General features: G+C 72.4%; 47 protein-coding genes, 1 tRNA gene, 1 other RNA gene and 2 riboswitches (1 of these 51 only partly in view). Of the genes, 27 read left to right on the plus strand and 22 right to left on the minus strand.

Translation table 11 applies throughout. From position 1 onward, the window contains the following. Positions 1-777: transglycosylase domain-containing protein (locus tag E2C06_RS21410; protein ID WP_193560487.1), on the minus strand; the 777-nt coding region annotated here is incomplete at its 3' end. Positions 778-789: 12 nt separating this feature from the next. Then, complete coding sequence (locus E2C06_RS21415) at positions 790-5,931, minus strand: alpha-2-macroglobulin (protein WP_133290654.1); 5,142 nt, start codon at positions 5,929-5,931, stop codon at positions 790-792. 331 nt (positions 5,932-6,262) lie between these two features. Here E2C06_RS21415 and E2C06_RS21420 point away from each other — a divergent pair, with 331 nt between their 5' ends. From E2C06_RS21420 to E2C06_RS21430, 3 genes are read left to right on the plus strand one after another with little or no spacing between them, the layout of a single operon-like run. Continuing rightward, positions 6,263-7,354, plus strand: coding sequence for an efflux RND transporter periplasmic adaptor subunit (locus tag E2C06_RS21420; RefSeq protein ID WP_133290655.1), 1,092 nt, complete (start codon positions 6,263-6,265; stop codon positions 7,352-7,354). 19 nt (positions 7,355-7,373) lie between these two features. Continuing rightward, positions 7,374-10,460: an efflux RND transporter permease subunit gene (locus tag E2C06_RS21425; RefSeq protein WP_133290656.1), complete on the plus strand. Its 3,087-nt coding sequence runs from the start codon at positions 7,374-7,376 to the stop codon at positions 10,458-10,460. After that, complete coding sequence (locus E2C06_RS21430; RefSeq protein ID WP_133290657.1) at positions 10,457-10,789, plus strand: DHCW motif cupin fold protein; 333 nt, start codon at positions 10,457-10,459, stop codon at positions 10,787-10,789. Before E2C06_RS21425 ends, E2C06_RS21430 begins: the two co-directional genes overlap by 4 nt. A 144-nt stretch (positions 10,790-10,933) precedes the next feature. On the opposite strand, the gene E2C06_RS21435 is transcribed toward E2C06_RS21430, so the two are convergent. The 3 genes from E2C06_RS21435 to E2C06_RS21445 form a co-directional block, all read right to left on the minus strand. Next, the gene (locus E2C06_RS21435) at positions 10,934-12,388 is read right to left on the minus strand and encodes an MDR family MFS transporter (protein ID WP_133290658.1); all 1,455 of its coding nucleotides are present in this window, start codon (positions 12,386-12,388) and stop codon (positions 10,934-10,936) included. Between the two features lie 64 nt (positions 12,389-12,452). After that, positions 12,453-13,460: an NADPH:quinone oxidoreductase family protein gene (locus tag E2C06_RS21440; protein ID WP_133290659.1), complete on the minus strand. Its 1,008-nt coding sequence runs from the start codon at positions 13,458-13,460 to the stop codon at positions 12,453-12,455. Beyond that, positions 13,460-14,425 (minus strand): Bug family tripartite tricarboxylate transporter substrate binding protein, encoded by a 966-nt coding sequence (locus E2C06_RS21445; RefSeq protein WP_165982544.1) that lies wholly within the window; start codon positions 14,423-14,425, stop codon positions 13,460-13,462. Before E2C06_RS21445 ends, E2C06_RS21440 begins: the two co-directional genes overlap by 1 nt. 69 nt (positions 14,426-14,494) lie before the next feature. Here E2C06_RS21445 and E2C06_RS21450 point away from each other — a divergent pair, with 69 nt between their 5' ends. From E2C06_RS21450 to E2C06_RS21460, 3 genes are all read left to right on the plus strand, one after another. Further along, positions 14,495-15,625 (plus strand): CaiB/BaiF CoA transferase family protein, encoded by a 1,131-nt coding sequence (locus E2C06_RS21450; RefSeq protein ID WP_133290661.1) that lies wholly within the window; start codon positions 14,495-14,497, stop codon positions 15,623-15,625. A gap of 31 nt (positions 15,626-15,656) precedes the next feature. After that, on the plus strand, positions 15,657-16,922 hold the full coding sequence (locus tag E2C06_RS21455) for a hydantoinase/carbamoylase family amidase (RefSeq protein ID WP_165982545.1): 1,266 nt from the start codon (positions 15,657-15,659) through the stop codon (positions 16,920-16,922). Between the two features lie 161 nt (positions 16,923-17,083). Beyond that, the gene (locus E2C06_RS21460; RefSeq protein ID WP_133290663.1) at positions 17,084-18,436 is read left to right on the plus strand and encodes a tetratricopeptide repeat protein; all 1,353 of its coding nucleotides are present in this window, start codon (positions 17,084-17,086) and stop codon (positions 18,434-18,436) included. A 134-nt stretch (positions 18,437-18,570) separates the two neighbouring features. Here the strand turns inward: E2C06_RS21460 and E2C06_RS21465 are convergent, their stop codons facing one another. After that, on the minus strand, positions 18,571-21,630 hold the full coding sequence (locus E2C06_RS21465) for an efflux RND transporter permease subunit (RefSeq protein ID WP_133290664.1): 3,060 nt from the start codon (positions 21,628-21,630) through the stop codon (positions 18,571-18,573). Positions 21,631-21,636: 6 nt separating this feature from the next. Continuing rightward, positions 21,637-22,884 carry an efflux RND transporter periplasmic adaptor subunit gene (locus E2C06_RS21470; protein WP_133290665.1) on the minus strand — a complete coding sequence of 416 codons (1,248 nt, stop codon included), beginning with the start codon at positions 22,882-22,884 and terminating at the stop codon, positions 21,637-21,639. An 81-nt stretch (positions 22,885-22,965) separates the two neighbouring features. Here E2C06_RS21470 and ssrA point away from each other — a divergent pair. From ssrA to E2C06_RS21530, 12 genes are all read left to right on the plus strand, one after another. Further along, positions 22,966-23,288: a transfer-messenger RNA gene (gene ssrA, locus E2C06_RS21475) on the plus strand. 84 nt (positions 23,289-23,372) lie between these two features. Beyond that, on the plus strand, positions 23,373-23,858 hold the full coding sequence (locus E2C06_RS21480; RefSeq protein WP_370451468.1) for an SspB family protein: 486 nt from the start codon (positions 23,373-23,375) through the stop codon (positions 23,856-23,858). A 347-nt stretch (positions 23,859-24,205) separates the two neighbouring features. Further along, the gene (locus E2C06_RS21485; protein WP_133290697.1) at positions 24,206-25,807 is read left to right on the plus strand and encodes a fumarate hydratase; all 1,602 of its coding nucleotides are present in this window, start codon (positions 24,206-24,208) and stop codon (positions 25,805-25,807) included. A 5-nt stretch (positions 25,808-25,812) separates the two neighbouring features. After that, entirely contained in the window at positions 25,813-26,202 is a 390-nt protein-coding gene (locus E2C06_RS21490; protein ID WP_133290667.1) for a RidA family protein, read from the plus strand. 2 nt (positions 26,203-26,204) lie between these two features. Beyond that, complete coding sequence (locus E2C06_RS21495; RefSeq protein ID WP_133290668.1) at positions 26,205-26,603, plus strand: VOC family protein; 399 nt, start codon at positions 26,205-26,207, stop codon at positions 26,601-26,603. 76 nt (positions 26,604-26,679) lie between these two features. Next, a complete protein-coding gene (locus E2C06_RS21500; protein ID WP_133290669.1) occupies positions 26,680-28,125 on the plus strand; it encodes a class II fumarate hydratase in 1,446 nt (481 codons plus the stop codon). A 1-nt stretch (position 28,126) separates the two neighbouring features. After that, positions 28,127-28,354, plus strand: coding sequence for a ribbon-helix-helix domain-containing protein (locus E2C06_RS21505; RefSeq protein ID WP_133290670.1), 228 nt, complete (start codon positions 28,127-28,129; stop codon positions 28,352-28,354). 158 nt (positions 28,355-28,512) lie between these two features. After that, the gene (gene rutA, locus E2C06_RS21510) at positions 28,513-29,589 is read left to right on the plus strand and encodes a pyrimidine utilization protein A (RefSeq protein ID WP_133290671.1); all 1,077 of its coding nucleotides are present in this window, start codon (positions 28,513-28,515) and stop codon (positions 29,587-29,589) included. Positions 29,590-29,604: 15 nt separating this feature from the next. Further along, complete coding sequence (locus E2C06_RS21515; protein WP_133290672.1) at positions 29,605-30,279, plus strand: isochorismatase family protein; 675 nt, start codon at positions 29,605-29,607, stop codon at positions 30,277-30,279. 325 nt (positions 30,280-30,604) lie between these two features. Then, positions 30,605-32,404 carry an FAD-dependent oxidoreductase gene (locus E2C06_RS21520; RefSeq protein ID WP_133290673.1) on the plus strand — a complete coding sequence of 600 codons (1,800 nt, stop codon included), beginning with the start codon at positions 30,605-30,607 and terminating at the stop codon, positions 32,402-32,404. Further along, the gene (locus tag E2C06_RS21525; protein ID WP_133290674.1) at positions 32,389-34,233 is read left to right on the plus strand and encodes a 2-oxoacid:acceptor oxidoreductase subunit alpha; all 1,845 of its coding nucleotides are present in this window, start codon (positions 32,389-32,391) and stop codon (positions 34,231-34,233) included. Before E2C06_RS21520 ends, E2C06_RS21525 begins: the two co-directional genes overlap by 16 nt. Beyond that, a complete protein-coding gene (locus tag E2C06_RS21530; RefSeq protein ID WP_133290675.1) occupies positions 34,230-35,285 on the plus strand; it encodes a 2-oxoacid:ferredoxin oxidoreductase subunit beta in 1,056 nt (351 codons plus the stop codon). Before E2C06_RS21525 ends, E2C06_RS21530 begins: the two co-directional genes overlap by 4 nt. A gap of 127 nt (positions 35,286-35,412) precedes the next feature. Here the strand turns inward: E2C06_RS21530 and E2C06_RS21535 are convergent, their stop codons facing one another. The 6 genes from E2C06_RS21535 to E2C06_RS21560 form a co-directional block, all read right to left on the minus strand. Beyond that, a complete protein-coding gene (locus E2C06_RS21535) occupies positions 35,413-36,567 on the minus strand; it encodes a hypothetical protein (RefSeq protein WP_133290676.1) in 1,155 nt (384 codons plus the stop codon). A 93-nt stretch (positions 36,568-36,660) separates the two neighbouring features. After that, positions 36,661-36,864, minus strand: coding sequence for a hypothetical protein (locus tag E2C06_RS21540; protein ID WP_133290677.1), 204 nt, complete (start codon positions 36,862-36,864; stop codon positions 36,661-36,663). A gap of 5 nt (positions 36,865-36,869) precedes the next feature. Next, positions 36,870-37,694 carry a sterol desaturase family protein gene (locus tag E2C06_RS21545; protein ID WP_133290678.1) on the minus strand — a complete coding sequence of 275 codons (825 nt, stop codon included), beginning with the start codon at positions 37,692-37,694 and terminating at the stop codon, positions 36,870-36,872. A 165-nt stretch (positions 37,695-37,859) separates the two neighbouring features. Further along, a complete protein-coding gene (locus E2C06_RS21550; protein ID WP_133290679.1) occupies positions 37,860-38,546 on the minus strand; it encodes a GntR family transcriptional regulator in 687 nt (228 codons plus the stop codon). 204 nt (positions 38,547-38,750) lie between these two features. Continuing rightward, positions 38,751-39,044 (minus strand): DUF6166 domain-containing protein, encoded by a 294-nt coding sequence (locus tag E2C06_RS21555; RefSeq protein WP_133290680.1) that lies wholly within the window; start codon positions 39,042-39,044, stop codon positions 38,751-38,753. Between the two features lie 73 nt (positions 39,045-39,117). Beyond that, complete coding sequence (locus E2C06_RS21560) at positions 39,118-41,280, minus strand: acetate--CoA ligase family protein (RefSeq protein WP_133290681.1); 2,163 nt, start codon at positions 41,278-41,280, stop codon at positions 39,118-39,120. A 186-nt stretch (positions 41,281-41,466) separates the two neighbouring features. On the opposite strand from E2C06_RS21560, the gene E2C06_RS39570 reads away from it, so the two are divergent. The 3 genes from E2C06_RS39570 to E2C06_RS21570 all read left to right on the plus strand — a co-directional run bounded on the left by E2C06_RS39570 (position 41,467) and on the right by E2C06_RS21570 (position 44,451). After that, on the plus strand, positions 41,467-42,030 hold the full coding sequence (locus tag E2C06_RS39570) for a hypothetical protein (protein WP_241671397.1): 564 nt from the start codon (positions 41,467-41,469) through the stop codon (positions 42,028-42,030). Further along, a complete protein-coding gene (locus tag E2C06_RS21565; protein ID WP_241671402.1) occupies positions 42,030-42,725 on the plus strand; it encodes an alpha/beta fold hydrolase in 696 nt (231 codons plus the stop codon). Before E2C06_RS39570 ends, E2C06_RS21565 begins: the two co-directional genes overlap by 1 nt. 82 nt (positions 42,726-42,807) lie before the next feature. Next, positions 42,808-44,451 (plus strand): flavin-containing monooxygenase, encoded by a 1,644-nt coding sequence (locus E2C06_RS21570; protein ID WP_133290683.1) that lies wholly within the window; start codon positions 42,808-42,810, stop codon positions 44,449-44,451. A 4-nt stretch (positions 44,452-44,455) separates the two neighbouring features. Here E2C06_RS21570 and E2C06_RS21575 read toward each other — a convergent pair whose 3' ends face one another. The 5 genes from E2C06_RS21575 to E2C06_RS21595 form a co-directional block, all read right to left on the minus strand. Then, positions 44,456-45,052 carry an NUDIX hydrolase gene (locus E2C06_RS21575; protein WP_133290684.1) on the minus strand — a complete coding sequence of 199 codons (597 nt, stop codon included), beginning with the start codon at positions 45,050-45,052 and terminating at the stop codon, positions 44,456-44,458. Continuing rightward, positions 45,049-47,943, minus strand: coding sequence for an aminomethyl-transferring glycine dehydrogenase (gene gcvP / locus E2C06_RS21580; protein WP_133290685.1), 2,895 nt, complete (start codon positions 47,941-47,943; stop codon positions 45,049-45,051). Before gcvP ends, E2C06_RS21575 begins: the two co-directional genes overlap by 4 nt. Continuing rightward, the gene (gene gcvH / locus E2C06_RS21585; protein ID WP_133290686.1) at positions 47,940-48,317 is read right to left on the minus strand and encodes a glycine cleavage system protein GcvH; all 378 of its coding nucleotides are present in this window, start codon (positions 48,315-48,317) and stop codon (positions 47,940-47,942) included. Before gcvH ends, gcvP begins: the two co-directional genes overlap by 4 nt. Before the next feature lie 17 nt (positions 48,318-48,334). Further along, a complete protein-coding gene (gene gcvT / locus E2C06_RS21590) occupies positions 48,335-49,441 on the minus strand; it encodes a glycine cleavage system aminomethyltransferase GcvT (RefSeq protein ID WP_133290687.1) in 1,107 nt (368 codons plus the stop codon). 49 nt (positions 49,442-49,490) lie between these two features. Next, positions 49,491-49,582: riboswitch (glycine riboswitch) on the minus strand. A gap of 3 nt (positions 49,583-49,585) precedes the next feature. Continuing rightward, positions 49,586-49,688, minus strand: a riboswitch (glycine riboswitch). A gap of 78 nt (positions 49,689-49,766) precedes the next feature. Beyond that, the gene (locus E2C06_RS21595) at positions 49,767-50,222 is read right to left on the minus strand and encodes a hypothetical protein (protein WP_133290688.1); all 456 of its coding nucleotides are present in this window, start codon (positions 50,220-50,222) and stop codon (positions 49,767-49,769) included. A gap of 192 nt (positions 50,223-50,414) precedes the next feature. On the opposite strand from E2C06_RS21595, the gene ispH reads away from it, so the two are divergent. From ispH to rnhA, 3 genes are all read left to right on the plus strand, one after another. After that, entirely contained in the window at positions 50,415-51,389 is a 975-nt protein-coding gene (gene ispH / locus E2C06_RS21600; protein ID WP_133290689.1) for a 4-hydroxy-3-methylbut-2-enyl diphosphate reductase, read from the plus strand. A gap of 170 nt (positions 51,390-51,559) precedes the next feature. Beyond that, the gene (locus tag E2C06_RS21605) at positions 51,560-52,540 is read left to right on the plus strand and encodes a homoserine kinase (protein ID WP_133290690.1); all 981 of its coding nucleotides are present in this window, start codon (positions 51,560-51,562) and stop codon (positions 52,538-52,540) included. Then, a complete protein-coding gene (gene rnhA / locus E2C06_RS21610) occupies positions 52,530-52,979 on the plus strand; it encodes a ribonuclease HI (protein WP_133290691.1) in 450 nt (149 codons plus the stop codon). The genes E2C06_RS21605 and rnhA overlap by 11 nt, the downstream gene beginning before the upstream one ends. 224 nt (positions 52,980-53,203) lie before the next feature. Here the strand turns inward: rnhA and E2C06_RS21615 are convergent, their stop codons facing one another. Continuing rightward, on the minus strand, positions 53,204-53,809 hold the full coding sequence (locus tag E2C06_RS21615; protein WP_165982547.1) for a PIN domain-containing protein: 606 nt from the start codon (positions 53,807-53,809) through the stop codon (positions 53,204-53,206). Then, a complete protein-coding gene (locus tag E2C06_RS21620) occupies positions 53,799-54,014 on the minus strand; it encodes a helix-turn-helix domain-containing protein (protein WP_133290693.1) in 216 nt (71 codons plus the stop codon). The genes E2C06_RS21615 and E2C06_RS21620 overlap by 11 nt, the downstream gene beginning before the upstream one ends. Positions 54,015-54,116: 102 nt before the next feature. Here E2C06_RS21620 and E2C06_RS21625 point away from each other — a divergent pair, with 102 nt between their 5' ends. Next, positions 54,117-54,299, plus strand: a complete 183-nt coding sequence (locus tag E2C06_RS21625; RefSeq protein WP_133290694.1) for a hypothetical protein — start codon at positions 54,117-54,119, stop codon at positions 54,297-54,299. 23 nt (positions 54,300-54,322) lie between these two features. Here the strand turns inward: E2C06_RS21625 and E2C06_RS21630 are convergent. Together E2C06_RS21630 and E2C06_RS21635 are read right to left on the minus strand one after the other, a co-directional pair. After that, positions 54,323-54,397, minus strand: a tRNA-Thr gene (locus tag E2C06_RS21630). Positions 54,398-54,633: 236 nt separating this feature from the next. Further along, positions 54,634-55,065 (minus strand): PaaI family thioesterase, encoded by a 432-nt coding sequence (locus E2C06_RS21635; protein ID WP_133290695.1) that lies wholly within the window; start codon positions 55,063-55,065, stop codon positions 54,634-54,636. Between the two features lie 236 nt (positions 55,066-55,301). Between E2C06_RS21635 and E2C06_RS21640 the strand changes: the two genes are divergently transcribed. Together E2C06_RS21640 and E2C06_RS21645 are read left to right on the plus strand one after the other, a co-directional pair. Next, positions 55,302-56,621, plus strand: coding sequence for a glycosyltransferase family 4 protein (locus E2C06_RS21640; RefSeq protein WP_241671399.1), 1,320 nt, complete (start codon positions 55,302-55,304; stop codon positions 56,619-56,621). Next, positions 56,618-57,474 carry part of the coding region annotated (locus E2C06_RS21645) for a beta-ketoacyl [acyl carrier protein] synthase domain-containing protein (RefSeq protein WP_133290696.1) on the plus strand (this coding region is incomplete at its 3' end). The annotated region continues 568 nt past the right edge of the window, so 857 of the 1,425 annotated nt are shown. The genes E2C06_RS21640 and E2C06_RS21645, both read left to right, overlap by 4 nt.

Genomic DNA, 57,474 nt, shown 5'->3' on the forward strand with positions numbered 1-57,474 from the left:
CAGCAGGGCATCGCGCGCGGCGCGGGCGGCCTCGGGGTGGCGGTCGGGCCGCATCGCCTCCGGCCGGCGCGGGATGGCGACCAGCAGCGCCGCCTCCGCCGGGTCGAGCCGCGCCGCCGGCCGGCCGAACCAGGCGAGCGACCCGGCGCGGATGCCCTCGAGGTTGCCGCCCATCGGCGCCAGGGTGAGCCAGATGCCGAGGATCTCGTCCTTCGAGAACCGCGCCTCGAGCTGCAAGGCGCGCAGCACCTCGGCCGCCTTGCTCCGCAGGGTCCGCGGCCGCGGCTCCAGCAGCCGGGCCGCCTGCATGGTCAGGGTGGAGCCGCCGGAGACCACCCGCCCGGCCCGGGCCCATTGCAGCGCGGCGCGGAACAGCGCGAGGGGATCGACGCCGGGATGCCGCCGGAAGCGGCGGTCCTCGGCGGCGACCAGCATGGCGAGGAGGTGGGGCGGGACATCCGCGGCCGTGGTCGCCAGCCGCCAGGTGCCGCCCGGGGCGGGCAGGACCGAGAGGGTGCGGCCCTCGCGGTCCAGGATCTCGGTGCCCGCCGCCCGCAGCCGGGAAAGGTCGGGCGGGCACAGCCGGTCGAGGGCGAGGAGGCCGAGGGCGGCGGCGACCGCCGCCGCCCCGGCCAGCAGGGGAGGCCATGCGCGGGCGCGAAGGCCCGCCGGCGACGCCCCCCGCCGGGACCCCGCCGGCAGGGCGCCGCCGCGCGGCGGCCGGAGCGGAAGCCGATCCCGCCAGCGGCGGCCTGCCCCGGGGAGGGTGGGCGGCATCCGCTGCCTCCCTCAGTCCACCGGCAGCACGGCGACGCGGCCGCCGTTCTGCCGGGCGAAGATCGCCGGCCGGTACATGTCCTCGGCCTGAGCCCCCGGCAGCTCGAACCGCCCCGCGGTCACCGCGCGCAGCCGCACCGCCAGGCGGAAGTCGGGCGCCTCCGGCGTCAGTTCGAGCGCCGCGGCGAAGCGGTCGTCGAGCGCCGGCGTCGCCAGGGTCTCGCTCAGCGTGCCGAGCCAGGGCATCCCCGCGACCTCCCCCGCCGCCAGCCGGCCGACGATCTCCCAGCCCGCCGGCAGCCCCTGCTGGACGATCGCGCGCTGCGCCTGGCCGCCCTCGGCCCGGCCTTCCAGCAGCAGCACGAAGACCTGGTTCTGCCGCAGCGCGTCGAGGTTCAGCGGCTGTCCCGCGAGGTCGAGGAACTTGCGGCCGATGCGCATCCCCGCCCGTCCCGCCGGGGCCGGCTGGGCCGGGATGCCGGTGACCGAGACGCTGGCCCAGAGCGGCGCCTCGCCGAGGTTGCGCGCGGTGCCCGCGGCGGCGAGCGCGACGGCAAGCTGCGGCGCCGGCGGCTCGGCCCGGCCGTTCACCGCGACCCGCACCGGCCGGCCGTCGCGCCCCAGCGCCGCGGCGGCGGCAACCGCCCAGGCCTGTTCCTGGGTATTGGCCTGCGCCGGCGCCAGCTCCGGCCCCGGCAGCCGGCCCATGGCCTCGGGCAGGCGGTCGGCCAGCACGCCGCTCTCCTTCAGCAGCGCCGCGACGGCCAGCGCATCCCGCGCCGCGCTGCCGTAGTCATAGAGCCAGGCCTGCCGCGCCGGGGCGGCGAGCGCGGCGGCGAAGGCCTGCTCCGCGCGCGGCCGGTCGCCGGCCCGGGCGAAGGCGGCGCCGAGCTGCGCCTTGGCCAGCGGGGTCGGCAGCTCCTCGAGCTGTTCCAGCAGCCGCCGCGCCGCACCCAGCCGCGGCTTGCCCGCCAGCGACAGCACCTGCAGCCGGTAGGCCTGGGCGGCGAATTCCTCCGGGCTGTCGGGGGAAACGTCCTCGGCCTGCTCGGCGATCGCCTGCAGCGCCTGGTCCAGCGCCGCGTCGGGAATGGCGGCGCCGGCGGCGCGGGCGCGCAGCAGGGCCTCCGCGGCATAGGCGCCGGTCCACCATTCCGGCTCGCCCTGCGCCGACCAGAGGCCGAATGTCCCGTCGAAGCGCTGCTTGCCGAGCACCGCCTCCGCGGCGCGCTGCAGCCGTGCCGCGCGCGCCTCCGCCGCCTCGCCGAAGCCGGGCATCAGGGCGAAGGCGAGGAGCTGGGAGGCCGATTGCTCCAGGCAGCCATAGGGATAGCGCTCGAGCTGCCGCAGCATCCCCGCCGCGTCGTAGCGCACCGGCCCGCCGAAGCCGGCGGAGGCGAGCCAGCTGCCGGCCACCCAGCGCGCGGGATCGAGCGGCAGCGGCCGCTCCGCCCCGGGCGGGATCTCCTGCGCCGCGACCTCGGTGGTCACGGGGCGGGAGGAGCGGACGGCGATCCGCGCTTCCCGCATTGCGCTGAACCCGTCCGGCCCGCTGACCGTGAGGCGCAGCACCCCCTCCCCCGCCCCGGTGGCGCGGAGCGCGCTGGCCGGCAGCACGCGGGCTCCGGGCGCGAGCATGGCCGACAGCCGCGCCGGGCCGGCCAGCGCGATGGCGCCCTCGGCCGAGAGCGTGGCACCGACCTCGCCCGCCGGCAGGTCGAGGTTGTGCAGCAGCACCGGCAGCCGCGCCTCGTCGCCCGGGGCGAGGAAGCGGGGCAGCAACGCCTCCGCCACCACCGGGTCGCGCACCGTCAGCGGCTTCGCCGCGGCGCCGATCCGCTCGCCGGCCCAGGCGACGGCCATCAGCCGGAGCTCCCCGGCGAAGTCGGGCAGGTCGAGCGCGACCGTCGCGGTGCCGTCCGGGGCGACCGCGACGGGGCCGGAGAAGAGCGCCACGGTCCGCTGCGGGACGTCGATCGCCGCCATGGCGAATTCGTCGCCGCCCTGGCGCAGCACCGCGGCCTCGCCCTCCGGCGGCGGGATCAGCCGGCCGTAGTCGTCGCGGATATCGGTGCCGAGCCGGCGCTTGCCCATGAAATGCCCGACCGGATCGGGCGAGGCGAAGCGGGTCAGCCGCAGGATGCCCTCGTCCACCGCGGCGAGGGTGAGGGTCGCGCCGGAGGCGCCCCAGTCGATGCTCGCCCCCCCGGCGCCGGTCAGCCGGACCGGCACCTCCAGCCGGCGGGAGGGCCGGACCCGCTCCGGCGTGCCGATCGCCACCTCGATCCGGCGCGAGCCGGGATCCACCTGCAGCCAGGCGAGGCCGAGGGCACGGCCGGGATGGCCCTGCCTGGCCTCGCCCGGGCGGAAGGCGGTGACCGCGACATAGGCGCCGGGGCCCCAGGCGGGATCGACCGGGACCTCCACCTCGGTGCCGCCCTCGGCGACCTCGATCTCGCGGATCGAGACCAGCCGGTCCGTCAGCACCGCGAGGCTGGCCGGGCCGGAGAAGGGCGGGGCGATGCGCAGCCTCGCCACCGCGCCCGGCGCATAGGCGCGGCGGTCGGCGGCGAGGTCGACCTTGTCCGGCACCTCCGCCGTCTCGCCGCCCGCCCAGCCCGAGCGGAAGCGGATGGAAGTGATGGCGAGGCCGCCCGGCTCGGCCACCTCCAGCCGGTAGCGGCCGAAGGGCAGCGCGCGGGCGAAGCGCGCCGGGGCGGCGGCGGTCACGGCGAGGTCGGCGCTGTCCACCGCCTCGTCGCGCCAGACCGTCTCGTAGCGGGCCTGGCCGCCCTGGGTGACGATCCGCCAGTCCGGCCTTTCCCGCACCAGCCGGGCGCGCAGCCGTGCCGCCACCGGGTTGGCGTCGCCATCGAGGGCGATGACCTCGAAGCCGGCCTCCGCCCCGGCATCCACCGCGAGGTCGGCAAAGAGCGGCTTCACCCCGATCAGGCGATGCCCGGCGCGCACCGGCAGGGTCAGCGTGGTGCGGGAGGCCCGGCCGCCCGGCTCGTCGATGGCGATGGCGAGGTCCGCCGTCAGCGGCCGGGTGGTGTCGGGCGCCCGCGGCAGGGCGAGCGTCAGGCTGCCCTGCCCCCGGGCATCCAGCGGGTCGATCTCGAAGGGGATCAGGTCGGGGGCGAATTCCTCGTCCACCAGGCCGAAGACGAAGTCCCTGTGCCGGGCGAAGGGCGCGCGCTGGGCCTGCAGGCGCAACTCGGCGCTGCCGGTCAGCCCGGCACCGGGCGCGCCGTAGAGGAAGCGCGCCGCGATGGGCACCGCCAGCGGCTGGCCCGGCACCAGCGGCCCCAAGGGCGTGCCATTCGCCGGGCCGGCGGTGACCTCGAGCCGCTCGGGGACGAAGGCGTCGACCCGGAACTCGGCCCGGCCGATCGGCGGCGCGGCGGGGTCGGCCAGCACCTCCAGCGTCCAGACCCCGGCCGGGGCGCCGGCCGGCAGCGGGATGGGCCAGAGCAGCGCCGCACCCGGCGCCCGGGCCGGAAGGTTCTCCGCGAAGACGCTGCCGTTCGGCCGCTTCACCCTGAGCCGCGCCGGGATGTCGGCCGGCGCGCCGCCGCCGTCGCGCAGCAGCACCGCGGCCTGCACCGTCTCGCCGGGGCGGTAGATGCCGCGGTCGAGCCAGGCATAGGCATCGAGCGGCCCCGGATGCGGCGCCCCGGTCGCGCCGCGGTCGGAAAGGTCGAAGGCCGCGGCGTCGAGGTCGAGCGCGACCAGGTCGTCGCCGAGGGTCGCGTGCAGCGCCCGCGGCGCCATCGGCCCCTGGCCGCGCAGCAGCGGCGCGGCGAAGCGGACGGTGCCGTCGGCCCCGGTCGCCGCCTCGGCCAGGATGTCGTTGGACGTCGCAAGCAGCCGCACCTGCACCCCGGCCAGCGGCCGCCCGGCGCCGAGGCCCCTCGCCTGCACCGCCAGCCCCTGCGGCCCGCGCCAGACGGTCAGCCCGAGGTCGGTGACGATCACCGGCAGCGCCGCCGCCCCGGCCCTGGCACCGTCGGCCGGCCGGGCGATCAGGGCATAAAGGCCGGGGCCGGCGGTCCGCAGCGCCTCCGGCAGGGGCAGGGCGCTGCGCTGGACCCGGTTGGGCTGCAGCGCGGGGAGGTCGACCCTGCCCTCCCAGACCGTGCGGCCCCAGCTCTCCGGCAGGTCGTCCGCCGCCCAGCCGGAGATCGCCTCCCCCACCGTCCAGGTGTTGCGGCCGAAGGGCACCAGGTTGCGCTCGGTCACCCGCACCACCCGCAGCGACAGGGCGGAAAGGTTGACGCTGGCGAGGCCGACCTGCTGCGCCTGGCCGCGCGGCAGCAGGAAGCGGCTGGCGTCGAAGACGATCCGCGCGGCCCGGTCGGGCATGGCGATGCGCAGCACGGCGTCCTTGTTCAGCCGCAGCCCGTCCTCCCCCGGCAGGCCGGCGCGCAGCACGAGGCGGGTGGACTGGCCGTGCGGCAGGCCGGCGACGCAGATCTGCTCGCCTTCCCGCAGCACCGCGAGGCCGGGGATGGGCGGCTCGGCCCGGACCCAGTCCTGCGGCTGCCAGTCCGTGCGCTTCGCCGGCGGCACGGTGAAGCGGAGGCAGGCGCGGGCCGGCTCGGCCTCCGGCTCGGTGTTGATCCCGGCGACCAGCAGGCCGGCGGCGCGGCGGGCCTCGGCCAGCATCTGCCGGTAGCGCGGGTTGTCCGGCGCCCGCTGCAGCACGGCCTGCAGCGCCTGGAGCTGCTGCGCCGGGCGGTCGAGCCGCTGCAGGGCGTCCGCCATCACCAGCAGCCCGGCGATCTCGGGCGGGCCGGAGGGCACCGCCTGGAAGTTCACCCAGGCCGCCTGCAGGGCGCGGGCCGGGTCGGGCGGGGCTTTCTGCAGCAGCGCCCGGGCCAGCGCCAGCCAGTGCTCCGGCCGCGCCTCGCCGCCGCCGACCCGCTCTTCCCAGGCCTGGGCGGCGGCGGCCCAGTTCTGCTGCCGCTCGGCCTGCATGGCGCGGGCCTCGGCCGCGGCGCGCTGCTGCGGCGTGGCGCCGGCGGGGAAGCGGCGGCCGAGCTCGCGCTGGTAGCCCGCGGCGTCGCCGGCGAGGCCGGGCAAGTCGAATTCCTGGGCCCGCGCCGGCGATACGGCGAGGAGCAGGACCAGCAGGGTCAGCAGCAGGCGCATGGGGGGGGCGGCCTCGGGCGGGAATCAGGCGGGCAGGATGGCACAGGAACCGGGCGGAGGTGATGGCCGGACGGCGGGGGCGAGGTCCATTGCGAGCCTTGCAGCAACGCGACGACGGCGCAATTTGGCACAATCGTTGCTGAATTCTGGAAGCGTCACGCCCCGGCCCGCGCCGCCAATCGTTTGGCCGTGCGACCGACCGTGTGGGACGCTTCGGGTTCTTTCGTATAGGATCCGGGTGCCCGTCCCATGGCGCGGGCGGACCAGGGTCGGTCTTTTGGGAACGGAACGGATGATGCCAAGCCTGCCGCGACGGTTGCGGCGCAACCCCATGGCCGCCCTCCTGGCCGGCCTGCTGGCCATCCTGCCTGCCGTGGCGCTCGCGCAGGGCGGCGCCGTTCCCGTCACCACCGACCCGGTGCGGGTCGGCCCGGTGCCGATCGAGATCCTGGCCAACGGCATCGTCGCCTCGGAATCCGTCATCACCATCCGCGCCCGGGTGGACGGGCAGATCGAGCAGGTGCTGGTCGAGGAAGGCCAGCTGGTGAAGAAGGGCCAGCCGCTCTTCATCCAGGACAGCCGCCTCAACCGCGCCCTGCTGGCGCAGTTCGAGGCCAACCTGATCAAGGACCGGGCGCTCCTCACCCGCTATACCGCCGACCTGCTGCGCTACCAGCAGCTGGGCCGGGAGAGCGTGGCGTCGCAGCAGCGCTTCGAGCAGGCGCAGTCGGACGCCGCCTCCGCCGCCGCCCAGGTGAAGGCGGACGAGGCCCTGGTCGAGCAGGCCAAGGTCAATGTCGGCTTCTCCACCATCACCGCCGAGATCGACGGCCAGCTCGGCGCCATCCCGCTGCGCGCCGGCAACTTCGTCCGCCAGGCGGAGAACACCGCGATCACCACCCTGACCCAGCTCGACCCCATCCTGGTGCAATTCTCGGTGCCGGAGCGCTGGCTGAACGAGATCCGCGGCGCGGTGCGGCGGGGGGCGGCCAAGGTGCGGGTCCGGGCGGAGGGCGACGGCCGGGCGCCGGCCGAGGGCAAGCTGGTCTTCGTCGACAGCGCGGTCGACGTCGCCACCGGCACCATCGCCCTGAAGGCGCGGTTCGAGAATGCCGACCACCGGCTCTGGCCCGGCCAGTATGTCCAGGTGGTGCTGGTGCCGCGCGACGAGGAGAATGCCATCTCCGTCGCCGGCCCGGCGCTGCAGACCGGCCAGGACAGCCGCTTCGTCTTCGTGCTCGGCCCGGACGGCGCGGCGCACCGGCGCAACGTCCAGCTGGTCCGCATCACCGGCGACCGCGCCGTGGTGAAGGGCGAGCTGGCGGCCGGGGAGAAGGTGATCGTCGACGGCGCCCAGCGGGTCACCGAGGGCACCAAGGCGGTCGAGCGGGGCTCGACGCAGCAGCGCGTCTCGAGCAACTGAGCCGGCCAGGGGCAGCGCGATGAACATTTCCGAACTCTGCATCCGCCGCCCGGTCATGACCGGGTTGCTCTCGATCGCGGCGATCGTCGCCGGCCTGCTGGCCTACACGAAGCTGCCGGTCGCCGCCGTCCCGCGGGTCGACTTCCCCGTCATCACCATCTTCGCCAACTTCCCCGGCGCCAGCCCGGAGACCATGGCGACCAGCGTCGCCCTGCCGCTGGAGCGCGAGCTGTCGACCATCGCCGGCGTGGACACGATGTCCTCGATCAACGGCCAGGACACCTCGCAGATCACCGTCCAGTTCCAGCTCAACAAGAACATCGACGCCGCGGCGCAGGACGTGCAGGCCGCCCTGACCCGGGCGCAGCGCCGGCTGCCGGTCGACATGCTGGTGCCGCCCAGCTACCGCAAGGTGAACCCGGCCGATGCGCCGGTGGTGCTGCTGACCCTCTCGGGCGGCGACAAGCCGCTCTATTACCTGAACGACATCGTCAGCACGATCATCAGCCCGGCGCTGTCGCGCGTCATCGGCGTGGCGCAGGTGCAGACCTTCGGCGAGCAGCTCTACGCCGTGCGGGTCCGGCTCGACCCCGACCGGGTCGCCGCGATGGGCCTGGCCTTCGACACCACGCTGCAGGCGATCGCGCAGGCGAATTCCTCGACCCCGGTCGGGGTGCTGAACGGCCAGCGGCAGCAGCTGACGCTCCGCGCCAACGACCAGCCGCAGGACGCCGAGGCCTTCGGCAACCTGGTCGTCGCCGGCAAGCCGCAATCGCCGGTCCGGCTGAGCGAGGTCGCCAGCGTCGCCGACGGCGTCGCCAATACCCGCATCGCCGCCTGGCGGAACGAGGACCGCGCGCTGGTGCTGGCGGTGCTGCGCCAGCCCGACGCCAATACGGTCGAGGTGGTGGACGGCGTCCGGAACAGCCTCGAGGGGCTGCGCGCCGCGCTGCCGCCGGGCGCCAAGCTCGAGGTCTTCCTCGACCGGTCCAAGTCGATCCGCGCCGCGGTGCACGACGTGCAGGAGAGCCTGGCGATCGCCATCGGCCTGGTGGTGCTGGTCTGCTTCCTGTTCCTGCGGCGGATCAGCGCCACGCTGATCCCGACCATCGCCGTGCCGATCAGCCTCTGCGTCGCCTTCAGCCTGATGTACGCGCTGGGCTACGGCATCGACAACGTCACCCTGCTGGGCCTGACCATCGCGGTCGGCCTGGTGGTGGACGACGCCATCGTGGTGCTGGAAGCCATCGTCCGGCACATCGAGGAGGGCATGGCGCCGATCCCGGCGGCGATCCGCGGCGCCCGCGAGATCGGCTTCACCGTCCTCTCGATCACGCTCTCCCTGGTCGCGGTCTTCCTGCCGATCCTGCTGATGGGCGGGGTGGTCGGCCGGGTGTTCAACGCCTTCGCCGCGACCGTCACCCTCTCGGTCGTCGCCTCCTGCATCGTCTCCCTCACCCTGACGCCGCTGATGGCCTCCCGCCTGCCGGCGCATGCCAAGCCGTCCTGGCTGGAGCGGGTGCTGGAGCGGGGCTTTGTCGCGGTCGAGCGCGGCTATGCCTGGCTGCTCGACCTCGGGCTGAGGTTCCGCCTCGTCGTCTGGCTGCTCTTCTTCGCCTCGCTCGGCGCCGCCGGCTACATGGCGGTGATCATCCCGAAGGGCTTCTTCCCGGTCGAGGATACCGGGCTGCTGGTGATCAACACCGAAGGGCCGCGCGGCGCCTCCTTCGACGCCATGGCGCAGATGCAGGGCCGGCTCTCCGAGATCCTGCGGGAGAGCCCCTATGTCACCAACGTGGTGTCGAACATCGGCGCCGGCGGGCCCAGCATCTCGATCAACCAGGGCCGCGCCTTCGTCGAGCTGAAGGAGCGCAACGAGCGGCCGGCGATCCAGCAGGTCATCCAGAGCCTGCGCCGCGACGCCGGCCGCATCCCCGGCCTCAGGGTCTTCATCAACCCGATCCAGAACCTCAACTTCGGCAGCCGCATCACCCGGACGCTCTACCTCTACACGCTGCAGGGGCTGCGGCTGGACGAGTTGTACGAATGGGCGCAGCGGCTGGAGAAGAAGCTGCTCGAGCTGCCGCAATTGCAGGACGTCAACACCGACCTGCAGATCGATGCGCCGGTGGTGCAGGTCAACGTCGACCGCGACCGCGCGACGTCGCTCGGCGTCTCGGTCGACAATGTCCGGCAGGCGCTGTTCTCCGCCTTCGGCTCGCGGCAGATCTCGACCCTCTATGGCCAGGCGAACGCCTACCAGGTGATCCTCGAGGCCCTGCCGGAGGACCAGCGGGACGAGACCGGCCTCGCCAAGCTCTACCTGCGGTCGGTCACCGGCAAGCTGGTGCCGCTCTCGGCCGTGGCGCGGATCGAGCGGACCACCGGCCCGCTGAACGTCAGCCACCAGGGCCAGCTGCCGGCCGTGGTGATCGGCTTCAACACCCCGCCCGGCATCGCCCTCGGCGACGCGGTGACCGCGATCCGCGCGGTGGAGCGCGAGATGGGCCTGCCGCCGACCGTCGTCACCGGCTTCTCCGGCGCGGCGCAGGTCTTCCAGCAGGCGCTGGCCGGCCAGGGCGCGCTGGTGCTGGCCGCGGTGCTGATCGTCTATGTCGTGCTCGGCGTGCTCTACGAGAGCCTGATCCACCCGCTGACCATCCTGTCCGGCCTGCCGGCGGCGGCGCTCGGCGCCTTCGCCACGCTCTGGCTCTTCGGGCTGGACCTGTCGGTGATCGCGGTGATCGGCGTGCTGCTGCTGATCGGGCTGGTGAAGAAGAACGCCATCATGATCGTCGACGTCGCGCTGCAACGGCAGCGCGGCGGCGAGGCGCCCTTCACCGCCGTGCGCTCGGCCTGCCTGATCCGCTTCCGGCCGATCCTGATGACGACGCTGGCCGCCGGCGCCGGCGCGGTGCCGATCGCCGCCGGCTGGGGCGCGGCCGCCGAGTTGCGCCAGCCGCTCGGCCTCGCGGTCATCGGCGGGCTCATCGTCTCGCAGATGCTGACGCTGTTCGTCACGCCGGTGCTCTATCTCGGCTTCGAGGGCCTGGCGCGCCGCCTCACCCGGCAGCGCGCCCTGCCGCAGGCGGCGCCGGCAGAATGAGGATCCCCCCGCTTCCCTTCACCGTCACGGACTGGTCGGGCGTCCCGGCCACGCGGCACCCCGGCGAGACCGGGGAGGCGCTGTGGCGGACGCTCAACATCGGCGACCTGCGGGTGCGGATGGTCGAGTACACGCCGGGCTACCTCGCCGACCACTGGTGCGACCGCGGCCATGTGCTGCTGGTGCTGGAGGGCGAGCTGGAGACCGAGCTGCGCGACGGCCGCCGCTTCACCCTGACGCCGGGGGTCAGCTACCAGGTCTCGGATTTCGGCGACGCCGCGCATCGCTCCTCGACCCGCACGGGGGCGAAGCTCTTCATCGTGGACTGAGCAAGAAAAGGCCGGGGAGAAGGTATTCTCCCCGGACCCCTCATCTATTTCTGTGAGTCGGCGGCCGCCGCGTGGCGGCACCCGACCCACAAAAAGGAAGGGTGGGGTTTGGGGAGGGAATACTTTTCCCTCCCCAAGCTTCCCTCACTCCGCCGCCACCCGCTTCACCCCATGCCCGCTCACCGCCTCCCCCGCATCCGGCGCCAGCCGGGCGAAGAAGGGCGCCGATGCCGCGACCACCGCGGCCGCCACCAGGAAGGCCATGGCGAAGTCGGGCACGCCCGGGCTGTGCCGCCCGGCCAGCATCGCGCTCGTCTCCAGCGAGGTCGTCGCCAGCACCACGCCGAGCGCCGGGGCCAGCTGCTGCGCCGTGCCGGAGAAGCTGGTGGCGGCCGAAAGGCGCGCGGCCGGCACATCGGCGAAGGCCAGCGTGTTCAGCGCGGTGAATTGCAGGCTGCGGAACAGCCCGCCCAGCGCCAGCAGGGCAAAGATCAGCGGCAGCGGCCAGGCCGGGGTGAAGGCCGCCGGCAGCGCCACCCCCACCGCCGCGACCAGGGAGGCGCCGATCAGCGCCCGGCGGAAGCCGAAGCGCTTCAGCAGCGGCCGCGCCAGCGGCTTCATCGCCAGCGCGCCGAGCGCCGTGGCGAAGGAGACCAGCCCCGCCTCGGACGCGCTTTTCCCGAAGCCCACCTGCAGCAGCATCGGCACCAGGAAGGGCGAGGTGCCGGCGCCGACCCGGAACAGGGTGCCGGCCAGGGTCGATTGGCTGAAGGTGGGGATCTTGAGCAAGGACAGGTCCAGCGCCGGCCGCTTGACCCGCCGGCAATGCCGGATCGCCGCCCAGCCGAACATCACCCCGAGCACCAGCCCGACCTGCGGCATCCCCTGCGGCACCACGCCGCGGCCGATCGTCTCCAGCCCGAACATGAACAGCGCCAGCGCCGCGCCGATCAGGAACAGGCCGATCCGGTCCGGCGGGCCGGGGTTGCCGGGCGGGATGGCCGGGATCTTCCAGGCGACCAGGGCGAGGCCCAGCGCGCCGATCGGGACGTTGATGAGGAAGACCGATTGCCAGCCGAAGGCATCGGTCAGGAAGCCCCCCAGCGGCGGCCCGCTGATCGGGCCGATCATGGCCGGCATGGTCAGCCAGGCCATGGCGGAGAGCATCTCCTCCTTCCTGATCTGCCGCAGCAGCAGCAGCCGGGCGACCGGCACCATCATCGCCCCGCCGACGCCCTGCAGGACACGCGCGGCGATCAGTTCCGCCACCCCCGTCGCCCGGCCGCAGAGGATGGAGGCCAGGGTGAAGACCACGATCGCCGCCATGAAGACGCGCTTGGCGCCGAACCGGTCCGCCACCCAGCCGGAGACCGGGATGAAGACGGTCAGCGCCACGAGGTAGGAGGTGATGGCGGCGCCGAGCCGGGCGGGCTCCACCGCCAGGTCGCGCGCCATGGCCGGCAGCGCGGTGGCGACCGCTGAACTGTCGAGGTTCTGCATGAAGAGCGCGCTGGCGACGATGGCCGCGATCATGCGCGGGTCGGCTGTCCTGGCGGGCAGGGTCGGGGGCGCGGGTTCCGCCCCGCTGGTCTTGGTCATGCGACCAACCTAGTCCCGATGCCCCCGGGCGGGAACGGCCGAGGCCGTGATCCTGCCTTGCAAATCAGACAGGAGCGCCCGGCCGGATGACCACACGGCCGACGGCGTGGCGAGCCCGGACCTCGGCCATGGCCTCCCGGAAGTGATCGAGCGGGAAGCTGGCATGGACCTCCGGCCGCAGCTTGCCGGCCGCCCACCAATCGACCAGCTGCTGCCAGAGCGCGCGGGCGCGCGGGGCGTGGAGGTGCCGTTTGTCGCCCGGCGACCAGCCGACATAGGTGCCCCAGTTCAGCCCGGCGACCGCGATGTTCTTCAGCAGCAGCAGGTTGACGGGCAGGGTCGGGATGCCGCCCGCCGCGAAGCCGATCGTCACCATCATCCCGCCATCGCCGAGGCAGCGCAGGTTGTCGTCGAAGACCGGCCCGCCGAGCGTGTCGAGCACCGCCGAGACGCCGGCGCCGCCCGTCGCCTCCCGCACCGCCTCGCGGAAGGGCAGCGCGCTGTCGAGCACCAGGTCGGCGCCGCGGCTTTCCGGGACCTGCCGCTTGGCGGCGCCGCAGCGGGCGATGACCCGGGCGCCGAGCGCCTTGGCGATCTCGACGCCGGCCAGCCCGACCCCGGCCGCGGCGCCGTGCACCAGCACCCATTGGCCCGGCTCCATCCGCGCCCGCCACATCAGGGCGGAGCCGGCGGTCGGGTAGCTGATCGGCATGGCGACGGCGGCGTCGAGCGGCAGCCCTGGGGGGATCGGCACGACATGAATGGAATCGGCCACCGCCTCCTCCGCCAGCCCGCCCCAGTCGAGCACGGCAAACACGCGGGTGCCGGGCGGCAGCGGGTCCGCCACGTCCGGCGCGCTTTCCAGCACCGTCCCGGCGATCTCGGTCCCCGGCGTGAAGGGCAGCGGCGGCTTCCGCTGGTACTTGCCGGCGACGACCAGCTGCGTGGCGAAGCTGACGCCCGAGGCCTCGACCCGGATGCGCACCCCGCCCGGCCGCAGCGGCGGCGCCGGGACGTCCTTCACCTCCAGCGCGTCGAATTCGCGCCAGCTCTCGCAGAGAAGGGCGCGCATCAGTCGAGCGTCACGCGCGCGTCGCGCACGAGCCTTCCCCAGCGGTCGTATTCGCGGGCGCAGAACGTGGCGAATTCCTCCGGCGTGTCGGCGACCGGCTCGGCGCCGAGGGTGGCGAGCTTCTCCCGCACCTCCGGCACGGCGACGGCGGCGGCGACCGCCTGCTGCAGGCGGCCGACGATGGGGCCGGGCGCCTTCGACGGCGCCCAGATGGCATACCAGGTGGCGATGTCGAAGCCGGGCACCCCGGCCTCGGCCACCGTCGGCAAATCGGGATAGGCGGCGACGCGCTTCGCGGTGGTGACGGCCAGCGGCCGCAGCAGCCCAGACCGCACCGCGCCGGCGCTGGAGGGGATGCTGTCGAACATCAGCTGGATATTGCCGGATATCAGGTCCTGCACCGCCGGTCCGGCGCCGCGATAGGGCACGTGCACCATCTCGGTCCCCGTCATCAGCTTGAACATCTCCCCCGCGAGGTGCAAGGCCGAGGCATTGCCGGACGACGCATAGGACACGCGCCCGGGATTGGCCCGGAGATAGGCGACCAGCCCGGCGATGCTGCGGACGGGCAGGTTGGGGTTCACCACCGCGACCAGCGGCACCATGGCCATGTTGGTCACCGGGGTGAAGTCGGCCAGCGCGTCGAAGGGCATGGCCCGGTTCAGGTGCGGGATGATGACATGGATGGAGGCGTTCATCAGGAAGGCCTGCCCGTCCGGCGCGGCACGGGCGATGACCTCCGAGCCGATGACGCCGGAGGCGCCGGCGCGGTTCTCGATCACCATGGGCTGGCCGAGGTCCTGCGCCAGCCGCGCCGCGACCACCCGCCCCAGGATGTCGGTCGGCCCGCCCGGCGGGTAGGGCACGACGAAGCGGACCGGCCGCGAGGGCCAGTCGGTGCCCTGCGCCAGGGCCGCCGGCGCCGCCAAACACCCGCCCAATGCAAGCCGCCGCGTGATCGCCATGCCCGACATCCCTTCCCCTCGCCGCCGTTCCGGGCAGGATAGGGGCGGAAACGTCCGGGGGAAAACGCCATGGCCGACAGCTTGCAGCCCTATCGGGGCCTCTTCGTGCTGGATGCCAGCCAGGGCATCGCCGGCCCCTATTGCGCGACCCAGCTCGCCGCCTGCGGCGCCACGGTGGTGAAGATCGAGCCGCCCGCCGGCGACTGGTCGCGCGGCCTATCGACGCGGGAGGGCACCCAGAGCGTCATGCATGTCGCCTTCAACCGCGGCAAGCGCAGCGTGATGCTGGACCTGCAGTCCGAGGCCGGCCGCGCCGCCATGCTGAAGCTCGCGGCCGGGGCCGACGTGATGCTGGAAGCCTTCCGGCCCGGCGTGGCGCAGCGGCTCGGCCTGGTGCCGGCGGCGGGCAAGCCGGACGTGGTCTTCCTTTCCGTCTCCGGCTTCGGCCAGCAGGGGCCGCATTCCGAGCGCCCCTGCACCGACAGCGTGATGCAGGCCTATAGCGGCATGGTCTCGCTCAATATCGGCATGGACGGCGTGCCGCACCGCACCGGCCAGATCATGGCCGTGGACATGGTGACCGGCCTCTCCGCCTTCATCGCGGTGCAGGCGGCGCTGGCCGAGCAGGCGCGCGACCGGGTGGCGGGGGCGACGCCGCGGGCGCGGGTGCTCGACGTCTCCCTGATGCAGAGCGCCGCGGCGCTGATGGGATTCAACATCGCCGAGCAGGGCATGCTCGGCCGCGTCCCGCCGGTGGCCAACATGCCGGCCGGCACCTACCAGGGCAGCGACGGACACTGGTTCATGGTCGCCCTGCTGCGGGAGCCGGACTACCTCCAGTTCTGCGGCATCATCGGCCGGCCGGACCTCGCCGCCGACCCGCGCTTCGCCAGCTTCGCGCTGCGGGCGGAGCACCGCGACGCCCTGCTGCCGGAGATCCGCGCCGCCGCCGCCACCCAGCCCGCCGCCGAATGGGTGCGGCGCTTCCAGGCGGCGCGGATGCTCTGCGACCTCGTGAACACGCCGCTCGACTGGCTGGCCGACCCGCATGTGCAGGCGGTCGGTGCGGCGGTGCCGCTGGACCAGCCGGGCCTCGGCACCCTGCCCTTCCCCCGCTTGCCCGGGCTCGGGCCCTGGAGCGTGCCGGCGCCGGGCCTCGGCGAGCATACCGAGGAGGTGCTGCGGGAGATCGGGCTGTGATCCGGCGCGTGACCGGCGGGGCGCGCCGCCCGTGACCCTCGCCGAAGCCGTCGCGGCGCAGACACCCCTGGTGCAGCGGCTGCTGGACGGCGTCGCCGCCATCGGCGCCGACTCGCCCGGCATCACCCGCGAAGCCTATGGCCGCGGCGAGAACGAGGCGCAGGCGGCGATCGTCGCGGCCGGCGCGGCGCTGGGCCTTGAGGCGCGGCGCGATGCCGGGGCGAACCTGTCCCTCCGCTGGGCCGGCACCGACCCGGCCGCACCGCCGGTCCTGATCGGCTCGCATCTCGACAGCGTGGTGCAGGGCGGCAATTTCGACGGCGCGGCGGGGGTGGTCGCCGGCCTCGCCGCGGTCGCCGCGCTGCAGGCCGCCGGCATCCGGCCGCGGACGGACATCGAGGTGCTGGCGCTGCGCTGCGAGGAAGCCGTGTGGTTCGGCCTCGGCCTGATCGGCAGCCGCTGCCTGCTGGCCCGGCTGCCGCCCGGCGCGCTCGACCTGCCGCATGCCCGCAGCGGCCTGACGCTCGCCGAGAGCATCGCCGCCAACGGCGGCGACCCGGCGAAGCTCGGCCAGCCGCTGCGCGACCCGGCGCGGCTCGGCGCCTATCTGGAGGTCCATATCGAGCAGGCGCCGCAACTGATGGAGGCCGGCGCGCCGGTGGCGATCTGCCTCGCCAATCCCGGCAACGTGCGGCACCCCTTCATCCGCATCACCGGCGAGGACGCGCATACCGGCCTGCCGCACCGCTTCCGCCGCGACGCCGCGCTGGCCGCGGCCGACCTGGCGCTGTCGCTGGAAGCCATGTGGCTGGCGGAGGAGGCCGAGGGCCGCCCCATGGCCGTCACCATCGGCCGCTTCCACACGCCGGCGGAGCGGCACAGCCTGACCATGGTCTCCGGCCGCTTCGAGCTGAGCCTCGACCTGCGGGCCTATTCGGCGGCGCACCTGCAGGCGCTGGAGGCGAAGCTCGGCGCGGTCGCCGCCGAGGTCGCGGCGCGGCGCGGCGTGCGGATCGCGCTCGGCGAGCGCAGCGCCGCGGCGCCGGGCCCGATGGACCCGGGGATCGTCGAAGGCCTGGCCGCGGCGGCGGCGCGCGCCGGACTGGAAGCGCCGCGGCTGAACAGCCCCGGCAGCCACGACGCGAACAATTTCGCCGCGGCCGGCGTGCCGACGGGCATGCTGCTCGTCAGGAACCGCAACGGCAGCCACAACCCGGACGAAGCCATGGAGACCGGCGATCTGATGGCCGCCGTCGCGGTCCTGGTGCATTGGCTGGCGGAACACACGGGGCCGTAAAGGCCGGGGAGGAAAAGGCATTTCCTCCCCAGACCCCAGCTTTGCCTTCTGTGAGTCCGGCACCCGCCGCGCGGCGAGTGCCGGACTCACGAAAATAGAAGAGGGTCCAGGGAGGATGCTTCCTTCCTGGCCTTCCAACGAACGCAGGGAGGAGCATTCCGATGCCGCAGGACGCCCAGGGCAACACGATCTCGACCAGCAACGCCGAGGCCGCCCGCGCCTTCGACCACGCCATCGCCGGCTATCTCGGCTACCGCTTCGACGCGTCGCAGCGTATGCAGGCGCTGCTGGCCGCCGACCCGGACTGCGGCATGGCGCATGCGCTGAAGGCCGCCTTCCTCATGCTCGGCTACAAGCAGGCCTTCGTGCCGGTGGCGAAGGAGTCGATCGCCACCGCCGCACGGCTGACCGCGCGCGCGACGCCGCGGGAGCAGGCGCATGTCGCCGCCCTCGCCGCCTGGTCGGAGAACGAGATGGACCGCGCGCTTGCGGCCTGGGAGGGCATCCTGGCCGAGCATCCGCGCGACATCCTCGCCTTCCGGCTGCACCACTTCTGTTCCTTCTGGCTGGGACGGCCGGAGACGATGCTGGCCTCGGTCGAGCGGGTGCTGCCGCGCTGGGGCCGGGAGATCCCGGGCTATGGCGGCGTGCTCGCCTGCCGCAGCTTCGCCAACGAAGAAGCGGGGAACTACACCATCGCCGAGGCGGCCGGCCGTGCCGCCATCGCGCTCGACCCCGGCGACCTCTGGGCGGCGCATGCGGTGGCGCATGTGCTGGAGATGCAGGGCCGCCGCAGCGAGGGCATCGCCTGGATCCAGGGGCTGGAGCCGCACTGGGAAGGCGGCAACAACATCATGCACCATCTCTGGTGGCACCGGGCGATGTACCACCTGGAGCAGCGCGACTTCGACGCGGTGCTGTCGCTGTACGACACGCGCTTCCGCAACCTGGCGAGCCCGGTGACGCAGGCGCAGCCCGACCTCTACATCGACGTGCAGAACGCCGCCTCCATGCTGTTCCGCCTGTCGCTGCACGGCGTGCCCGCCGGCGACCGGTGGGAAGAGCTGGCGGACAAGGCGGAGGCGCGGATCGGCGACACGCTCTCGGCCTTCACCCTGCCGCACTGGATGATGGCGCTCTGCGGCGCCGGGCGCTGGGCGGCGGCGGATCGGCTGCTGGACTCGCTGCGCGACGCGGCGCGCCGCAATGCCGGCACCAACGGGCCGCTGATCGCCCGCTACGCCTTGCCGGTGGCGGAAGCCGTGCTGAAGCATGCGCGGGGCGACAATGCCGGCGCGGTCGCCGCGATGCGGCCGGCGTTGCAGGGGATGTACCAGCTCGGCGGCAGCCACGCGCAGCAGGATGTCTTCGAGCAGCTCTTCCTGCATGCCGCGATGAAGGCGGGCCAGGCCGGCGACGCGCGGATGCTGCTGGAACGCGTCGCCGGCCGGCATCCGGTGCCGCCGGAGCGGCGCGTGGGCTATGCGGAGGCGGCGCGCAGCGTGGCGCATTGAAAGGCCGGGGAGGGAAACAGGTGTTCCCTCCCCGAACCCCTCCCTTCCCTTTCGTGGGTCGGGTGCCGCCGCGTCGCGAGTGCCGATTCAAAGGAATAGATGAGGGGGTCCGGAGAATACCTTCTCCCCCGGCCTTAACCGCGCTGCCGCCCGGCCACCCACGGATAGAGCGTCGGCAGCACCAGCAGCGTCAGCATGGTCGCCGTCACCAGCCCGCCGATCACCACCGTCGCCAGCGGCCGCTGCACCTCCGCCCCCGCGCTGGTCGAGACCGCCATCGGCAGGAAGCCTAGGCTGGCGACGGTCGCCGTCATCAGCACCGGGCGCAGCCGCAGCATCGCCGCGTCGCGCGCCGCCGCCATGGCGTCCTTCCCCGCCTGCCGCTGCTCGACGATGGTGCTGACCAGCACCACGCCGTTCAGCACCGCGATGCCGAACAGCGCGATGAAGCCGACCGCGGCCGAGATGCTGAAGGGCAGGTCGCGCAGCCAGAGCGCCAGCACCCCGCCGGTCGCGGCGAAGGGCACGTTGACGAAGATCAGCGCCGAGAGCCGGAGGCTGCGGAACATCACGAAGAGCAGGCCGAAGATCAGCGCCAGCGCCGCCGGCACCACCACGGTCAGCCGCGCCGTCGCCTCCTGCAGGTTCTGGAACTGGCCGCCCCAGTCCATCGAATAGCCGGGAGGCAGGCGGACCTGGCGCTGCACCGCGGCCTGCGCCTCGGCGACGAAGCTGGCGATGTCGCGGCCGCGCACGTTCGCCTCCACGGTGATGCGGCGGCGGCCCTTCTCGCGGCTGACCTGGGCCGGGCCGTCCTCCACCACCACCCGCGCAAGCTGGGTCAGCGGGACGGCGCGGCCATTGGCATCGGCGATGCGGAGTTCGCGGATGCGGTCGGGATCGGCGCGGTCCTCCGGCCGCAGCCGGACCCGGATGTCGAAACGGGCATTGCCCTCGACCAGGGTGCCGACGGTCCGCCCGCCCAGCGCCTCGACCACGTCCAGCACGTCCGAGGCATTGAGGCCGTAGCGGGCCACCGCCTCCCGGTCGATGATGATCCGCAGGTAGGGCTGCCCGGCGGTCTGCTCCGCCTTCACGTCAGCCGCGCCCGGCACCCGCGCCACCGCCTGCACCGTGGCCTCGGCGGCGCGGCGCAGCGCCGCCGGGTCGTCGCCGTAGATGATGACGGCGAGGTCGGAGCGCACGCCCTGCAGCAGGTCCTGCATGCGCATCTCGATCGGCTGCGACCAGGAGAGCTGCAGCCCGGGCACCTCGCGCTCGAGCGCCGCGGCATAGGCGGCGATCAGCCCCTCGCGGTCGGGCGCGGTGGTCCATTCCTCGCGCGGCGTCAGGATGATGAAGCTGTCGCTCTGCTCGACGCCCATCGGGTCGGTCGGGATCTCGGAGCTGCCGGACAGGCTGACCACGGTCCTCACCTCGGGGAAGCGCAGCAGCGTCCGCTCGACCAGCGTCGTCGTCTCGACCGCGGTCGAGAGGCCGATGCTCGGCAGCTTGGTGATGGTGACGGCCAGCGCGCCTTCGTCGAGGCGCGGGATGAACTCGGCGCCGAGCCGGGTCGCCAGGATGCCGCTGCCGACCAGCAGGGCGAGCGCGATGCCGATGGCCGGCACCGGGTGCCGTTCCGACCGTTCCAGCAGCGGGGCATAAGCGCGGCGGACCCGGGCGACGACCCAGCTGTCGTGCTCGGATACCGGGCCGCGCAGCGCGAAGCTCGCCAGCACCGGCATCAGCACCAGCGTCAGCACCAGCGAGGCGACGAGGGCGAAGATCACCGTCAGCGCCATCGGGCGGAACAGCTTGCCCTCGACCCCCTGCAGGCTGAGCAGCGGCAGGTAGACGACGGTGATGATGGTGACGGCGAAGAGGATGGGACGGCCGACCTCGTGCGCGGCCTCCCGCACCACCTGCTCGACCGGGCGCTGCGGCGCCTCGCCGCGGCGGCGGACGACGTTCTCGATCATCACCACCGCGCCGTCGACGATCAGGCCGAAATCGATGGCGCCGAGGCTCATCAGGTTGCCGGAGATCCCGGCATGCACCATGGCCGTGGCGGCGGCCAGCATGGAGAGCGGGATCGCCAGCGCCACCACCAGCCCGGCGCGGATGTTGCCCAGCAGCACCAGCAGCACCACGACGACCAGGACGGCGCCCTCGACCAGGTTCTTCGCCACGGTGTGGATGGTGCGGCTGATCAGGTCGGCGCGGTCGTAGTAGGGCGCGATCACGACGCCCGGCGGCAGGCTCTGGCCGATCGTCCCGACCGCCGCCCTGACCCGCTCGCCCACCTCCCGCGTGTTCTCGCCGAGCAGCATCAGGGCGACGCCGACCACCACCTCGCCCCGTCCGTCGCGCGTCACCGCGCCGAGCCGCGGGCGCGGCGCCGGGGCGACGCGGGCGATGTCGCGGACATAGAGCGGCACGCCGCCCTCCCCGGTCCGCAGCACCACGCGGCCGATATCCTCGGGGTCGGCGATCAGCCCCTCGCCGCGGATCACCGCCTGCTCGCCGTTCCGCTCCAGCGTCGCGCCGCCGCGGGCGCCGTTGTTGCGCTCGATCGCGGCGAAGACCTCGGCGAGCGAGAGGCCGTAGCGGGTCAGCGAATCGGCGGCGACCTGCACCTCGTAGGTCTTCAGCTCGCCGCCATTGGCATTGACGTCGATGACGCCCGGCACTTGGCGCAGCCGGGGGGCGATCTGCCAGTCGAGGATGCTGCGCAGCTCCATCAGGTCGCGGCCGGCGCCGCGCACCTCGAATTGGAAGATCTCGCCCAGCCCGGTCGAGACCGGCCCCATCTGCGGCGTGCCCGCCCCGGGCGGCACCTGCACCGCGGGCAGGCGGGAGAAGACCAGGTTGCGCGCGGCGTAGATGTCCATCTCGTCGGCGAAGCGGACATAAACGACCGAGAGCCCGTAGCGGGAGACCGAGCGCAGGGTCTCCATCCGCGGCAGGCCCTGCAGGGCTAGCTCGACGGGGAAGGTGATGAAGCGCTCGACCTCGAGCGGGCCGAGGCCGGGCGCCTGGGTGATGACCAGCACCTGGCGCGGCGAGATGTCGGGCTGCGCGTCGATCGGCAGGCGCTTCAGGTCATAAAGGCCCATCGCCACCAGCAGGCCGACCAGCATCAGCACGACGATGCGGTTGGCCAGCGCGGCATCGACCAGGCGGGCGATCATCGGGGGTCAGTCATGCGCGTCGACCCGGCTCTGCAGCAGCAGGGCCTTGAGGCGGAAGCTGCCCTCGGCGGCGACGAGGTCGCCGGCCGCCAGCCCCTCGGCGATCTCCGTCATGCCATCCTGCCGCAGGCCGGGCCGCACCGGGCGGGGGGCGAAGCGGGTCGGCGCCAGCGCGAGGAAGACCACGGGCTGGTCGTCCACCGATTGCAGCGCCGCATCCGGCACCAGCAGCCCGTCGCGGCCGAGCGGCGCGGCGATCTCGACGATGGCGAACATGTTCACCTTCAGCGCGCCCTCGGGATTGGGGATCTCGCAGCGCACCCTGGCGGTGCCGGTGCGGGCGTCCAGCTGGTCGGCGACATAGGCGACCCGGCCGGGGAAGCGGCGCCCCGGCCAGGCCTCGACCGCGATGGCGACCGTGGCCCCCGGCCTGACCGCGGCCAGGTCGCGCTCCGGCACATCCGCCATGACCCAGACCACGGAAAGGTCGGCCAGCGTGAAGATCTCGCGGTTGGTGTCGACCAGCTCGCCCGGCGTCGCGCCGATCGCCAGCACCGCGCCGTCGAAGGGCGCGAGGATGCCGCCGCGGGCATCGGTCGGGGTCGGCGCCGAGAGGCGCACGGCATCGGCCGGGTCCTGCGCCATCGGCCCGGCCGGGCTGTAGCGGGTCAGCATCTCCCGCCAGTGCTCCACCTCGGTTGCCTTCGTCTGCACCGCGGCATCGGCCCGGGCCAGGTCGGCGCGGCGCCGTTCCAGCTCGCTCTGCGCGACGGAGCCGGCGCGGACCAGCTCGGCCGCCCGGTTCAGCGCGGCGCGGGCGGTCTGGGTCTCCGCCTGGGCCTGGCGCAGCGCCGCCTCGGCGCCGGCCAGCTGGTGCCGCGCCTCGGCGAGGTCGAGCGCGTCGAGGATGGCCAGCCGCTGGCCGGTCCGGACCCGGTCGCCGATCGCCACCTCGATCGCCTGCACCCGGCCGCGGGCGAGCGGCTGAATATGCGCCAGGCGCAGCTCGTTGAAGCCGACGCTGCCGGTGACGCGGATGGTCCGCACCAGCGGCCGGCGCTCCGCCGCCGCGGTGCGCAGGCCGAAATTGGCGGCCGCCTCGGCCGAGAGCGTCACCTCCTGCGGCAGGGCAGCCTCCTCCGCCGCGGTGGCCGGCGCGGGCGGCACCGGCGCGGCGGTGTGGCCGAGCAGGTAGCCCGCCACGCCCGCCGCCGTCGCGGTGGCGCCGAGCAGCAGCACGTCACGGCGCGTCATGGCGCGGCGGCGGTCCCTTCGGTCATCGGTGAACTCCCCGGCGCGCGTGCCCGGCGCCTGTCGCGCCCGCGGCAGGATGCACCCCTGGCAACCGCGGCCGCGCTGTCCTATATCAAGCGCGTCGTCCGGGAGCGATCCCGACCGACTATGGTGATAAACACGGCTCGGGATAAGCGTTGCGGACCCGGGGGCAGTGCCCGGCGCCTCCACCATTCCCCCATATGCGGGGGCTTCGGGGGCGAAACAGGCTCGACGCGCGTGGTAATGGGGTCGTCTTTGCCCGGCATGGTTCCGCCGTCATCGGGCCATTGATAAGTGCGAACGATAACGACGCACTCGCTGTTGCTGCGTAAGCAGTAAACAAGCGCGGTTCGGGGGGCACCGGGCAACAGAAGCCCCCCACTTCACGAAATCACCCCGCGGTTAATGAATCCTCCCACTTCCGTGAGTTGATGTCCTCGCCTATTTATAGGGGGAAGGGTTGGATGATGAACGAGACCACTGCGCCCGTTGACAGTCTGTTGCCCTATGCCGAATGGGCCGAGGAAGCGCTGCGTGCCGTCGCGGTCGAGGCGCTGGACCATGCCGGCCGCCGCGGCCTGCCGGGCGAGCACCACTTCTACGTCACCTTCCGCACGGAAGCCCCCGGCGTGGCCATCCCGGGCCACTTGAAGGCGCGCTACCCGCAGGAGATGACCATCGTCCTGCAGCACAAATTCTGGGACCTGAAGGTGGATCGCGGGGCCGGCAGCTTCTCGGTCGGGCTGTCCTTCGGCGGCGTGCCCGCGACGCTGGTGGTGCCCTTCAAGGCGCTGACCGCCTTCGCCGACCCGCAGGCGCGCTTCGGCCTGCGCTTCCCGGCGCCGGAGCCGGCCGTGGCCGCCGCCCCGCCGGTCGCGGAGCCGGCGGCAGCCGCCCCCGATGCCAAGCCGCAGGTGGTCAGCCTCGACGCCTTCCGCCGCAAGCGGGACTGACGCGGCCCCGATGGCCGCCGCGCCGTCGGGCGCGAAGGTCTGGATCGTGCCGCCCTGCTCACGCGCCGGCCGCCTCATCGACGGGCGAAGGCCCGGATCGGTCTGCCGCGGGCCGGTTGGCTTCGCGCCCGCGCTGGAGTAATCCCGCCGAGGATTGACGGCGCCGCCCGGCCGCCCCTGCACCCGGCAGGGACCCCGCGGCGCCCCCCGTGCGGAGATCGCCCGTGACCCCTCCCCAGGATGCCGCCGCCGCGCTGTCGAAGGACGACCTGCGCGGGCCCGCGCAGGATGTCGATGCCGGCCCGGTGAGCCAGCCCAGCCGCCCCTCCGGCTTCCTCTACAGCCCGATGTTCCCGCTGGCCGAGGACACCACCCCCTATCGCCGCCTGCCCATCGGGGGCGTCTCGACCATCGAGGTCGAGGGCAGGACCGTGCTGAAGGTCTCGCCCGAGGCGCTGGAGCAGCTCGCCTTCCAGGCCTGCCGCGATGTCTCCCACCTGCTGCGCCCCGGCCACCTGCAGCAGCTGGCCAATATCCTGAAGGATCCGGAGGCAAGCGCGAACGACCGCTTCGTCGCGCTCGACCTGCTGAAGAACGCCTCCATCGCCGCCGGCGGCAAGCTGCCGATGTGCCAGGATACCGGCACCGCCATCGTCTTCGGCAAGAAGGGCCAGCGGGTCTGGATCGAGGGCGACGAGGAGGAGGCGATCAGCTACGGCGTCGCCCGCACCTATACCGAGACCAACCTGCGCTACTCGCAGATGGCCCCCCTGAGCATGTTCGAGGAGGTCAATACCGGCAACAACCTCCCCGTCGACTTCTCCATCATGGCGGCGCCCGGCGAGCACCATGCCGACGAGCTGCACCTGATGTTCGTGCTCAAGGGCGGCGGCAGCGCGAACAAGACCTTTCTCTACCAGCAGACCCGCGCGGTGCTGAACAAGCCGAAGCTGCTGGCCTTCATCGAGGAGAAGGTGAAGACCCTCGGCACCAGCGCCTGCCCGCCCTACCACCTCGCCGTCGTCATCGGCGGCACCACCGCCGAGACGGCGCTGAAGGCGGTGAAGCTGGCCAGCACGCGCTACCTGGATGGCCTGCCGACCGAGGGCGACCGCTCCGGCCACGCCATCCGCGACACCGCGCTCGAGGCCGAGGTCCACAAGCTGACGCAGAACCTCGGCATCGGCGCGCAGTTCGGCGGCAAGTATTTCTGCCACGACGTGCGGATCGTGCGGCTGCCGCGGCACGGCGCCTCGCTGCCCATCGCCATCGGCGTCTCCTGCTCCGCCGACCGGCAGATCAAGGCGAAGATCACCCCGGAGGGCGTCTTCCTCGAGGAGCTGGAGCACGATCCCGCCCGCTTCCTCCCGGAGACGACGGCCGACATCCTCGGCGGTGAGGTGGTGAAGATCGACCTCAACCGCCCGATGGCGGAAATCCGCGCCGAGCTGTCGAGGCACCCGGTGAAGACCCGGGTGTCGCTGACCGGCACCATGGTCGTGGCGCGCGACATCGCCCATGCCAAGCTGCAGGAACGGATCGAGGCCGGGCAGGGCCTGCCCGGCTACATCAAGGATCACCCGGTCTATTATGCCGGCCCGGCCAAGACGCCGGAGGGCATGCCGACCGGCAGCTTCGGCCCGACCACCGCGGGGCGGATGGACAGCTACGTCCAGGCCTTCCAGGCGGCCGGCGGCAGCCTGGTGATGCTGGCCAAGGGCAACCGCAGCAAGGCGGTGCTGAACGCCTGCAAGGCGCATGGCGGCTTCTACCTCGGCAGCATCGGCGGCCCGGCCGCCCGGCTGGCGCAGGACTGCATCAGGAAGGTCGAGGTGCTGGAATACCCGGAGCTCGGCATGGAGGCGGTCTGGCGGATCGAGGTCGAGGATTTCCCCGCCTTCATCGTCATGGACGACAAGGGGAACGACTTCTACGAGGGGCTGGAGTAGCTGCCATGCGCCGCCTCATCTCCTCCGGCTCCCGCTTCGAGGAGGAGATCGGCTATAGCCGGGCGGTGGTGGACGGCGACCATGTCTGGGTCTCCGGCACCACCGGCTACGACTATGCGGCGATGACCATCGCCGAGGACGTGGTGGCGCAGGCCGACCAGGCCTTCCGCAACATCGCGCAGGCCCTGGCCGAGGCCGGCGCCAGCCTCGACGACGTCGTCCGCGTGCTCTTCATCGTGCCGCGGCGGGAGGATTGGGAGCCCTGCTGGCCCGTGGTGAAGCGCCACCTGGGCAAGGCGAAGCCCGCCTCCACCCTCATCCATGCCGGTCTGCAGACCGATGCCATGCGCATCGAGATCGAAGTCACGGCACGCCTGCCGAAGGGACAGCCATAACCATGCGCTTCGCCGTCGACCGCCTCGACCACCTGGTCATCAACTGCACCGACATCGAGAAGATGGCGAGCTGGTACCAGCGCGTGCTCGGCATGGAGCGGGAGGATTTCGGCAGCCCCTCCCGCGTCGCGCTGAAATTCGGCGGGCAGAAGATCAACCTGCGGCCACAGGATGCCAGCCAGGCCGACTGGATCGCGGCCAGGACCTGCCTGCCGGGCACCCAGGACCTCTGCTTCATCGTCGCCGTCGCCGTCGACGACATCATCGGCCAGTTCCACAGCTGCGGCGTGATGATCGAGCTCGGCCCGGTGACCCGGCAGGGCGCGCTCGGCGCGATGGGCTCGGTCTATTGCCGCGACCCCGAGGGCAACCTGATCGAGGTCTCCTCCTACTCGCCGTGATCGGGGCCGCTTGACGGCAGGCGCATCTTCCCGCCGCTTCGGCGTTCTTCCCGGGACCACGCTGCAGGAGGGCGCCATGGCCGAAGAGACCCGCACCGAGACCGCCCGGGGTTCCGCCAGCGGAACCCGTTCGGAAACCGACAGCCTCGGCACCATCGACATCCCGGCCGACCGCTACTGGGGGCCGCAGACCGAGCGTGCGCGGCGGCTGTTCAGGATAGGGACGGAACGCTTCCCGCCCGGGCTGATCCGCGCCGTCGGCCTGCACAAATGGGCCTGCGCCGAGGCCAATGGGCGCCTCGGCGAGCTGCCGGCCGAGCTGGTGGATCCCATCAAGCAGGCGGCGCAGGAGATTGCGGACGGCGCGCGCGACGCCGAGTTCCCCCTGCCCGTCTGGCAGACCGGCAGCGGCACCCAGACCAACATGAACGCCAACGAGGTGATCTCGAACCGCGCCAACGAGATCCTCGGCCAGCCGCTGGGGTCACGGAAGCCGGTGCATCCGAACGACCACGTCAACCGGGGCCAGAGCTCGAACGACAATTTCCCGACCATGATGCACATCGCCGCGGCCGAGGCGGTGGAGGGCCGGCTGCTGCCGGCGCTGGGGCGGCTGCATGCCGCGCTCTGGCAGCGCTCGGAGGAATGGGCCGGCATCGTCAAGATCGGCCGCACCCACATGATGGATGCGGTGCCGGTCACGCTCGGCCAGGAATTCGCCGCCTGGGCGCGGCAGGTGGAGCTGGGGCAGGAGCGGCTGCGCGGCGTCATGCCGCGGCTGCTGTCGCTGCCGCAGGGCGGCACCGCGGTCGGCACCGGGCTGAACCGGCACCCGGATTTCGACACTGCTTTCTGCGAGATCGTCGCCGGGCGCAGCGGCCTCGCCTTCACGCCGAACCCGAACAAGTTCGAGGGCATGGGCGCGCATGACGCCCTGGTCGAGCTGCAGGGGGTGATGAACGTCGTCGCCGTCTCGCTCAACAAGCTCGGCAACGACATCCGCCTGCTCGGCAGTGGGCCGCGCTCGGGCCTCGCCGAGCTGATCGTGCCGGCGGACGGGCTGTCGAGCAGCATCATGCCGGGCAAGACCAACCCGACGCAGGCGGAGGCGCTGACCATGGTCTGCGCCCAGGTGATGGGCAACACCACCACCGTCACCATAGGCGGCGCGCAGAGCTTCCTCGAGCTCAACGTCTTCAAGCCGGTGATCATCCAGGCGGTGCTGCAATCGGCGACGCTGCTGGCCGACGCCGCCGGAAGCTTCGCCGAGAACATGGTGGCGAAGCTGGAGCCCAACCACGAGCGGCTGGCGGAGAACATGGCCAAGTCGCTGATGCTGGTGACCGCGCTCAACCCGCATATCGGCTACGACAAGGCGGTGCGGATCGGCAAGAAGGCGCTGGCGGAGAACCTGACGCTGCGCGACGCGGCGCAGCAGCTCGGCTTCGTCAGCCCGGAGGATTTCGACCGCTGGGTGCGGCCGGAGCAGATGGTGGCGCCCGGCGCCTCGCTCGGCGACTGAGATGGCGGCGGCCCGCCATCTGCGGAAGCGCAGCTTCCAGCTGGCGGGCCACCGTACCTCGGTCGCGCTGGAGCCGGAATTCTGGGCGGTGCTGGAGGCGGCGGCGCGGCGGCGCGGGCTGAGCCTGGCGGCGCTGGTGACGCGGATCGACACTACCCGCGGGGACGCGGCGCAGCCGCTGGCCAGCGCGTTGCGGCTGCACGCCCTGGCGGAGGCGGCGCAGGGCTGACGCGGCGCGCCGCCGCCCATCAATGCGGCATTTGCGGGCGCACCGCCCATTCGCGCGGCACAACAAATATCTTGCCGGCCAACTGCCCCTGTGGTGTTCAATTGCGCCATTGCGGAACGCGGCCTCGTGCCGCGTCGCCTGATGGAGCAGCAGCCCCCATGCAGATCGGCGTCTTCATCCCCATCGGCAACAATGGCTGGCTGATCTCCTCCACCTCGCCGCAATACAAGCCGAGCTTCGACCTGAACCGCGAGGTGACTCAGCGGGCCGAGCGCCATGGCTTCGACTTCGCGCTGTCGATGATCAAGCTGCGCGGCTTCGGCGGGCCCAGCCGCTACTGGGACTTCAACCTAGAGAGCTTCACGCTGATGGCCGGGCTCGCCGCCGTCACCAGCCGCATCAAGCTTTTCGCCTCGGTCGCCGTGCTGTCGATCCCGCCGGCGCTGATCGCCCGCATGGCGGTGACCTGCGACAGCATCAGCCATGGCCGCTTCGGGGTGAACATCGTCTCCGGCTGGCAGAAGGCCGAATACACTCAGATGGGCATCTGGCCCGGGGACGAGCATTTCGCGCGGCGCTACGAGTTCTGCGAGGAATACGTCACCGTCCTGCGCGACCTCTGGACGACCGGCGTGTCGAACCACAAGGGCCCCTACTTCCAGATGGAGGACTGCCGGCTGGACCCGCAGCCGACGGCCCCGGTCGAGATCATCGCCGCCGGCCAGTCCAACCGCGGCATGCGCTTCGCCGCCGAACACGCCGACTACAATTTCCTCTCGGGCGGCGGCATCAACACCCCGCAATCCCTCGCCCCGCATGTCGAGCGGCTGCGCGCCGCCACCGCCCTGTCGGGCCGCGCCTGCGGCGCGCTGGCGCTGACCATGATCATCGCCGACGAGACCGACGAGCTGGCCATGAAGAAGTGGGAGCACTACGTCGCCGGCACCGACCTCGAGGCGCTCACCTGGCGCGACGGCCAGGCCGGGCAGGACGTGAAGGCGGAGGCGCATTCGACCGTCGGCCGCATGGTGCGGTCCGACCGCGTGCCGACCAACATGCTGCGCCTGATCGGATCCTACGAGACGGTGGCGCGCCTGCTCGACGAATGCGCGGAGATCCCCGGCCTGCAGGGCGTCATGTTGACCTTCGACGAGTTCGTCGAGGGGGTCGAGAATTTCGGCACCCGCATCCAGCCGCTGATGAGGAGCCGGGCCAACCTTTCCGTCGCGGCCTGAGCCGGGGAGGGCCGCATGCAGGAAAGCCCGCTGACCGCACGGCAGCTCTGGGCCGCGCTGCTGGCTGCGCCGGCGCGGCGGCGCTTCGGCTTCGGCCGGCGCGCGGCACTGGTCAATGTCGACCTGCAGCGCGCCTATACCGACACGGCCGCCTTTCCCGCCACGGCCTATGAGTGCGATCCGCGCCAGGCGGAGCACGTGAACCGCCTCGCCGCGCTGTGCCGCGGGCGCGGCTTCCCCGTCGTCTGGACCTATGTCGCCTATGATGCCGGCGGCGCCGATTGCGGCGTCTGGGGCACCCGCAGCGACACGCCGGACAGCCTGCAGAACATCGGGGAGGGCTCGCCGCGCGCCGCGCTCGACCCGCGGCTGGATGTCCGTCCCGCCGACGTCATCCTCCGCAAGCGCATGGCCTCCGCCTTCTTCGAGACCAGCCTGCGGTCGCTGCTGACCTTCCGCGGCGTGGATACGGTGGTGGTCACCGGCGGCTCCACCTCCGGCTGCGTGCGCGCGACGGCGGTGGAGGGCCTGTCCTGCGGCTTCCGCGTCGTCGTGCCGGTGGAATGCGTCGCGGACCGGCACGAGGGCCCGCATTTCGCCAGCCTCTACGACATGGCGGTCAAGTATGCGGATGTGCTGCCGGTGGAGGAGGCGCTCGCCGGCCTCGGCGCCATGCCGGCGGCCCGCTGATCCCGGCCCGGCCGGGCGGGGTGCCGGTCGGCCGGAGCGCGCGCCGACGCTGCCGGACCGATGCCGCACGCTGACGTGTAAGGCGGGCGCCTCGCCTTCTCCCCGCCCGGCAGCCCATCATCCGCGACCTTGCGGCCGCTCATCATCCAGGGATCCGGACGGGTCGTTGCGGGATTTTCGGTTGTGGGGCAGACTTCGGCCGCCCGGGAGGGCGTGGGAGGAACGTAACGGCATACGCGGCCGCCCGACCCGCCCCGGGTCAGGTATCCCGGGCCCGGCCTACGTCCATGTTGCCAATGATCCCCGTAATGAGGGAACCGTCCGCTTGAAGCCGACTGATATCCGTAACCCGGACTACTTCCACAAGGTCGTCGACTGCCAGTGGGCCTGCCCCGCCCATACCCCGGTCCCCGAATACATTCGGATGATCGCCGCGGGCCGGTACAGCGACGCCTACATGGTCAACTGGCACTCCAACGTCTTCCCCGGCATCCTCGGCCGCACCTGCGACCGTCCGTGTGAGCCGGCCTGCCGCCGCGGCCGGGTGGAGGACGAGCCCGTCGCCATCTGCCGCCTCAAGCGCGTGGCGGCCGACAACAAGTCGGACATCCGGGCGCGGCTGACCCCGATCCCGGCCGTCGGCAACGGCCGCCGCATCGCCTGCATCGGCGCCGGCCCGTCCAGCCTGACCGTCGCCCGCGACCTCGCCCCGCTGGGATACGAGGTGCATGTCTATGACGGGGAGAAGCAGGGCGGCGGCTTCATCCGCAGCCAGATCCCGCGCTTCCGCCTGCCCGCCGAGGTGATCGACGAGGAGGTCGGCTACATCACCGACCGCGGCGGCGTGGTGACGCATTACGGCCAGCGGATCGAGAGCCTGAAGGCGCTGCTGGCCGAGGGCTACGACGCGGTCTTCGTCGGCTCCGGCGCCCCGCGCGGGCGGGAGCTGGACGTCCCCGGCCGGGCCGAGGCGGCGGCGAACATCCATATCGGCATCGACTGGCTCTCCTCCGTCTCCTTCGGCCACATCAAGGAGGTGGGGAAGCGGGTCATCGTGCTCGGCGGCGGCAATACCGCGATGGATTGCTGCCGCTCCGCCCGCCGCCTCGGCGGCGAGCAGGTCTCGGTCGTGGTGCGGTCCGGCTTCGAGGAGATGAAGGCCTCGCCGTGGGAGAAGGAGGATGCGCTGCGCGAGGGCATCCCGATCCGCAATTTCCTGGTGCCGAAGCAGGTGCTGCACGCGGACGGCCGGCTCACCGGCATGGTCTTCGAGAAGGTGCGCGCCGAGTACGACGCGAAGGGCCGCCGCCAGCTGGTGCCCTCGGGCGAGCCGGACGAGGTGATCGAGGCCGACGACGTGCTGGTGGCGATCGGCCAGGAGAATTCCTTCCCCTGGATCGAGCGCGACATCGGCCTGGAGTTCGACAAGTGGGGCCTGCCGCAGCTCGACGCGGAAACCCACCAGTCCACCATCCCCAATGTCTTCTTCGGCGGCGACGCCGCCTTCGGGCCGAAGAACATCATCTGGGCCGTGGCGCATGGCCATGCCGCGGCGATCTCCATCGACCTCTTCTGCCGCGGGGAGGACGTGCGGAACCGCCCGCCGCCCGACACCGCGCTGGTCAGCCAGAAGATGGGCATCCACGAATGGAGCTATGACAACGACGTCTCGCTCGACCTGCGGTTCAAGGTGCCGCATGCCGAGGACGAGCGGGCGCTGCGCGACATCACGCTCGAGGTCGAGCTCGGCTACGACCGCGAGATGGCCTTCAAGGAGGCCGAGCGCTGCCTGAACTGCGACGTGCAGACGGTGTTCAGCGCCAGCCTCTGCATCGAATGCGACGCCTGCGTCGACATCTGCCCGGTCGACTGCATCACCTTCACCCCGGATGGGGAGGAAAGCGACCTTCGTACCCGGCTGAAGGCGCCGGCGCTGAACCTGACCCAGGATCTCTATATCCAGGACGGGCTGAAGACCGGCCGCGTGATGGTCAAGGACGAGGATGTCTGCCTGCATTGCGGCATGTGCGCCGAGCGCTGCCCGACCGGGGCCTGGGACATGCAGAAATTCCTGCTGGAAGCCGCCAAGGCCGTGAAGGGGGTGCACGCATGCGCAGCGGAGTGACGGCGACGAACGACTTCGTCGTCAAATTCGCCAACGTCAACGGCTCGGGCTCGGCCAGCGCCAACCAGCTCTTCGCCAAGTCGATCCTGCGCATGGGCATCCCCATCGCGTCCCGCAACATCTTTCCCTCCAACATCCAGGGCCTGCCGACCTGGTTCGAGGTGCGGGTCAGCGGCGAGGGGCATCTCGGCCGGCGCGGCGGCGTCGACCTCATGGTCGCGATGAACCCGCAGACCTGGGACCGCGACATCGCCGAGATCGATCCCGGCGGCTACCTGCTATACGACAGCACGCGTCCCATGCCGGCCTCCCGTTTCCGCAGCGACATCAACGTCATCGGCGTGCCGCTGACGCAGATCTGCAACGCCAACTACACCGATGCGCGGCAGCGTCAGCTGCTGAAGAACATCATGTATGTCGGGGCGCTGTCCGCCCTGCTGAACATCGAGCCGCCGGTGGTCGAGCAGCTTCTCGCCGAGCAGTACAAGGGCAAGGAAAAGCTCGCCAAGCCGAACCGCGACGCCTTCCACATGGGCCGCGACTGGGCGCTGAAGAACCTCGACTGCCCGCTCGGCCTGACGCTCGAACGCTCGGACGCGGTCGGCGACCGCATCTACGTGGAGGGCAATGCCGCCGCGGCGCTCGGCGCGGTCTATGGCGGCGCCACGGTCTGCGCCTGGTATCCGATCACCCCCTCCACCTCGCTCGCGGAGGCCTTCGAGCGCCACTGCAAGCGCTTCCGGACCGAGGCCGAGACGGGCAGGAAGCGCTACGCCATCGTCCAGGCGGAGGACGAGCTGGCCTCGATCGGCATCGTCATCGGCGCCGCCTGGAACGGCGCCCGGGCCTTCACCGCGACCTCCGGCCCGGGGATCTCGCTGATGCAGGAATTCGTCGGCCTCGCCTATTTCGCCGAGATCCCGGCCGTCATCTTCGACGTCCAGCGCGCCGGCCCCAGCACCGGCATGCCGACCCGCACCCAGCAATCCGACGTGCTCTCCGCCGCCTATGCCAGCCATGGCGACACCAAGCAGGTGGTGCTGCTGCCGGAAGACCCGCGCGAGTGCTTCGACTTCGGTGCCAGCGCCTTCGACCTGGCGGACCGGCTGCAGACCCCGGTCTTCGTGCTGCTCGACCTCGACATCGGCATGAACGACTGGCTCTGCGAGCCCTTCGCATGGGACGACAGCCGGCAGCTCGACCGCGGCAAGGTGATGACCGCCGAGGAGCTCGAGGCCGGCCGGACCTTCGGCCGCTACCTCGACGCCGATGGCGACGGCATCCCCTTCCGCACCTATCCCGGCACGCATCCGCAGAAGGGCGCCTTCTTCACCCGCGGCACCTCGCGCGACCGCTTCGCCAAGTACACCGAGGTCGGCAGCGCCTATGCCGACAACATGGAAAGGCTGCTGCGGAAATTCGACACGGCGAAGCAGATCGTCCCGCACCCGGTCGAGCGCCCGGCCGCCCAGCCGACCCGCACCGGCGTGATCTACTACGGCAGCTCCTCGGCCGCGATGAAGGAGGCGCTGGGGCAGCTCGAGGCCGACGGCATCCACCTCGACGCCATGCGCATCCGCGCCTTTCCCTTCCATGACGACGTGCTGGACTTCATCGCCCGGCACGACCGGGTCTTCATCGTGGAGCAGAACCGCGACGCCCAGCTGCGCACGCTGATCATGACGGAGGGCAATGTCGATGCCTCCCGCCTGATCCCCATCCTCCACTACGACGGCACGCCGATCACCGCGCGCTTCATCCGCGCGGCCGTCGCCGACCGCGCCTCGGCGCTGAAGGTCGTGCCCTTTGCCGGAGCCGCCGCGGAATGAGCTTCCTCCCCAAGCCCAAGCTGCACCACCCGAAGCTGCCGGTGAACGCCCTCGGCTTCACCCGCCGCGACTACGAGGGCGCGATCAGCACGCTCTGCGCGGGCTGCGGCCATGACAGCATCTCGGCCGCCATCATCCAGGCCTGCTTCGAGCTCGACATCGAGCCGCACCGCGTTGCCAAGATGTCGGGCATCGGCTGTTCGTCCAAGACGCCGGACTACTTCCTCGGGGCGTCGCACGGCTTCAACTCGGTGCATGGCCGCATGCCGTCGGTGCTGACCGGCGCCAACCTGGCGAACCGGGACCTCACCTATCTCGGCGTCTCGGGCGACGGCGACAGCGCCTCGATCGGCTTCGGCCAGTTCGCGCACAGCATCCGCCGCGCCGTGAACATGACCTACATCGTCGAGAACAACGGGGTCTACGGCCTGACCAAGGGCCAGTTCTCCGCGACCTCGGACAAGGGCTCGAAGGCCAAGAAGGGCGCCATCAACAACGACGAGCCGATCGACCTGGTCGGCATCGCGCTGCAGCTCGGCGCCACCTTCGTCGCCCGCAGCTTCTCCGGCGACAAGACGCAGCTCGTCCCCCTCATCAAGGCGGCGCTGCGGCATCCGGGCCCGGCCTTCATCGACTGCATCAGCCCCTGCGTCGCCTTCAACAACCACGAAGGCTCGACAAAAAGCTACGACTTCGTCCGCGAGCACAACGAGGCGATGAACCAGCTCGACGTTATCCTCGGCCGTGATCCGATCAGCGCCGAATACGCCCCGGGCGAGGTGCGGGAGGTGACGCAGCACGACGGCTCTGTCCTCCGCCTGCGCAAGCTGCACGAGGACTACGACCCGACCGACCGCGTGGCCGCCATGCACCACCTGCACGAACGGAAGGCGGCGGGCGAGATCGTCACCGGCCTGCTCTACATCGACCCGGAGCCCGAGGACCTGCACCACCACCTCGACACCGTCGCCATGCCGCTGAACCGGCTGGACGATGCGGCGCTGGTGCCGGGCTCCGCCGCGCTCGACAAGGTCAACGCCGCGCTGCGCTGACCCTGGGGGGAAGGCGGCGCCTTCCCTTCATCCGCGGCCGTCCTGAGTGGAAACCCGCAGGACGTGACCCGCTGGCTCAACAAAGTCCCGACCGATGCCGTCCCGGCACGGTCAGGACAGCATCGGCTTATCGCCGCGTGGCGCAGCCGTTGCGCACATGCGCCTGCTCGGCCGCCGAGAGCGGCAGCCCCTGCTGGAAGCGGAACACCGCCTGGGTGCAGGCGCGGTCGATCCGGTCCGGCGCCCGGGCCGCGACCTTCGGCGGGGCCTTCGGCGCGGTCGGCGGCAGCGGCAGGCTGGCCGAGGCGGCCTCGAGCGGCTCCCCGGTATCGGACCCGCCGAAGCTCGGCGCGATGGGCATCTCGGCCATCCGCTCGGCCTGGGGTGCGGCCAAGGGTTGCGCCACCGCGGGCGGCGCGGCCGCGGCCGGCGCCGCCTCCGGCAGGGTTGCGGACGATGCGACGGGCTGGACCGCCACCTCGCGCGGAGGCGCGGCCAATACCTCGCGCGGAGGCGCGGCCAATACCTCGCGCGGAGGCGCGGCCAATACCTCGCGCGGGGGCGCGGCCAGCACCTCGCGCGGCGGCGCGGCCGGCGGGATGGGCAGCGCGGTCAGGTTGATCGGGGGCGGGGCGGCAGGGGTCGCCGGCGGCGCATCCGACAGCAGCACCACGCCGCTGGCCAGCCCGACCACAAAGGTCGCGGCAAAGCCCAATATCAGTGCCATGCGGCCGCCCCAGGGCCGCCGCGCCGGCACCGGTGCATCCTCGTCCTCGTCGTCGATCAGCGCCGCAGCGGGCATCGCGCGTGGGCCCCGCGCCGGGGCGCCGGGCACGTCCCAGGCATCGTCCTCCCCCAGCGCGGCCCGGGCGGCGGCGATCCAGGCGCCCTTCCCCGGCACGGTCAGCGGCGGCAGTTCGGCGAAGCCCTCGGCCATGATGCCGGGCAGCGACCGCCAGGCGGCGAGTTCGATCCGGCCGTGCCAGACCGGCAGGTAACCCGGGAAGGCCGGCCAGAAATTCGCCGCCCCCAGCGCCCGGCGCAGCCGCGCCTCGGCATTCGGCGTCGCGTCCGGCGCGACATCCACCAGCGCGACGCCGGTGGTCGGATGCGCCAGCGCCCAGCAGCCGGTCGGATATCCCACCGGTCCCGCGGTGCCGGTGCGGCAGCGGCCGAGCATGGCCCAGCCTTCGGGCAGCGCGCCCAGCAGTCCGGATGCGGCATCCTCCGCCGCCGGGGTCGGCCAGGCCCCTGCGGGGTGCAGTCCCGTTCCTTCGTTCACCCTGGGCTCCCCGTTTCCCAACCCCAGTGCTTTAGGGAACGGAACTGGGATACGGGGGTTGCAATCCCGTGATGGCGGCCCGTTCCACATCGATTAAAGATCAGCGCGCCATATCCACAAGCCGGTGACGCTGCCAACCGCGGCACCACTCGCCAGTGGCGCGAAATCCCCCATACCCAGATCGCGTGCGAGCGCCTGCCACAGCACGAAGACGCCGACCGCCACCGCAATGCCGCCGATCAGCGAGGCACGGGAGGTCTTGATGCCGCCGCCATCGAGCGGCGTGAGCGTGGCCATCGCGGCTACTCCGCCGCCACCGCCGGCGAATGCGGCATGCCGGCCCGCGGGTCGTCCAGCGTGTTGCGGACGCGCTTGAGGTCGCCGCGCACGAAGCGCGCGTCATAGCCGTTCAGCAGGTGGCCGAGCAGCCCGCGCTTCAGGTCGCTGGTGCCGAAGAACCAGTCGGCGATCGGGTAGGTCAGGTTGAAATTCCGCTCCATCATGATCGCCGTGTTGTGGTGCGCGGCGTGGTGGCGGCGGATGGTGTTGATGAAGGGCAGGTGCCGCACCAGCCGGTCGTCCTTCACGTGGCAGCAGAAGTGGAAGAACTCGTAGTTCAGGTAAAGCGCGGTGTTGGTCATCAGCAGCAGCCAGCCGGCGTCGGCGAAGCCGGCCGCCCGCAACAGGAAGGCCGGCACCAGCGACATCGCCAGGAAGGTGACCAGGGCATAGGGCGGGAAGAAGACGATGCGGAAGTCCCGCGCATTGTCGATGGTGTACTCGTTCTCCGTGAAGAACTGGTGGTGCGCCAGGGTATGCCGCTTGTAGATGCCCATCAGCCCCTTGAGCGGCCGGTGCATGACATACTTGTGGATCCACCACTCGAAGACATTGGCGCCGAGGAAGGCCGCCGGCACCACCAGCCATTCGTACCAGGCGGGGGCGCCAAGCTGCCGCGCGCAGTACCAGATGGCGGCGCCGCCGATCGCGTAGATCAGCGCGACATGCGCCCAGCCGTGATAGAGCCGGCCGATCCGCGCGCGGAAATCCGCCCGGAAGGCCTGCTGGCGGCGGGAAAGGCGCTCCCGCTTCAGCGCCGCCGTCGCCTGTGCCGCGGTGCCATCCATGATGCGTCTCCCCGGGCTGCGGCGGCTTGCGTTCGCAGGTGAACGCGGCACCGCGGCAGGCCATTCGTCTGAGGCAGATCCAGGCGTCCGGGCGTCCACGCCCTCCCGCCATCTGCAGGCCGAGGCTGATATATCAGTCGCCCGGATCGAGGGTCAAGGCGAAGGCTAGCCGCCGCGCGCCAGGGTCCGCCGGGTGAAGGCCTCGATGAAGTCGACCAGCGCGTCCGACGCGGCGGCGGCCTGCTCGGCATCGCCCGCCGCGATCGCCCGCGCCAGCGCCGCATGGACGGCGGCGGAGGCTTCCAGCCCCGTCGCCTGCCGCCAATGCAGGAACCAGAAGCGCCGCGACAGGCCATGCATCAGCGCCATGGCCGCGGTGGCGAATTCGTTGCGCGCGGCCTCCAGCACCAGCAGGTTCAGCGCGCGGTCGAGGCGGAGGAAGCCGGTCTCGTCCTCTGCCGCCGCGGCCGCCTCCATCCCCAGGGCGATCTCGCGGAACCGCGCCCGCTGCGCCGCATCGGCGCGGCGCGCCGCGGCGCGCGCGACCAGCCGCTCGATCTCGCGGCGCACCTCCAGCAGGCGCAGCTGTTCGCCCACGTCCACGGCCGCGACGACGATCCCGCGTCGCGGCAGGATGCGCACCAGCCGCTCCCGCGCCAAGCGCTGCAGCGCCTCGCGCACCGGCGTCCGGCCAAAGCCAAGCTTTGCCGCCAGTTGCGCCTCGCTCACCACCTCGCCCGGCGCGACATCCAGCGTGACGATCGCTTCCTCGATGGCGCGATAGGCTTGCTCGGTCAGCGTCCCGTCGGCCTCCGGCACCGGGCGGCGGCGAACTGGGGTGGTATCAGGCATGATGCGGCTTCCGCGGAAGGACTCGGTGTGGCCACGCGTTACGGATTGACACACCACTGACCATGGGACACTTTGAACGGGCGCGAGATATATCACGCGCCTCAGCAAATGCCGAGTTTGGGGAGGGTAGGTGGCGGGCTGCGCGGGCGGCGTCCGACGGAACACCGTTTCCGTACGGCCAGCCCACGCGGCCCGTTCGTCCCTTCAGCGCAGCGTCGCCAGCGCCGCCTCGATCTCCTCGCCCGTCAGCATCCAGGCATTGTCGAGCTCCGCCACCACCTCGCGCATGAAGGCCTCGGTCAGCGCCAGGGCGCGTGCCGGATCGCCGAGATGGTCGCAGAGCAGGGCCAGCGCCAGTTGCCGCGGCCCATCCCCCTCATAGGTCCATTCGAACCCCATCGGGGAGAAGCGCCGCACCTCGAAGCGCGGGTCGAGCGGTTCGCCATCGACCGTGACCTGCGCGCCGGCCAGCCCGCGGCCGCCCTCGTAGATCTTCATGCCCGGCCTCCGCAGGAAGGAAGCAAGCAGCGGGAGGCGGTCTTCTCCCGCACCGTCCTCCATGTTGCTGCGTCTACCCCGCGCATTTCACCAGGCCGTCCACGGCGAGGCAGCCCCACTCGCCGGCGATCAGCGGGTTGGCCTCGGCTTCGTCGATGCGGCCTTCGGCGGCGGCGAGCAGCATCGAGAATGCCGACACGGCGGCAGCCACCGCGGCCAGGTCCGCCTTCGCTGCGCCGCGGAAGCCGTCCAGCAGTGGGAAGCCCTTCAGGCCGCGCAGCATCGCCTCGGCCCGCGCCGGACTGACCGGCGCGATGTCCAGCACCACGTCCTTCCACAGCTCCGCCTGCACGCCGCCGGTGCCGACCAGCACCATCGGCCCGAACTGCCCGTCCTGCCGCCCGCCGAGGATCAGCTCGACGCCCTTTTGCGACATGCGCTGCACCAGCACGCCGTCGATCCGCGCTGCCGGTGCGTGGTACTTGGCGGAGGCGGTGATCTCGGCGAAGGCCGAGCGCACCGCGCCGGCATCGCCCAGGTTGAGCTTCACCCCACCGACCTCGGTCTTGTGCGCGATATCCGGGCTGTCGAGCTTCAGCACCACCGGGAAGCCGGTCGCCGCCGCCGCCTCGGCCGCCGCCTCGGCCGTCGCTGCCCGCCGTTCCTCCACCACCGGCACGCCCACCTTGGCGAAGAGCGTCTTGGCCTCGGCCTCGGTCAGCACGGAGGGTCCGGGCGGCAGCGCCGCCAGCGCCGCGTCCAGCCCGGCCGGCCTGGCCACCGCGTCATCGTCGCGCCCGGCGTGGTACTGATGCCAGAGCCGGATCGCGTTCATCAGCCGCCGCATCGAGCGGAACAGCGGCACCACGGGGGAGGCATCCGCGGCGATGGTGCCCGGCGCCTCGAGCTGCTCCGGGATCCAGGCGACGATGATCGGCTTGCCGCCCCGCTCGGTGAGCTCGGCGATCTCCTGGATGCGCCCGGGCGTCGTCTGCTGGTGCGAATAGACCTGCGGGTAGACGATCACCCCGTATTGCGGGTCCGCCATCATAGCCAGCACGCATTTGCCGAAGCTCGCCGGGTTGCCCGCCGCCTGCGCCGTCAGGTCGCAGGGATTGCGCGCCGCGCCGAAGTCCGGGATCGCCGCCTCCAGCACCGCGCGCGCCTCGGCCGAGGGCTGCGGCATGTCGAGCCCCAGCGCCTCGGCATGGTCGGCCGCCATGATGCCGGCCCCGCCCGAGGCGGTGACGATGGCGACGCCCGGCGCCTTCGGCTTCCCCGCCTTGGCGAAGAGCGCCGCGGTCTCCAGCAGCGCGTCGAAATCCTCGACCTCGACCATCCCGGCGCGCTTGAAGGCGGCGGACCAGGCGAGCGCCGAGCCGGCGAGCGAGCCGGTGTGGGAGGCCGCCGCCGCCGCCCCGGCATCGCCGCGGCCGAGCTTCAGCGCGACGATCGGCTTGCCCGCGCGGCGCGCCGCCTCGCCCAGCAGCAGGAGCCGCCGGCCGTCGCGCAGGCCCTCCACCGCCAGCGCCACCGCGCGGCATTCCGGCATCGAGAGCTGGTAGGCCGCGAGGTCGCAGACATCGAGGTCGGTGGCATTCCCCGCCGTGGTCATGTGGCAGACCGAATAGCCGCGCTCGGCCGCCTGCATCAGCGCATAGCCCAGCGCGCCGGACTGGCTGGTGATGGCGACGCCACCCGCCGGCGCGGTCATGCGGATATATTCCGGCATGAAGGTCACGCCGGCCTTCAGCACGTGGTCGACGATGCCGAGGCAGTTGACGCCGACCAGCGGCAGCCCCGCTTCCCGGCAGCGGTCGCGCAGGCGGGCTTCCTCCGCCAGGCGATCGGCCAGGCCGGTCTCGCCATAGCCGGAGGCGAAGGCGATGATGCCGCCCACCTTCTTCGCGATGCAGGCCTCGACCGCCGGCATCATCTGCTCGCGCGGCAGGGCGATCAGCACGCAGTCCGGCGATTCAGGGATCTCGTCCAGGCTGGCGAGGCAGGGTCGGCCATGCAGCGGCTGCCCGGCATATTTCGGATTCACGCCCCAGACCTGACCGGTGAAGTTCACCAGGTTCGTCACGGTCCGGCCGCCGAATCGCGTCGGCTCGGCCGAGACGCCGATCACGGCGACGCTGCCCGGCGACAGCAGCCGCCGCAGCGATGCGGGATCGCGCAGCGGTTCCGGTCCCGGCCGGCTGGATGCCTGCCCGATGCTGCCTGGCTGCTGCAATCGCCCCTCCCACTCCCGCGCTTCGGCGCGGCATTCTTGCGTGACGGGTCAGCCTAGACGCGGCGCCCCGGTGGTCAACCCGTCGCCGCCGGCACGGCGGTCGACCCGTCGCCGCCGGCACGGCGGTCGCCCGTTGCCGCGGATGCGCGGCCGCGGCACATCCATGGCAACGAAGGGGAGGACGCGATGCAGGACCAGGGCTGGCCGGTGACGGATGCGGCGGGCTTCCTCGCGGCGTGGCAGGACGCCGTGGCGGGCGATGCGCTGCTGCGCCGCCGGGCGCGGTATGCCTCGGTGCGCTTCGCCTTCGAGAGCGGCGGCACCACCGCCGGCTTCGCCCTCAACGCCCCGCCCGGCGCCGCCGCCTTCACCGTCGCGGCCCCCGCCGAGGCCTGGGCGAAGGCGCTGCAGCCGGTGCCGCCGCGGCACCACCACAGCCTCTTCGCCATGCGGATGCGCGTGCCGGGCTTCGCCCTGCGCGGCGAGGAGCTCGCCTTCGTCCAGCACTGCCACTTGGCACGGCGGGTGCTGGAGATCGGCCGCTGGCTCGCCGCCGGCCATGCGGCGCCGGTGCCGGAGACCCTGGCCCGGTGCTGGCGGAACCGGAACCGGCCGCAATCACCGGCCGCTACCTGCGGGTCGAGGCCGACGGCACCGCCTGGCGCATCCATGCGGAGCAGGCGGGCAATGGCCTCGACCTGCTCTGCCTCCACACCGCGGGCGCCGACGGGCGGCAATTCCACCGGCTGATGGCCGACCGCAGCATCACCCGCGACTGGCGGCTGACCGCCTTCGACCTGCCCTGGCACGGCAAGTCCCCGCCCCCGCCCGGCGCCCTGCCCGGCGACTGGGCGCTGACGACCGAGCGCTACGTCGAGATCATCATGGGCGTGGTCGCCGCGGCCGGGCTGCGCCGCCCGGTGGTGCTCGGCGCCTCCATGTCCGGCGAGATCTGCCTGGAACTCGCGCTCCGCCATCCCGAGGCCTTCCGCGGCATCGTCGCCTGCGAGGCCAGCGACCACATCGAGGGCCGCAAGACCCCCTGGGCCGACCACAGCCAGGTCAACCAGGCCGTCTTCGTGCCCGAATGGATCGAGGGGCTGATGGCGCCGCAGTCGCCGGCCGCCTGCGCCACCGATGTCTGGTGGGGCTACAGCCAGGGCGGCCATGCCACCTTCGCCCGCGACATCGACTTCTACTCGGGCGAGTGGGACGCGCGCGGCCGCATCCACCGGATCGACACGGCGCGCTGCCCGCTATGGATGCTGACGGGCGAATACGACTATTCCTGCACCGCCGAGCATTCCGCCGCGACGGCCGCCCGCATCCCGGGCGCCCGCTTCGCCATGATGCCGGGGATCGGCCATTTCCCCTTCGCCGAGAACCCGCCGCTTTTCGCCGGGCATCTGCGGCCGATCCTGGAGGAGTTTCGCCGCCGCCCGTAACGGCGGTTGACAGGCCGGCCCCGGCCATGCGCCGATATAGATAGCTAGCAATCAATGGCCCGAAGCGGCCGGGAGATCCGGAATGTCCGAAACGAAGAGCCTGCCGAAGACCCTGGACGCCGTGATCGTCGGCGCCGGCTTCGGCGGGATGTACATGCTGCACCGGCTGCGCGCCCTGGGCCTGTCCGCCCGCATCCTGGAACAGGCGGACGGCGTCGGCGGCACCTGGTACTGGAACCGCTACCCCGGCGCCCGCTGCGACGTCGAGAGCATGCAGTACAGCTTCTCCTTCGACGAGGCGCTGCAGCAGGAATGGCAGTGGTCCGAGCGCTTCGCCGCCCAGCCGGAGCTGCTGCGCTACGCCAACCACATCGCCGACCGCTACGACCTGCGCCGCGACATCCATTTCGAGACCAGGGTCGCCAGCGCCCGGTTTGACGAGGCCGCCGAGCGCTGGACCGTCACCACCGACAAGGGCGAGGTCGTCTCCGCCCGCCACTGCGTCATGGCGACCGGCTGCCTCTCGGCCGCGCGGCTGCCGGACATCAAGGGCATCGCGGCGTTCAAGGGCGAAACCTACCACACCGGCTACTGGCCGCACGGGAAGGTGGATTTCACCGGCAAGCGCGTGGCGGTCATCGGCACCGGGTCTTCCGCCATCCAGGCGATCCCGGTGATCGCCGCGGAGGCCGCCCAGGTCACCGTCTTCCAGCGCACGCCGAACTTCTCCATCCCTTCGCGCAACGCGCCGATGGACGAGGCCTACGAGCAGTCCTGGAAGTCCGACTATGCCGCCAGGCGCCGGGAAGCGCGGACGATGCGGACCGGCATCCTCTACGCGATCAACCCGCTCTCGGCGCTCGAGGTCGACGAGGCGACGCGCCAGGCGGAATACGAGCGGCGCTGGGAGAATGGCGGCACCGCCTTCATGGGCGCCTTCGGCGACCTGATCCTGAACAAGGCGTCGAACGACACCGCCGCCGAGTTCGTCCGCAACAAGATCCGCGGCATGGTCAAGGATCCCGCGACCGCCGAGGCGCTGGCGCCGAAGGACCACCCGATCGGCACCAAGCGCATCTGCGTCGACACCCACTACTACGAGACCTACAACCGGCCGAACGTCGCCCTGGTCAACCTGCGCGAGACGCCGATCGACACCATCACCGCGACCGGCATCCGCACCAGCGCGCGCGACTTCGAGTTCGACGTCATCGTCCTTGCCACCGGCTTCGACGCGATGACCGGCGCGCTGCTGAAGATCGACTTCGAGGGCCGCGGCGGCCGGCGCCTCTCGGCCGAATGGGAGCACGGGCCGCGCAGCCAGCTCGGCCTCATGGTCGCCGGCTTCCCCAACCTCTTCATGATCACCGGGCCGGGCAGCCCCTCGGTGCTGTCCAACATGATCGTCTCGATCGAGCAGCACGTCGACTGGATCGCCGGCCTGCTCGGCCACATGCAGGCGCGCGGCCTGGCCTGCGTCGAGGCGACGGAGGAAGCCCAGGCGGACTGGGTGCGGCACGGCATGGAGGTGGCGGAGAAGACGCTCTATCCCTCCGCCGCGTCCTGGTACATGGGCGCGAACATTCCGGGCAAGCCGCGCGTGTTCATGCCCTATATCGGCGGCGTCGGCGTCTACCGCGAGACCTGCGACGCGATCGCCGCCCGCGGCTACGAGGGCTTCCGCCTGGCGGGCCCGCAGGTGCAGGCGGCCGCCGCGGCGGAGTAGCGATTCAGAAGCGGATGCGCCCGGCGGCCTGCAGCGCCAACAGCAGGCCGCCGAGATGCATCGCGTGGACGAACATCCCGCGCGTCACGCCGGCGACCACCTCGGCGACCGGCATGGTCAGGGTCTCCAGCTCCTCCCCCGCCTCGCGGTCATGCGCGCCGGCCGGGACTGCGCCTTCGGCCAGCACGGCGTGGATCCGGTTGGTGTTGTGCGCCGGGTCCGACCAGATGGAGCCGACCAGGCGAAGCCGCGTCGCGGCATAGCCGGTCTCCTCCCGCAACTCCCGCGCCGCCGTGGCGCAGGGATCGGCATCCCCCGGATCCATCACCCCGCCCGGCGGCTCCAGCACCCAGGCCTTGGCGCCCTGGCGCCATTGCCGCACCAGGACCAGCCGGTCATCCGGCGTCAGCGCCACCGCCAGGACCCAGTCCGGGTAGTCCATGACCCAATAGGGGTCGAGCACGGCGCCGGCGCCGGTCCGCACCGCCTCGGCATCCAGGTTCAGGTGGCGGTTGCGCACCACCTCCCGGCGGGAGAGAACCGTCCACGGCCTCTCCTCCTCGGGCGCCGGGCCTTGCGGCCAGGCGGGGTCTTCGCTCACTCCGCCGCCTGCAGCTGCATCGCCTGGGCGTATTCCTCGAGCGGCGCGCAGGTGCAGACCAGGTTGCGGTCGCCGTGGACGTTGTCCACCCGCTTCACCGGCGGCCAGTACTTGTGCGCGCGGACGAAGGGCAGCGGGAAGGCCGCTTCCTCCCGGGTATAGGCATGGCGCCACTCGGTCGCCATGACCTCGGCCGCGGTATGCGGCGCGTGCTTCAACGGGTTGTCGGCCTTGTCGGCGCGGCCCTGCTCCACCGCGCGGATCTCGGCGCGGATGGCGATCATGGCGTCGCAGAAGCGGTCCAGCTCCTCCTTCGGCTCGGACTCGGTCGGCTCGACCATCAGCGTGCCGGCGACCGGCCAGGACATGGTCGGCGCGTGGTAGCCGTAATCCTGCAGCCGCTTGGCGATGTCCTCGACCAGGACGCCGCCGCCCTGCTGGAAGCCGCGGCAGTCGAGGATGCATTCATGCGCCACCATGCCGCGGAGGCCGCGGTAGAGCACGGGGTAGTGCGCCTCCAGCCGCTTCGCCATGTAGTTGGCGTTGAGGATGGCGACCTGCGTCGCCCGCGTCAGGCCCTCGGCTCCCATCATGCGGATATAGGCGTAGGAGATCGGCAGGATGGCGGCGCTGCCGAAGGGCGCGGCGCTCACCGGCCCATAGCCCGTCGCCGGCCCGGCGCCGGGATGCAGCGGGTGGTTCGGCAAATGCGGCGCCAGGTGCGCCGCGACGCCGATCGGCCCGACGCCGGGGCCGCCGCCGCCATGCGGGATGCAGAAGGTCTTGTGCAGGTTGAGGTGGCAGACATCGGCGCCGATCGCCGCCGGGCTGGTCAGCCCGACCTGCGCATTCATGTTGGCGCCGTCCATGTAGACCTGGCCGCCATGCGCGTGGACCAGGTCGCAGATCGCGCGGATCTCCTCCTCGAACACGCCATGCGTGCTGGGATAGGTGATCATCAGCGCCGCCAGCCGCTCGGCGTGCTGCCCGGCCTTGGCCTTGAGGTCAGCGAGGTCGACGTTGCCGTCGCGGTCGCAGCCGACGACGACCACCTTCATCCCCGCCATCACGGCGCTGGCCGGGTTGGTGCCATGCGCCGAGGACGGGATCAGGCAGACGTCGCGCTGGGTGTCGCCGCGCGACCGGTGCCAGGCGCGGATCGCCAGCAGCCCGGCATATTCGCCCTGGCTGCCGGCATTCGGCTGCAGCGAGGCCGCGGCGAAGCCGGTGACGGCGCAGAGCCAGCCTTCGAGACGCCTGATCATCTCGAGATACCCCTTCGCCTGGTCCGCCGGCGCGAAGGGGTGGATCTCGGCGAAGCCGGGGAAGGTGACCGGGATCATCTCGGCGGTCGCGTTCAGCTTCATCGTGCAGGACCCGAGCGGGATCATGCTGCGGTTCAGCGCGACGTCCTTGTCCTCCAGGCGCTTGAGGTAGCGGAGCATGGCGTGCTCGGAGTGGTGGGTATTGAACACCTCCGCCGTGCAGAAGCCGCTGCGCCGCGCCAGCGCCGCGGGGATGCCGCCGCGTGGGGCAAGGCCCGCGAGGTCGCCGCCGCCGAGCAGATCGGCAAGCGCGGCCAGGTCGCCGCGCGTCACCGTCTCGTCGAACGCGATGCAGACGAGCCCGCCTTCCCGCCGCAGGTTGAAGCCGCGCGCCAGGGCGCCTTCCACCAGCGCCTCGGCGCGGTCGCCGGCCTCGAGCGCGACGGTGTCGAAGAAGCCCTCATGCCGCAGCGCGAAGCCGCCGCGGTGCGCCGCATCGGCCAGCAGCCGCGCCTGCAGCGCCACGCGCCCGGCGATGCGCTTCAGCCCTTCCTGCCCATGCCAGACCGCGTACATGCCGGCCATGACCGCCAGCAGCACCTGCGCGGTGCAGATGTTCGAGGTCGCCTTCTCCCGCCGGATATGCTGCTCGCGCGTCTGCAGCGCGAGGCGCATCGCCGGGCTGCCCGCGGCATCGATCGAGACGCCGACCAGCCGGCCCGGCAGCAGCCGCTTGAGTGCGTCCTTCACCGCCATGTAGGCGGCATGCGGCCCGCCATAGCCGAGCGGCACGCCGAAGCGCTGGGTGGAGCCGACGCAGACATCGGCGCCCATCTCGCCCGGCGGCGTCAGCAGGCAAAGCGAGAGCGGGTCGGCGGCGACGATGGCGAGGCCGCCGGCGGCCTGCACCGCGGCGATCTCGGGCGCCAGGTCGCGCGCCTCGCCGGTGGTGCCGGGATATTGCAGCAGCGCGGCGAAGGGCTTCTCCGCCGCCGCGCTCGCCGCGACCTCCGCCGGCGGCACGACCAGCACGCGGATGCCGACCGGCTCCGCCCGCACCCGCACCACGGCGAGCGTCTGCGGATGCAGGTCGGCGGCAACCAGCAGCGTGTCGCCCTTCCCCTTGTGCGCGGCATGCGCCAGCGTCACCGCCTCGGCCGCCGCCGTCGCCTCATCGAGCAGGGAGGCATTCGCCACCGGCAGGCCGGTGAGGTCGGCGACCATGGTCTGGAAATTGACCAGCGCCTCCAGCCGGCCCTGGGCGATCTCCGCCTGGTAGGGGGTATAGGCGGTGTACCAGCCCGGGTTCTCCAGCACGTTGCGCAGGATCACCGGCGGCACATGGGTGCCGTGGTAGCCGAGGCCGAGCAGCGACTTGACCCGGACATTGCGCTCCGACAGCGCCCGCAACTCGGCGATCGCCTCGGCCTCGGTCGCCGGCGGCGGCAGGGCGGAGAGGTCGGCGCCGGCGATGGCGGCGGGCACCGTGCGGGCGGCCATCGCCTCCAGGCTCGGTGCCCCCACCACCTTCAGCATCGCCGTGATGTCGTCCGGGCCGGGGCCGATATGCCGGCGGGCAAACTCGCCCTGGTCCTCCAGCGCCGCCAGTTCGTTCAGCACGCTCACGCCTCGCTCTCCACCAGCGCGGCATAGGCCGTCTCGTCCAGCAGCGCGGCAAAGGCGGCGGGGTCCTTCGGCTCGATGCGGAAGAACCAGCCCTCGCCGGTCGGCGCGCTGTTGATCAGCGCCGGGCTCTCGGTCAGGCCGGCATTGACCTCGACCACCTTGCCGGCGATCGGGGCATAGACGTCGGAGGCCGCCTTGACGCTCTCGACCACGGCGCAGGCCTCGCCCTCGGCGACCTCGCGGCCGATCTCCGGCAGGTCGACGAAGACGACGTCGCCGAGCGCGTTCTGGGCGTGATCGGTGATGCCGATGACCACGGTGTCGCCGTCCTGGCGCACCCATTCATGGTCCTTGGTGAACCGCATCTCTGGCATGGGTCGGGCTCCTGGGTTCAGCGCTTGTAGCGATGGGGAACGAAGGGGGTCGGCGCGACGCGGGCGGCCAGGGCCTTGCCCCGCACCAGCAACTCGAGCGCCGTGCCGTCCCCGGCATGGGGGCGGGCGACGTAGCCCATGGCCATCGGGCCCTTGAGCGAGGGGCCGAAGCCACCCGAGGTGACCTCGCCCGCCGGGGTGCCGTCGGCCGCCTGGATCGGGGTATGGCCGCGGGCGGGCTGGCGGCCCTCCGGCCTCAGCCCGACGCGGAGGCGTTTCGGGCCGTTCGCCAGGTCCTCCCGCACCCGCTCGGCGCCCTGGAAGTCCCAGGCCATGCGGCGGCGCTTGCCGATCGACCAGACCAGCGCGGCCTCGACCGGGCTCGTGGTCTCGTCGATGTCGTTGCCGTAGAGGCAGAGCCCGGCTTCGAGCCGCAGCGAGTCGCGGGCGCCGAGGCCGGCCGGCTGCACGCCGGGCTGCGCCAGCAGCAGCTTGGCCAGCGCCTCGGCCCGGTCGGCAGCGACGCTGATCTCGAACCCGTCCTCCCCGGTATAGCCGCTGCGGCTGGCCAGCACCGGGATGCCGCCGATCTCGGCCTCCGCCACCCCCATGAAGGAGAGCGCGGCGAGGGCCGGGGCGAGCGACTCGACCACCGCGGCGACGCCCGGCCCCTGCAGCGCCAGCAGCGCGCGGTCGGCCAGCGGCCGCAGCGTCACGCCGTCGGGCAGCACGGATTCGATCAGCGGGAAATCGAGGTGCTTGCGGCTGGCATTGGCGACGAGGAACAGCCGGTCGCCGAGGTTCGCCACCATGAAGTCGTCGAAGATGCCGCCGTCGGGCGTCATCAGCAGGCCGTAGCGCTGCCGCCCCGGCTTCAGCCCCTGCACGTCGGCCGGGGTGACGCGTTCCAGCGCCGCGGCGGCGCCTTCCCCGACCAGTTCCGCCTGGCCCATGTGGGAAACGTCGAACAGCGCGGCGGCGGCGCGGCAATGCAGGTGCTCGGCCATGATGCCGGCGGGGTACTGCACCGGCATGGCATAGCCGGCGAAGCCGACCATCCGCCCGCCGAGCGCGCGGTGCAGCCCGCCGAGCGGGGTCTCTTGTAGCGATCCGGTTTCGGCCACGGGTCCCCCGGCCACGGAACCGTGGCGTGAGTTGATAGTCCGTGGCCCCCCTCTGTCCGGTGACCTGAGAGATTCAGCCCCCTGGCTTCAGGGCCTTACTCCGTCGGTGCCGCACCCTCGCGGGTGCAGGCTTTCCAGAGGCCCCTTCTCCGCGCGGTTCATGTGCCTGAGCGTTTCCGGGGGCCGGTTGCGCCTTCGGCGGGGGTGGTCCGTAGGACGGACCCTCCCTCTCTCCCGCGCGGGATCAGCGGGTGTCCCGGTCTACCGCGGACCGGTCGCCCAGCGCAACCGCTGCGCTGCAAGACCCGTTGTCCGGGGCGCCGTTTCAGCGCGGCCCGCGCCGGATGTTGAAGGCGAGGTCCTCCGGGCTCAGGTCGAAGGAGACGTAGATCCGGTAGTCGCCGGCGCGGCGCTGCTCGCCGACCGGCAGGGACAGGCTGATCGGCCCGCTCTCGACCGTGGTGCGGGTCTCGTTGCGGGCGAAGGTGATCCGCTCGGTGAAGGAACGCCGCGACAGGATGCGCTCGTCCCGGTTGTCGACCACCGCGACGAACCAGGGCAGGTCGATGACCCGGCCCTCGGTCCCGGCGCCGCGCTCGACGCTGAAATTGGCCACCAGCGTCACCTCGATGCTGGCATTCCTGCGGCCCGGGTTGCAGCCGCCGCTGATGCCGGCGATCCGGGCGTCCCATTCCAGCGTCGTCAGGTCGCGCACCGCGCCGGGCCGGTAGCGGGTGAGATCGGCGCCTTCCGCCAGGATCCCGGGCCGGGGGCAGGCCACCGGAAGCCGCGTATTGGTCGTGTTAGTGCACGCTGCGAGCGCCAAAAGCGGCATCGCGACCAGGACAAACCACCACCGCATCCCCATCTTCCCCCTTGAGCCCGAAGCCGCGGCGGCTAGTGTGCGCGCTTGCGCACCCTGCCCGCCGGCCGGCCGGCACGGCAACCCGCGGCCTGCGAGCGAATCCGACCGATGAACCAGATCACCAGCCCAGCCGGTGGCAGGAAGCCCCGCCTCAACGTCCTGCTGGCCGGCCCCCGCGGCTTCTGCGCCGGCGTGGATCGCGCCATCAAGATCGTCGAGGAGGCGATCCGCCGCTACGGCGCGCCTGTGTATGTCCGGCATGAGATAGTCCACAACCGCTTCGTGGTCGAAAGCCTCGAACGGCAGGGCGCGATCTTCGTCGAGGAGCTGGACGAAGTGCCGGACGATGCCCCGGTGGTCTTCTCGGCGCATGGGGTGCCGAAATCGGTCCCGACCGAGGCGACCCGCCGCAACCTCTTCTACCTGGACGCCACCTGCCCCCTGGTCAGCAAGGTGCACCGGGAGGCCGAGCAGCATTTCGCCCGCGGCCGGCACATCCTGCTGATTGGCCATGCCGGCCACCCGGAGGTGGTCGGCACCATGGGCCAGCTGCCGGAGGGCACCGTGACCCTGGTGGAGGACGAGGAGCAGGCCCGGCTGGTGGCGGTGCCGGCGGACCGGCCGCTGGCCTTCATCACCCAGACCACCCTTTCGGTCGACGACACCGCCGGGATCGTCGCCGCGCTGCGGGGCCGCTTCCCCGAGATGCATGCCCCGGCGAAGGAGGACATCTGCTACGCCACCACCAACCGCCAGGCCGCCGTCAAGGCGATCGCCCAGCGGGTGGAGCTGATGGTGGTGGTGGGGGCGCCCAATTCCTCCAACTCCCTCCGGCTGGTCGAGGTGGCCGAGCGGGCCGGCTGCCCGAAGGCGGTCATGGTGCAGCGGGGCCGCGACCTCGACCTCGCCCTGACTGCCAGGCTCGCCAGCGTCGGCATCACCGCCGGGGCCAGCGCGCCGGAAGTGCTGGTCGAGGAGGTGCTGGCCCGGCTGGCCGAGCATTTCGACATCGCCATCGAGGAGGTGGTGGTGGCCGAGGAGCGGATCACCTTCAAGCTGCCCGCGGGGCTCCAGCAGGCCTGACAAGGCCGAAGGTGTGGGCCGGCCCCCGTCACCCGGCGGGTGCCAAACCCACAGGAGACGATGGAAGGGGCCCGGGGCGGACATGCCGTTTCCTCCCCGTTCCTCCTTCCGGGGCCGATGCAGGCCCGATCGAGGTGGGCGCGGCGGCACGCCCGCGTTAGAAGCCCCGCATGGCCGTCTATACCGAAGTCACCGACGAGGCGCTGCGCGCCTTCCTGGCCGACTACCCGCTCGGCGCGCTGCGGGCCTTCCGCGGCATCGCCGAGGGTGTCGAGAACTCGAACTACGCGCTGAAGACCGCGTCGGGCGACTTCATCCTCACGCTGTACGAAAAGCGGGTCGACCCGCGCGAGCTGCCCTGGTTCCTGGCCCTGATGGAGCACCTGGCGGCGCGCGGCATCGACTGCCCGCTGCCGGTCAAGGCGACGGATGGCGTGGCCTTGCGGACGCTGGCGGGGCGGCCGGCGGCGATCTGCACCTTCCTGCCCGGCGTCTGGCCGCGCCGGGTCCGGCCGGAACACTGCGCGCCGCTCGGCGGGGCGCTGGCCCGGCTGCACCTGGCCGGGGCGGATTTCGAGGAGGTCCGGCCGAACGGCCTCGGCCCGCGCGCCTGGGCGCCGCTGCTCGACCGCTGCCGCGCCGGCGGCGATGCGGTGCAGCCGGGGCTGATCGCCGAGCTGGACGCGGCGCTGGCCGGCATCCTGGCGGCCTGGCCGGCGGAGGGCGCGCTGCCGACCGGGCAGATCCATGCCGACCTCTTCCCCGACAACGTCTTCTTCCTGGATGGGCCGGAGGGGTCGCCGCGGGTCTCCGGCCTGATCGACTTCTACTTCGCCTGCACCGACCTGCTGGCCTATGACCTGGCGGTCTGCCTGAACGCCTGGTGCTTCGAGACGGACGGATCCTACAACGTGACCAAGGCGCATGCGCTGCTGGCGGCCTACCAGCGGCTGCGGCCGATGGCGACGGCGGAGCGGGCGGCGCTGCCGGCGCTTTGCCGGGGCGCGGCGATCCGCTTCCTGCTGACCCGGCTCTACGACTGGATGATGACCCCGCCCGGGGCGATGGTCACCCGGAAGGATCCGCTGGAATACCTGCGCAGGCTGCGCTTCTTCGCCGGGGCGGAAGGACCCTCCTCCCTTGGCCTCTGACGCGACGCAGTTCGTCGAGATCTGGACCGACGGCGGCTGCAAGCCGAACCCGGGCCCGGGCGGCTGGGCGGCGATCCTGAAATTCGGCGAGGCGGAGCGAGAGCTGTCCGGCGCCGACCCGGCCACCACCAACAACCGGATGGAGCTGATGGCGGCGATCAGCGCGCTCGAGGCGCTGAAGCGGCCCTGCAGGGTCATCCTCCATACCGACAGCGAGTATGTGCGCAACGGCATCAGCCGCTGGATCAACGGCTGGGTCCGCAACAACTGGCGCAACGCGGCCAAGGACCCGGTGGCGAACATGGAGCTCTGGCAGCGGTTGCTGGCCGCGGCCAAGCCGCATGAGGTGGAATGGCGCTGGGTGCGCGGCCATGCCGGCAACCCGATGAACGAGCGGGCGGACCAGCTGGCGACCGAGGCACGGCGCAGCCTGGGGTAGGTGCGCTCGTGGCCAGGCGCCGGGGAAGCCGAAATCCGGGCGGAAGCCGTTCCTGAGGCCGAGGATGCCCGTCCAGAAGCCGACCGTTGCCGCCAGGTCGTTGGCCTTCGCGGCGACATGGAACAGCCCGGCGGCCATGGGCTCGTGGGCGGCGTCTCTGGCATCGGTCTTCGCGTCCTGGCGCGGCGGGGAAGGCGGGCAACCCACGTGCCATGCCCTCCGGGTCAGGCGAAGCCCGGCTGGGCCGCCAGCCAGCGCGCCGTGTCCGGCAGCGACATCCGCCGCTCGGCGAGCCGCGCGGCAGCACCCGGCCCCGGCGGCAGCCCGGCCCGGTGCGCCGCCGCGGCGGCCAGGACGCGGCCCGGGTCGCGGGCGATCAGCGCGGCGCAGAAGGCATCCGGCCGGAGTGCCTGCAGCCCGAGCGGCGCCAGCAGCCGGCGCGGGAAGTCGGCGGTATTGTCGGTGACGATCCAGCGCGCCCCCGCCGCCAGCGCCGTGGCCACCACATGCGCGTCCTTGCGCTGCGCCCCGCTGCGGCAGCGCGCGCGGATGGCGTCCGGCAGATCGACGCCGGGCTCGCAGGCGGCGCCGGGGAAGGCGGCGGCCAGCGCTGCCCGGCGGGCCGCCACCGCCGCCGCGGGGATGCCGCGGCGGCGCTGCAGGGCGCCGGCCCATTCGGCCTCGATCGCGGCCGACCAGGCCGGGTCGAACAGCCCGGCCTCGGCCAGGCGCAGCAGGAAATCCGTCAGCCGGCCGCGGAACAGGATGCAGGCATCGAGCACGGCGATGCCTGCCTCCTGTCCCCCCGGCGGCACGGGGTCAGAGGTCATGCGCCTCCGACAGGGCGGCGAGGCGGGCCAGCGCATCCTGCCGGCGCAGCGCCTGGCGGTCGCGCCAGCCGAGCAGCGCGGCCCGGGAGAGCAGGGTGCAGGGCGGCAAGGCACCGCTGCGGACCAGCCGGTGCAGGGTGGGAAGGGCGATGCCGAGCAGCCGGGCCGCCTGCTCGGGCGTGATCCCGGCGGGGTCCCCGGTCATGGCCGGCGGCTTCCCTCCGGCCGGATGTCCCGCACGGCACGGGCCCGCGGCAGCCATGGCCGGCCGGGCGCGTTGACAGGCCGAGATGGGGAGCACCTGCACATGGCCGAACCACCGAAGGGCAGCGCGGAGCGCATGAACAGCGCCGACCCGGCCGCGAAGACCACCACTGCGAAGGTACAGGAGGGGAATACGACGCGAAACCCGAAGGCCAAGGTTCCCTCGGACCTTTATCCGGACCCGCCTGGGGTCACCGACGAAACGCCGGGCGGGCAGGACGACTGAGCGACGGGCGGTGCGAGGGGGAATGGTGCTGCCAGAGAGGATTGAACTCTCGACCTCTCCCTTACCAAGGGAGTGCTCTACCACTGAGCTACGGCAGCCACCGGCCCGGAAGCCCGCGCTCTCTAACGGGTCCCCCCCCGCCGCGCAACCCCTTCGCGCATCGCGCGCCGACACACGCCATGGTCGCGCTTTCGTCGCAGGGGCAACCAGCCGGTAAGGAATTCGATGCCAATCTCGGCGCTTCCGGACGGGCTGTGGAATGCAGCCCGCGGAGGAGGAGCCAATACGGCCCATGGCCCATCGCGTTTCGGACCGGCATCCACCCACCCCCGGCTCAGCCGCCGCGCACCTGCCGCACCACGGTGGTCAGGCGCGACACGCAGCTGAGCCGACCGTCGCCGCGCCGCATCTCGATCTGCCACACCTGCACGCTGCGCCCGAGCTGCAGCGGCCGGCAGACTGCCTCCACGCTGTCGCCCTTCGGCACCGCGGCCAGGTGGTTGGCATTCACCTCGAGCCCCACCACCGTCCAGCCTTCCTCCAGCGCCATCACGCCGCAGACCGACCCGATCGTCTCGGCCAGCACGACGCTGGCGCCGCCATGCAGGATGCCGGCCGGCTGCACATGCCGGTCGTCCACCGGCATCGTTGCCCGGGCGTAATCCTCGCCCCATTCGACCAAGCGGATCCCGAGCAGCGCGGGCAGCGTCGCCGCATGGTTCTTGGCAAAGACCTCGGGCGGCAACGCCCTTTTCCAGATGCCCATTCTCGCAGGTTCCCCTCACCCTCCGGGGGAGGATGGCGGTCTGCCGGACCGTGTCAAATCGTACGGTTTGTTCCGGCCCAGCCTCGCCTTTTGGTTGACTTGCACATTACAGCCGAGCACATAAACCCGTGAGGCGCCCCGACGGCGAGGGCGGGCCGGGCATCGTGCCCGCGTTCCGTGCAGCCCAGGGGCGGGCCGAGGCAAGACTGCCGAGCGGCGCACCATCCGGAGGCCAAGTGCACGTCATCCTGGACGTTTCGCGCCTGCTCTTCTGCGTGCACCGCACCTCTCCCTCGGGGATCGAGCGGGTCGAGATGGCCTATGCCCGCCGCTGGCTCGCCCGGCCGGAGCATGAATGCACCTTCACGGCGCAGAGCCTCTGGGGCTGGTTCGCCGCCCTGCCGCGCGACCGCGTCGCGGCGCTGCTCGATGCGCTCGAGGCGGTCTGGGACCACGGCGCGCCGGTCGGCCGCGGCCTCCGCCAGGCCCAGCGGATCGCCCTCTCGCTGCAGGCCGGGCTGGCGCGCGGTGCCGGCCGCGCGGCGCTGCGCGCCCGGCTCCGCGGCCCGCGCCAGACGGTCTTCCTGCTGGTCTCGCATCGCTCGCTCGACCGGCACGGGCCGATCGAGGCGCTGCGCCGGGCCGGCGCCCGATTCGTGCCGCTGATCCACGACCTGATCCCGCTGACCCATCCGGAATACACCAGGGCGCCGCAGGTCGGCCGGCACGCCGCGCGGATCGCCACCACCGCCGCCCTGGCGGACGGCATCATCGTCAATTCCGCCGCGACCGAAGCGGTGCTGCTGGACCACCTCGCGCCGCATGGCCGGGTGCCGCCGATCACCGTCGCGCCGCTCGGCACGCGGAAGATCCGCATGCCGAGCGCCCCGCTGCCGACCGAGCCCTACTTCGTCTGTCTCGGCACGGTGGAACCCCGCAAGAACCACCAGCTGCTGCTGCATCTCTGGCGCGACCTGGCGATGGAGGGCCGCAACGGCCCCCGGCTGCTGCTCTGCGGCCGCCGCGGCTGGGAGAACGAGAACGTGCTCGACCTGCTCGAGCGCTGCTCGGCACTGCGCGGTCTCGTGCTCGAACTCGGCACCCTGCCGGACAGCCGGGTCACCGAATTGCTCGCCGGCGCCCGCGCGCTGCTCTTCCCGAGCTTCGCCGAAGGCTACGGCCTGCCGGTCGCCGAGGCCCTGGCGCTCGGCGTGCCGGTGCTCTGCAGCGACCTGCCGGCGCTGCGGGAGGTCGGCGGCGGCGTCCCCGAATACCTCGACCCGCTCGATGGTCCCGGCTGGCGGCGCGCCATCCTGGACTACGCCCGGCCGGACAGCCTGCGCCGTGCCGCGCAGCTCGACCGGCTGCGCGACTGGCGCACCCCGGGCTGGGACGCGCATTTCGCCGCCGTCGACGAGATGCTCGCCCAGGTGACCGGGAAGTCCCTGCCCAGCCACCAACAGCCGCACCCGGCGACGATGCGCGGCGCACGCGCGGCGCGGCCGGCCCCCATGGGCGCGGCCGCGGCCGCCCGGGTGGGCGCCAGCCCGGCATGACCGTCCTGGTGCGGCGCCGCCCCCGGCGGCGGCCGGAACGGGCAGTCGCCATCGTCGGGGCCGCCTGCCGCTTCCCCGGCGCGCCCGACCTCGACGCCTACTGGCGGCTGCTGGCGGAAGGCCGGGATGCCGTCACCACCGTGCCGGCGGACCGCTTCACGCAATCCCACTTCGCCCATCCCCGGCGCGGCGAGCCGGGCAAGTCCTACAGCTTCGCCGCCGGGACGCTCGGCGACGTCGCCGGCTTCGACCCCGGCGCCTTCGGCATCTCCCCGCGGGAAGCGGCGGAAATGGACCCGCAGCAGCGCCTGCTGCTGGAAGTCGCGGCCGAGGCGCTCGAGGATGCCGGCCTGCCGCCCGGCGCGCTGGCCGGCACCGCCACGGCCGTCTTCGTCGGCGGCTCGCTGACCGACTACAGCGACCTCAGGCGCACCGACATCGCCTCGGGCGACCGCTACTTCATGACCGGCGGCGCGCTGTCGATCCTGGCCAACCGGATCGGCAACGTCTTCGACCTGCGCGGCCCGGCCCAGACCGTCGACACCGCCTGCTCCTCCTCGCTCGTCGCCCTGCACTATGCGTGCGAGGCGCTGCGCGCCGGCCGCGTCCCGGCGGCGCTGGTCGGCGGGGTCAACCTGCTGCTCTCGCCCTACCCCTTCCTCGGCTTCGCCCGGGCCGGGATGCTGTCGCCGACCGGCCGCTGCCACGCCTTCGACGCGCGGGCGGATGGCTATGTCCGGGCCGAGGGCGCGGGGATGGTGCTGCTCAAGCCGCTGGAGGACGCGCTGGCCGCCGGCGACGCGATTCGCGGCGTCATCCTGGCCAGCGGCGTGAATGCCGCCGGCCGGACCAT

Origin of the sequence: Dankookia rubra, from assembly GCF_004355005.1 — a bacterium.
GTDB classification, from domain to species: Bacteria; Pseudomonadota; Alphaproteobacteria; order Acetobacterales; family Acetobacteraceae; genus Paracraurococcus; species Paracraurococcus ruber_A.

Coding starts and splice junctions, on each gene's coding strand:
- E2C06_RS21415 (WP_133290654.1), bottom strand. CDS start 5,931: ATGCGCCTGCTGCTGACCCTGCTGGTCCTGCTCCTCGCCGTATCGCCG.
- E2C06_RS21420 (WP_133290655.1), top strand. CDS start 6,263: ATGGCCGCCCTCCTGGCCGGCCTGCTGGCCATCCTGCCTGCCGTGGCG.
- E2C06_RS21425 (WP_133290656.1), top strand. CDS start 7,374: ATGAACATTTCCGAACTCTGCATCCGCCGCCCGGTCATGACCGGGTTG.
- E2C06_RS21430 (WP_133290657.1), top strand. CDS start 10,457: ATGAGGATCCCCCCGCTTCCCTTCACCGTCACGGACTGGTCGGGCGTC.
- E2C06_RS21435 (WP_133290658.1), bottom strand. CDS start 12,388: ATGACCAAGACCAGCGGGGCGGAACCCGCGCCCCCGACCCTGCCCGCC.
- E2C06_RS21440 (WP_133290659.1), bottom strand. CDS start 13,460: ATGCGCGCCCTTCTCTGCGAGAGCTGGCGCGAATTCGACGCGCTGGAG.
- E2C06_RS21445 (WP_165982544.1), bottom strand. CDS start 14,425: ATGGCGATCACGCGGCGGCTTGCATTGGGCGGGTGTTTGGCGGCGCCG.
- E2C06_RS21450 (WP_133290661.1), top strand. CDS start 14,495: ATGGCCGACAGCTTGCAGCCCTATCGGGGCCTCTTCGTGCTGGATGCC.
- E2C06_RS21460 (WP_133290663.1), top strand. CDS start 17,084: ATGCCGCAGGACGCCCAGGGCAACACGATCTCGACCAGCAACGCCGAG.
- E2C06_RS21465 (WP_133290664.1), bottom strand. CDS start 21,630: ATGATCGCCCGCCTGGTCGATGCCGCGCTGGCCAACCGCATCGTCGTG.
- E2C06_RS21470 (WP_133290665.1), bottom strand. CDS start 22,884: ATGACGCGCCGTGACGTGCTGCTGCTCGGCGCCACCGCGACGGCGGCG.
- E2C06_RS21480 (WP_370451468.1), top strand. CDS start 23,373: ATGAACGAGACCACTGCGCCCGTTGACAGTCTGTTGCCCTATGCCGAA.
- E2C06_RS21485 (WP_133290697.1), top strand. CDS start 24,206: ATGTTCCCGCTGGCCGAGGACACCACCCCCTATCGCCGCCTGCCCATC.
- E2C06_RS21490 (WP_133290667.1), top strand. CDS start 25,813: ATGCGCCGCCTCATCTCCTCCGGCTCCCGCTTCGAGGAGGAGATCGGC.
- E2C06_RS21495 (WP_133290668.1), top strand. CDS start 26,205: ATGCGCTTCGCCGTCGACCGCCTCGACCACCTGGTCATCAACTGCACC.
- E2C06_RS21500 (WP_133290669.1), top strand. CDS start 26,680: ATGGCCGAAGAGACCCGCACCGAGACCGCCCGGGGTTCCGCCAGCGGA.
- E2C06_RS21505 (WP_133290670.1), top strand. CDS start 28,127: ATGGCGGCGGCCCGCCATCTGCGGAAGCGCAGCTTCCAGCTGGCGGGC.
- rutA (WP_133290671.1), top strand. CDS start 28,513: ATGCAGATCGGCGTCTTCATCCCCATCGGCAACAATGGCTGGCTGATC.
- E2C06_RS21515 (WP_133290672.1), top strand. CDS start 29,605: ATGCAGGAAAGCCCGCTGACCGCACGGCAGCTCTGGGCCGCGCTGCTG.
- E2C06_RS21525 (WP_133290674.1), top strand. CDS start 32,389: ATGCGCAGCGGAGTGACGGCGACGAACGACTTCGTCGTCAAATTCGCC.
- E2C06_RS21530 (WP_133290675.1), top strand. CDS start 34,230: ATGAGCTTCCTCCCCAAGCCCAAGCTGCACCACCCGAAGCTGCCGGTG.
- E2C06_RS21540 (WP_133290677.1), bottom strand. CDS start 36,864: ATGGCCACGCTCACGCCGCTCGATGGCGGCGGCATCAAGACCTCCCGT.
- E2C06_RS21545 (WP_133290678.1), bottom strand. CDS start 37,694: ATGGATGGCACCGCGGCACAGGCGACGGCGGCGCTGAAGCGGGAGCGC.
- E2C06_RS21550 (WP_133290679.1), bottom strand. CDS start 38,546: ATGCCTGATACCACCCCAGTTCGCCGCCGCCCGGTGCCGGAGGCCGAC.
- E2C06_RS21555 (WP_133290680.1), bottom strand. CDS start 39,044: ATGAAGATCTACGAGGGCGGCCGCGGGCTGGCCGGCGCGCAGGTCACG.
- E2C06_RS39570 (WP_241671397.1), top strand. CDS start 41,467: ATGCAGGACCAGGGCTGGCCGGTGACGGATGCGGCGGGCTTCCTCGCG.
- E2C06_RS21565 (WP_241671402.1), top strand. CDS start 42,030: ATGGCCGACCGCAGCATCACCCGCGACTGGCGGCTGACCGCCTTCGAC.
- E2C06_RS21570 (WP_133290683.1), top strand. CDS start 42,808: ATGTCCGAAACGAAGAGCCTGCCGAAGACCCTGGACGCCGTGATCGTC.
- gcvH (WP_133290686.1), bottom strand. CDS start 48,317: ATGCCAGAGATGCGGTTCACCAAGGACCATGAATGGGTGCGCCAGGAC.
- ispH (WP_133290689.1), top strand. CDS start 50,415: ATGAACCAGATCACCAGCCCAGCCGGTGGCAGGAAGCCCCGCCTCAAC.
- E2C06_RS21605 (WP_133290690.1), top strand. CDS start 51,560: ATGGCCGTCTATACCGAAGTCACCGACGAGGCGCTGCGCGCCTTCCTG.
- E2C06_RS21615 (WP_165982547.1), bottom strand. CDS start 53,809: ATGACCTCTGACCCCGTGCCGCCGGGGGGACAGGAGGCAGGCATCGCC.
- E2C06_RS21620 (WP_133290693.1), bottom strand. CDS start 54,014: ATGACCGGGGACCCCGCCGGGATCACGCCCGAGCAGGCGGCCCGGCTG.
- E2C06_RS21625 (WP_133290694.1), top strand. CDS start 54,117: ATGGCCGAACCACCGAAGGGCAGCGCGGAGCGCATGAACAGCGCCGAC.
- E2C06_RS21635 (WP_133290695.1), bottom strand. CDS start 55,065: ATGGGCATCTGGAAAAGGGCGTTGCCGCCCGAGGTCTTTGCCAAGAAC.